A 57,671-nucleotide genomic window follows, 5' to 3' on the forward strand; every position below is an offset into this window, starting at 1 on the left:
GAAGCGGCGACTGCACAATTGAACGCTCAGACTTTCGGCGTTGCCAGTGGCGATGTCCATGCAGAAAATATTGAGTTGAAACCGTTGTCCTGCGAGTTTGATTTGGTGCGTGGCAATGAACGTGTTGCTGTGGTGTTGCCAGTCCCCGGCCGACACAATGTGCATAATGCCGTAGCGGCTGCTGCTCTGGCTTTGGCGGCAGGCTTGAGCCTTGCCGAAGTTTCAGATGGCCTGAAAAATTTCAGCAATATCAAAGGCCGTCTGAATATCAAGCAAGGCATTAAAGATGCAACTTTAATTGACGATACTTATAATGCCAATCCCGACAGCATGAAAGCCGCCATTGATGTGCTCGCCGCTATGCCTGCGCCGCGTATTTTTGTGATGGGCGACATGGGCGAATTGGGTGAGGATGAAGCCGCTGCCATGCACGCCGAAGTTGGTGCGTATGCACGGGATAAAGGCATTGAGGCCGCGTATTTTGTCGGTGATAACAGCGTTGAAGCGGCAGAAACATTTGGCGTGGAAGGTTTGTGGTTTGCTGACAAAGATCCGCTGATTCAAGTGTTGAGCCACGACTTGCCTGAACGCGCTACTGTATTGGTCAAAGGTTCGCGCTTTATGAAGATGGAAGAAGTGGTCGAGGCGTTGGCAACAACAACTGCGTAAAAGGCCGTCTGAAATATGAAAAAGATTTTACTATTGACTGGTTTGCTGATTGCCGCGTTTTATGCCGGAATGAAAGTACAGGCATTTATCTATGAGGATACCTGCTTGGATTTGGGCGGCGGAAAGAATCCTGGAAACTATCCGATTTGCGTGGTAGAGAAATAATCTTACTCAACAAGGCCGTCTGCAATTTCAGACGGCATACCGATTTATTTTTAATTGGGCATAAGCCCGCTGTAACAACAAAAACAAAAAAGGAAGCCCCATGTTTTTATGGCTCGCACATTTCAGTAACTGGTTAACCGGCCTGAATATTTTTCAATACACCACATTCCGCGCCGTCATGGCGGCTTTGACTGCGTTGGCGTTTTCCCTATTGCTTGGTCCGTGGACCATCCGCAAGCTGACTGCGCTTAAAGTCGGCCAAGCCGTCCGTACCGACGGCCCTCAAACCCACCTGATCAAAAACGGTACGCCAACCATGGGCGGCTCGCTGATTTTGACCGCCATTACCGTGTCCACAATCTTGTGGGGCAACTGGGCAAATCCTTATATCTGGATTCTCTTAGGTGTCCTGCTTGCTACCGGCGCACTCGGTTTTTACGACGACTGGCGCAAAGTGGTTTATAAAGACCCTAACGGCGTGTCTGCCAAATTTAAAATGGTGTGGCAGTCCAGCGTTGCTATCATTGCCGGTTTGGCATTGTTCTACCTTGCGACAAATTCCGCCAACAATATCCTGATTGTTCCCTTCTTCAAACAAGTTGCCTTGCCGCTTGGCGTAGTCGGCTTCTTGGTATTGTCCTACCTGACCATCGTCGGTACATCCAATGCCGTTAACCTGACCGACGGCTTGGACGGCTTGGCCGCATTCCCCGTTGTACTTGTCGCAGCAGGTCTTGCCATCTTTGCTTATGCCAGCGGCCACTCACAATTTGCCCAATACCTGCAATTGCCTTACGTTGCCGGCGCAAACGAAGTGGTGATTTTCTGTACCGCCATGTGTGGTGCGTGTCTCGGCTTTTTGTGGTTTAACGCTTATCCGGCACAAGTCTTTATGGGCGACGTCGGCGCGCTCGCGCTTGGCGCGGCACTCGGTACCGTTGCCGTCATCATCCGCCAAGAATTTGTCCTCGTCATCATGGGCGGCCTATTTGTTGTTGAAGCCATTTCCGTTATGTTGCAGGTCGGTTGGTACAAACGCACCAAAAAACGCATTTTCCTGATGGCACCGATTCATCATCATTACGAACAAAAAGGCTGGAAAGAAACCCAAGTCGTCGTCCGTTTCTGGATTATCACCATCGTCTTGGTGCTGATCGGTTTAAGTACCCTCAAAATCCGCTAAATCTCAAAAGGCCGTCTGAAAATTTCAGACGGCCATTATGTAAGGTAAGCATGCTTGCCTGAATCCTACGTCTCAAAATAAATCCTGTAATAATCCATACAGAAAGTCCCCAAACATGTACCAATCTTTTGGCGGCGCAACCGGCATCCGCACCCTGACTGACCGTTTCTACGACTTGATGGAACTTGAGCCGCAATACCAAGCCTTACGCCAAATGCACGGCGAAGACATGACCCTGATACGCGAAAAGCTCTACGAATTTTTCAGTGGCTGGCTCGGCGGCCCGCAACTCTTTGTCGAAAAATACGGCCATCCCCAACTGCGCGCCCGCCATATGCCTTTTGCCGTCAACGTACAAGTCCGCAACGAATGGATCGCCTGCTTTGCCCAAGCCATGAGTGAACTGGACATCGACAAAGCACTTGCCGAGCCAGTTTTAATCCAAGTTTTTGCCATGGCAGATTGGTGCCGTAACCAAAACGAAGACGGTATCGAACCGCCTATGCCGCCGATGGCGGTTGATCCATGGGTACGCGCACCGGAATTGCAGCAGATTTTGAGTAGCTACGGTGTGAATAGCTTTTTTAAGGAATTCACTAGTTAAGGCCGTCTGAAACTTCTTGGATAAAACAGGAACAATAATTTAAAAGTAAAAAGTAATAGGTTTTAAAATGAATAAGTGCTTTAAAAGAATAATGTTGGGCATGATTGCCTTGAGTTTCAGCCAACTAGTGTGGGCGGATAATGTCCCTAATTTTCAGGAAACCTTGCGGGCGGCAGAACAAGGAGTTGTTGCTGCCCAATATAATCTTGGTCAGATGTATCGTAACGGACAAGGTGTCCGTAAAGACTATGCTGAAGCGGTCAAGTGGTATCGTAAAGCAGCGAAACAGGGAGATACCCGAGCACAATCTAATTTGGGGTTGATGTATGTCAACGGAAAAGGTGTGCGCCAGGATTATGCAGAGGCAGTGCGGTGGTTTCGCAAGGCAGCAGAACAAGGGGATGCAGCTGCCCAATCCAATTTGGGTGTAATGTATGTCAACGGACAAGGCGTACATCAAGACTATGCTGAAGCGGCGAAATGGTTCCATAAAGCAGCGGAACAAGGAAGTGCTGAAGCCCAACTTAATTTAGGTGTGATGTATGCTAATGGGCAAGGTATGATCCAAGACTATGTCGAAGCGGCAAAATGGTATAGAAAAGCGGCAGAACAGGGTGATGCTCAAGCCCAATATAATTTAGGTGTGATGTATACCGACGGACAAGGTGTACGCCAAGACTATGTCGAAGCGGTTAAATGGTATCGTAAAGCTACAAAGCAGGGTGATGTCAAAGCCCAATATAATTTAGGTGTGATGTATGCCAATGGACAAGGAGTCCGTCAAAACTATGTGCAGGCAGTGAAGTGGATTGAAAAGGCAGCAATGCAAGGTCATGTCAAAGCCCAATACAATGTGGGTGCGATGTATGCTAATGGACAAGGTGTCCGCCAAAACCTAAGAGTTGCCAAAGCGTGGCTCGGTATGGCATGTAATAACGGTAATCGGCTAGGATGTGACGGTTACCGTCGTTTAGAATCGGGTTATTGAGCGATTTATGAAATGCCGTCTGAAAAAACTAGGATAAAACAGAAACAATAATTTGAAAGAAATGGATTTTAGAATGAATAAATTATTAAAAAAAATGATGGTAGCCCTGTTATCTTTGGGCTTGGTGCAGGCAGTTTGGGCTGATAATGTACCGGATTTTAAGGAAACGCTTCAAGCTGCAGGGCAAGGGTATGCTAAAGCCCAATTTAATTTGGGTTTGATGTACTACAATGGGCAAGGAGTTCGTCAGGACTATACACAGGCGGTGCAGTGGTATCGCAAGGCGGCAGAACAAGGGGATGCAAAAGCCCAATATAATTTGGGTGTGATGTACGACAATGGGCAAGGAGTTCGTCAGGACTATACACAGGCGGTGCAGTGGTATCGCAAGGCGGCAGAACAAGGGTATGCAAAAGCCCAATATAATTTGGGTGTGAGGTACTACAATGGGCAAGGAGTTCGTCAGGACTATACACAGGCGGTGCAGTGGTATCGCAAGGCGGCAGAACAAGGATTGGCCGATGCCCAATATAATTTGGGTGTGGCGTATGAAAAAGGTAAAGGAGTTCGTCAAGACTATGCAAAGGCAGTGCAATGGTATCGCAAGGCGGCAGAACAAGGGGATGCAGAAGCCCAATATAATTTGGGTGTAATGTATGCCAATGGGCAAGGAGTCCGTCAGGACTATACACAGGCAGTGCAGTGGTATCGCAAGGCGGCAGAACAAGGATATGCTAAAGCCCAATATAATTTGGGTGTGGCGTATGAAAAAGGTAAAGGAGTCCGTCAGGACTATACACAAGCAGTGCAGTGGTATCGCAAGGCGGCAGAGCAAGGGTATGCCGATGCCCAATCTAATTTGGGTGTGATGTATGAGGAAGGACAAGGAGCCCGTCAAGACTATGCACAGGCAGTGCAGTGGTATCGCAAGGCAGCAGAACAAGGGCTTGCAGAAGCCCAATATAATTTGGGTGTGATGTATGCCAAAGGAGAAGGTGTTCGTCAGAACTATAAGATCGCCAAAGAGTGGTTTGGTAAGGCTTGTGATAATGGATTGCAACGAGGTTGCGATGCTTATCGTGTATTTAATTAGGCAGGATATTGAATCCTTATTCAAAGGCCGTCCGAAAAACTTAGGATAAAACCAAAATGACTTTCCAAAACAAAAAAATCCTCGTCGCCGGGCTTGGCGGCACGGGTATTTCCATGATTGCCTATCTGCGCAAAAACGGTGCGGAGGTGGCTGCGTATGATGCGGAGCTGAAAGCCGAGCGCGTGTCGCAAATCGGTAAGATGTTTGACGGGCTGGTGTTTTACACGGGTCGCATGAAAGATGCGCTGGATAACGGTTTCGATATTTTGGCGCTCAGTCCCGGCATCAGCGAGCGGCAGCCGGATATTGAGGCCTTCAAGCAAAACGGCGGACGCGTGTTGGGCGACATTGAATTGCTGGCGGATATTATGAACCGCCGCGGCGACAAGGTGATTGCGATTACCGGCAGCAACGGCAAAACCACGGTAACGAGCCTGGTCGGCTATCTCTGCATCAAGTGCGGGCTGGATACCGTCATCGCGGGCAATATCGGCACGCCGGTTTTGGAGGCGGAATTGCAGCGTGAAGGCAAAAAGGCGGACGTGTGGGTGTTGGAGCTTTCCAGCTTCCAACTGGAAAACACCGAAAGCCTGCGCCCGACTGCGGCGACGGTGCTGAACATCTCCGAAGACCATCTCGACCGCTACGACGACCTGCTTGACTATGCGCATACCAAGGATAAGATTTTCCGTGGCGATGGCGTGCAGGTTTTGAATGCAGACGATGCGTTCTGCCGTGCGATGAAGCGTGCCGGGCGCGAGGTGGAATGGTTTTCGTTGGAACATAAAGCCGATTTTTGGTTGGAACGTGAGACAGGATGCCTGAAACAAGGCAATGAGGACTTGATTGCCACGCAAGACATTCCGTTGCAAGGTCTGCACAACGCCGCCAACGTTATGGCTGCCATCGCCTTGTGCGAAGCGGTCGGTTTGCCGCGCGAAGCATTGCTCGAACATGTTAAAACCTTCCAAGGCCTGCCGCACCGCGTGGAAAAAATCGGCGAGAAAAACGGCGTGGTGTTTATCGACGACAGCAAAGGCACGAACGTCGGTGCGACTGCCGCCGCGATTGCCGGTTTGCAAAATCCGCTCTTTGTAATTTTGGGCGGCATGGGCAAAGGGCAGGACTTCACGCCTCTGCGCGACGCGCTTGCCGGCAAGGCAAAAGGCGTGTTCCTGATCGGCGTCGATGCGCCGCAAATCCGCCGCGATTTGGACGGCTGCGATCTGAATATGACCGACTGCGCCACTTTGGAAGAAGCGGTTCAGACAGCATATGCCCAAGCCGAAGCGGGCGATATTGTGCTGCTCAGCCCGGCTTGTGCGAGCTTCGATATGTTTAAAGGCTATGCGCACCGTTCGGAAGTGTTTATCGAAGCGTTCAAAGCTTTGTAAGGCCGTCTGAAAGATGAAAGTGGGTTTGAAAATCGGCTTGGCGACAGTCGTGCTTTCGGCTGTCGCCGCTTCGGTGTTTTGGTTTGTCGCGCCGATTCGTTCCACGACAACCGTTACCACGCCAAGCGAAACGCCGTTGCCTGAAGATGCGGTTATCGACAGATTGGTCGTGCATAAAAGCAAGCGCACCATGTCGGCGTACTCGCAAGGCAGGTTGCTGAAAACCTATCCCATTTCGTTGGGCAAGCAACCGGTCGGGCATAAACAGTTTGAAGGCGACGGCAAAACGCCCGAAGGAAAATACCGCATCAATGAGCGCAATCCCAACAGCGGATACCACAAAAACCTCGGCGTTTCCTATCCCAACGAAGCCGACAAAGCCTACGCGGCGGCACAAGGCAAAAGCCCGGGCGGGCTGATTAAAATCCACGGCATGAAAAACGGCTGGGGTTTTATCGGTAAAAAACACCTGCAAAAAGACTGGACCAACGGCTGCATCGCGGTAACGGACAAAGAAGTTGATGAACTCTACCGCAGCGTAAAGCACAATGCGGAAATTGAAATTCTGCCGTAGGTTCTATGCCTACCGAAGGGATGAATGTAGGGTCAAAACTTATATCGATTGCTTGTCAGGCCGTCTGAAAAGCTCGGTAGGGCAGGGGACTTGATACTGGGATTTTTATCTCAAATAAGTCGCCAATCCTTCCTAAGGATAGGTCAACACGCTTTCTCTTTTTTGAACCGTAGATTCTGAATTGTTGGTTTGGAAATAAACCTTTAAAATAACGTTAATTCATTTTTTCAGACGGCCTCTTGCCCATTAGCAGGCCGTCTGAATATTTTATTCAAGCCGTTACGGATGTTTTCATGATTAGTCTTTCCAAAATGCTTGACCGGCCGATTGCGCGCGATGGTCGGAAGTTTGATGTTTCTCTCTTGTGGATGGTCGTCTTAATGACGGTTTTCAGCCTGACTATGATTTATTCGGCTTCTATTGCGTATGCAGCGTCGGAAGGGGGTAGCCAGTTTTCTTTTGTGTCTAAGCAGGCAATGTTTATCCTGTTTACGGTGGCTATATGCTTGCCGCTTTTCCTGCTGAAGATGAGTTTCTGGCGGCGGATTATTCCGTTTTATTTTGCTGTTTCTGGTTTGCTGTTGCTGCTGGTTTTGTTTGTCGGCCGCGAGATTAACGGTGCGACGCGCTGGATTCATATCGGACCGCTCAACTTGCAACCAACTGAATTTTTCAAATTGGCGACGGTCTTGTATTTGTCCAGCCTGTTTACGCGCCGTGAAGAAATGTTGCGCGATTTGGATTCTTTGGGTTGGTCGTCTTTGTTTACCGGTATTGGCGATTTGGTGTGCAGCCCTTTTAAAAGTGAAGCTTGGGTAAGGGTAAAGGAACGTTTCCGCAAGTTTAAGACCTTGATTCTGCCGATTATGTTGGTGGCGGTCGGTTTGGTTTTGATTATGGGTCAGCCGGACTTTGGCTCGTTTGTCGTGATTGTCGTGATTACCATGGGTATGCTGTTTTTGGCAGGTTTTCCGTGGAAGTATTTTGCCGTATTGGTGGCGACCGTTGTGAGCGGAATGGGCTTGTTGATTTTAGCTGCGCCTTACCGTATGGCGCGTGTAGCGGCGTTTTTGGACCCTTGGAGCGATCCCTTGGGTAAAGGCTATCAGCTGACACATTCCTTGATGGCGATTGCGCGCGGTGGCTGGTTTGGCGAGGGCTTGGGTGCGAGTTTGGAAAAACGTTTCTATCTGCCTGAAGCGCACACGGACTTTATTTTTGCCGTCATCGTCGAAGAATTCGGCTTTTTAGGGATGCTGGTTTTGGTGTTCTGCTACGGCTGGCTGGTGTGGCGCGCGTTTTCCATCGGCAAACAGGCGCGTGATTCGGGCTTGATGTTCAGCGCGTACATCGCCAACGGCATCGGCATTTGGATTGGTATTCAAAGTTTCTTCAATATCGGTGTAAACATCGGTATCCTGCCCACTAAAGGCCTGACTTTGCCATTTATGTCTTACGGCGGTTCGGCTGTCTTTATCATGCTGGTGTGCATTACTTTGTTATTGCGCATTGATTATGAAAACCGCCAAAAAATGCGCGGTTATTCGGTGGAGTAAAACCATGAGCGGTAAAACTTTTATGCTGATGGCCGGCGGTACGGGCGGTCATATTTTCCCTGCATTGGCGGTTGCCGAGTCGCTGCAAAAGCGCGGCCATCATGTGATTTGGCTGGGCAGTCAGGATTCGATGGAAGAGCGCATCGTGCCGCAATACGGCATACGCTTGGAAACGCTAGCCATTAAAGGCATACGCGGCAACGGTATCAAGCGCAAGCTGATGTTGCCGTTTACGCTGTATAAAACCGTCCGCGCAGCTCAGCAGATTATTAAGAAACACCGTGTCGAGTGTGTTATCGGTTTCGGCGGTTTTGTTACTTTCCCCGGCGGCTTGGCGGCAAAAATTTCCGGTGTGCCGATTGTGATTCACGAGCAAAACGCCGTAGCCGGTTTGTCCAACCGCCAACTGGCGCGTTGGGCAAAACGTGTTCTGTATGCTTTCCCCAAAGCCTTTCAACATGAAGGCGGATTGGTGGGCAACCCTGTCCGTGCCGATATTGCGGCATTGCCTGTTCCTGAAGAACGCTTTGAAAACCGTCAAGGCCGTCTGAAAGTTTTGGTGGTGGGCGGCAGTTTGGGTGCGGATGTGTTGAACAAAACCGTTCCGCAAGCTTTGGCATTATTGCCTGAGGAGGCTCGTCCGCAAATGTATCATCAGTCCGGCCGCAATAAATTGGGTAACCTACAGGCGGATTACGATGCATTAGGTGTGCAAGCCGAGTGCGTCGAATTTATTACCGATATGGTATCCGCCTACCGCGATGCCGATTTGGTAATTTGCCGTGCCGGTGCGCTGACGATTGCCGAGTTGACGGCTGCAGGTTTGGGTGCATTGCTGGTACCGTATCCGCACGCAGTGGACGATCACCAAACAGCCAATGCGCGCTTTATGGTGCAGGCCGAAGCTGGTTTGCTGCTGCCGCAAACTCAACTGACGGCAGAAAAGCTGGCCGAAACCCTCGGTGGATTAAACCGTGAAAAATGCCTGAAATGGGCGAAAAATGCCCGTACCTTGGCGTTGCCGCACAGTGCGGACGATGTGGCGGAAGTTGCCATCTCTTGTGCCGAATAAGCAGGCAGACTTCGATTCAAGGCCGTCTGAAAAGTTGATTAACGGCGTTTCAGACGGCCTTTATTGCTTTTGTTAAAATTCCTTTACAATAAAAGCATAGCGCAGAAGCGGATAGCCCTTTAAAATAACGCCTTTACGCACTAAAAACCAACCGGAACGCAACGTTATGATGAAAAATCGAGTGACCAACATCCATTTTGTCGGAATTGGCGGCGTCGGCATGAGCGGTATTGCCGAAGTTTTACACAATTTGGGCTTTAAAGTTTCCGGTTCGGATCAGGCGCGTAATGCCGTTACTGAACATTTGAGCTCTCTCGGCATCCAAGTTTACCCAGGTCATACTGCCGAACACGTCAATGGTGCCGACGTAGTTGTTACCTCTACTGCCGTCAAAAAAGACAATCCTGAAGTTGTTGCCGCGTTGGAGCAGCAGATTCCCGTCATTCCGCGCGCGTTGATGTTGGCGGAACTGATGCGTTTCCGCGATGGTATCGCTATTGCCGGTACACACGGTAAAACCACAACCACCAGCCTGACCGCTTCCATCCTCGGTGCGGCAGGACTTGACCCGACTTTCGTTATCGGCGGCAAACTCAATGCCGCTGGTACCAATGCCCGTTTGGGTAAAGGCGAATACATCGTCGCAGAAGCCGACGAATCCGATGCTTCTTTTCTGTATCTGACGCCGATTATGTCCGTCGTGACCAATATCGATGAAGACCATATGGACACTTACGGCCACAGCGTTGAGAAGTTGCATCAGGCGTTTGTGGATTTTATCCACCGTATGCCGTTCTACGGCAAAGCCTTTCTGTGTATCGACAGCGAACACGTCCGCGCGATTTTACCGAAAATCAGCAAACCTTACGCCACTTACGGCTTGGATGATACTGCCGATATCTACGCAACTGATATTGAAAACGTTGGCGCGCAAATGAAATTTACCGTTCATGTTCAAATGAAAGGACATGAGCAAGAACCGTTTGAAGTTGTTTTGAATATGCCCGGCCGCCACAATGTCCTCAATGCGTTGGCAGCTATCGGCGTTGCGCTGGAAGTTGGCGCATCGGTTGAAGCCATTCAAAAAGGTTTGCTCGGCTTTGAAGGTGTCGGTCGCCGCTTCCAAAAATATGGCGACATCAAATTGCCAAACGGCGGAACCGCGCTGCTGGTGGACGATTATGGCCACCATCCTGTCGAAATGGCGGCAACTCTGGCCGCCGCACGCGGCGCATACCCTGAAAAACGTTTGGTCTTGGCTTTCCAACCACACCGCTATACCCGCACACGTGATTTGTTCGAAGATTTCACCAAAGTCCTCAATACCGTCGATGCGCTGGTGTTGACCGAAGTTTATGCCGCAGGCGAAGAGCCGATTGCCGCAGCCGATTCCCGCGCTCTGGCACGCGCCATCCGCGTATTGGGCAAACTTGAGCCGATTTACTGCGAAAATGTTGCCGACCTGCCGCAAATGCTGCTGAATGTTTTGCAGGACGGCGATGTTGTTCTGAATATGGGTGCCGGCAGCATCAACCGCGTTCCGTCTGCATTGGTGGAATTGTCGAAACAATCATAATAAACAGGCATATTGGCCTTTGAGGACAGATAGGTCGTCTGAACAATATTCAGACGGCCTGTATCAGTATTTAAGAAAGTGGAAATTATGCAGAATTTTGGCAAAGTGGCCGTGTTGATGGGCGGCTTCTCCAGCGAGCGCGAAGTGTCGCTGGACAGCGGCGCCGCTATTTTGGCTGCCTTGAAAAGCAAAGGCGTCGATGCCCATGCGTTCGACCCCAAAGAAACCCCGTTGTCTGAGTTGAAAACGCAAGGTTTTCAGACGGCCTTCAATATTCTGCACGGCACTTTCGGCGAAGATGGCGCGATTCAAGGCGCGTTGGAACTGATGGGTATTCCTTACACCGGCAGCGGTGTGGCCGCTTCTGCGTTGGGTATGGATAAATACCGCTGCAAACTGATTTGGCAGGCCGTAGGCTTGCCTGTCCCTGAGTTTGCCGTATTGCATGACGACAGCGACTTTGATGCCGTTGAAGAAAAATTGGGCCTGCCGATGTTTGTGAAACCCGCCTCAGAAGGCAGCAGCGTCGGCGTAGTAAAAGTAAAAGAAAAAGGCCGTCTGAAAAGCGTTTACGAAGAATTGAAACACTTACAGGGCGAAATCATTGCCGAGCGCTTTATCGGCGGCGGCGAGTATTCTTGCCCGGTATTGAATGGCAAAGGCCTGCCGAGTATTCATATTATTCCGGCTACCGAGTTTTACGACTACGAGGCTAAATACAACCGCGACGATACGGTGTATCAATGCCCGTCGGAAGATTTGAGCGAGGCGGAGGAAAACCTGATGCGCGAACTCGCTGTGCGTGGTGCGCAGGCGATTGGTGCGGACGGCTGTTCGCGCGTGGACTTTCTGAAAGATACGGACGGTAAACTGTATCTCTTGGAAATCAATACCTTGCCCGGTATGACCAGCCACAGTTTGGTGCCAAAATCTGCAGGCCATACCGGCGTGGATTTTGCTGATTTATGTATTGAGATTTTGAAGACCGCTCATGTGGGATGATGCAGGCGCATTGGGTCGGCTGACCCGCCGGCTATTGGTGCTGATGACCTTTCTACTGATAGGTTCGGGCATAGCTTGGCTTTACAATTCCAAATATTTTCCTGTGAAACAGATTGCCATTCAGGGTAAGCTGAAATATGCTTCCAACAAAGAATTGCAAACCGTTGCACGAGAGCATATCAGGGGTAATATGTTCCGCGCCGATATTGATTCGGCGCAGGCCGCTTTTCAGGAATTGCCTTGGATTGACTCGGCAATGGTACGCCGCCGTTTTCCGGAAACCGTGGAAATTATCCTGACCGAGCGTGTGCCGGTTGCACACTGGCGCGCTGGTGGCTTGGTGGACAGTAAGGGCAATGTGTTTGCCGCAAGCCTGAAACAGGACCTGCCTATATTTGAAGGGCAGCAGGGGACAGGCAAAGACATGGTCAAACATTATGCGGACTTTTCCGGTATTTTGAGCCCGTTGAAACTGACCATCAAAGAATTGATCTACACGCCGCGTTCGGCATGGCTGCTTGTATTGAACAACGGCATTACCGTGCGCTTGGGGCGTGAAAACGAAATCAAACGTTTGCAGCAGTTTGCCCAGATTTGGCCATCGCTGCTGCGTAAAAAACAAAGTCGTATCGAGTATGTCGATATGCGTTATAAGGATGGTTTTTCAGTCCGTTACAAGCCGTCTGAAAACCCTTCCGACAGTGAATAGCCGATTAGACGTGAAGCAATCTTGTTTCAAAAATAATCAAACCGTCAGTCAGACAACATAGCGAACGAGCAATTATGGAACAACAACAAAATAAATATATCAGTGCCTTAGACATTGGTACGTCCAAGGTCATCGCCTTAATCGGTGAGATTCGGGAAGATAACGAAATCCACATTGTTGGCTTGGGTCAAAGCCCTTCACGCGGTCTGCGTGCAGGTATGGTGACCAACATTGACGCCACTGCGCAAGCCATTCGTCAGGCGGTAGAAGATGCCGAGTTGATGGCAGATACCAAAATTTCCCACGTTGTCACCGGTATTGCCGGTAACCATATCCGCAGCCTGAATTCACAAGGCGTGGTCAAGATTAAAGATGGCGAAGTATCGCAAGCCGACATCGATCGTGCCATCGAAACAGCCAAAGCCATTAATATTCCGCCTGATCACAATATCTTACATACCGTGGTTCAAGAGTACATCATCGACAACCAACCCGGTGTGAAAGAGCCTATCGGCATGAGCGGCGTGCGTTTGGACACCCGTGTACACATTATTACCGGTGCAAACACTGCTTTGCAAAATATCCAAAAATGTATCCAACGCTGCGGTCTGCAAATGGATCAAATCATGCTTCAGCCTTTGGCAAGCGGTCACGCCGTTTTGACTGAAGACGAAAAAGATTTGGGCGTGTGCGTCATCGATATCGGTGGTGGTACAACCGACATCGCGGTTTATACCAATGGTGCCATCCGCCATACTGCGGTTATTCCCGTTGCCGGCGATTTGATTACCAAAGACTTGGCTCAAGCCTTACGTACGCCGCACAGTGCAGCCGAGTACATCAAAATTCATTACGGTGCAGCCATTCCGACTATGGACGGCTTGGATGAAATGATTGAAGTTCCTAGCGTTGGCGACCGTCAATCACGTCAAATTTCGCGCCGCGTATTGGCTGAAATCATCGGTCCGCGTGTAGAAGAAATTTTGGAGTTGACGCTGAACGAATTGCGCCGCTCCGGTTTCCCAGAAGAAGTGCTGACTTCCGGTATCGTTTTGACCGGTGGTGCTTCTATGTTGACCGGTATTGTTGAGTTGGCGGAAGAAATCTTCAACCTGCCGGCACGTATCGGTGTTCCACAGGAAATGGGTGGTGTATCTGAGCGTATCCGTAATCCACGCTATTCAACCGCCATCGGTCTTTTGCAGGCGGCAAGAGGAGAGGAAGACGGTGCGCCAGTAACAGGTGCCATTGTGGTTCATGATCAGGCTGAAAAAATCAGTCTGTGGGCAAGACTGATGAAATTCGTTAAAGACAATTTCTGATAAAAGTTTTCAGGGTAGGCGGTGTACCAACCGTTTGTCCTGAATATTTAAGTGGGATTAAACGGTTTTAAATAATTGCCAAGTGGATAATTTAAAACTTGTATATTTTCTGTTAAAAAATGTAGTAAAAATATAACGCCGACAGCCGAATGGTAAGAAGATTTTTGCCAGTATCTGGATACTTCTTATATAATACGGATAATGAGTTATTTTTGAACCGTCCTTATAAAGCGGGGCGCGGAGGATTATTGAATGGAATTTGTTTACGACGTAGCAGAATCAGCAACGAGCCCTGCTGTTATTAAAGTTATCGGTTTGGGCGGTGGCGGCTGTAATGCCATCAACAACATGGTTGCCAACACTATTCATGGTGTTGAGTTCATCAGTGCTAATACCGATGCGCAATCATTGGCAAAAAACAATGCGGCTAAACGCATTCAATTGGGTACAAACCTGACTCGCGGTTTGGGCGCCGGTGCAAATCCTGAAATCGGCCGCGCTGCTGCTCAAGAAGATCGCGAAGCCATCGAAGATGCCATCCGTGGTGCAAACATGCTGTTCATTACTACCGGTATGGGTGGCGGTACAGGTACCGGATCTGCTCCTGTTGTGGCTGAAATCGCTAAAGAAATGGGTATCCTGACCGTTGCAGTTGTAACCCGTCCGTTTGCTTACGAAGGCAAACGCGTACATATCGCTCAAGCAGGTTTGGATCAACTCAAAGAGCGCGTCGATTCCCTGATTATTATCCCGAACGACAAATTGATGACTGCCTTGGGCGAAGACGTGACCATGCGCGAAGCTTTCCGTGCGGCTGACAATGTACTGCGTGATGCGGTTGCCGGTATTTCCGAAGTGGTGACTTGTCCTAGCGACATGATCAACTTGGACTTCGCCGACGTGAAAACCGTGATGAGCAATCGCGGTATCGCCATGATGGGTTCAGGTTTTGCACAAGGTATCGACCGTGCCCGTTTGGCTACCGATCAAGCTATCTCCAGCCCGCTCTTGGATAACGTTACTTTGGATGGTGCACGCGGTGTATTGGTAAACATTACCACTGCCCCTGGCTGCCTGAAAATGTCTGAATTTAACGAGATTATGCGTATCGTCAACCAAAATGCACACCCTGAAGTGGAATGCAAATTTGGTGCTGCCGAAGACGAGAGCATGAGCGAAGACGCTATCCGTATTACCATTATTGCTACCGGCTTGAAAGAAAACGGTACTGACAACCAACTGCGTGCTGCTGCCCGTACCCAACAATTGGTACGCGGTGCGGAAGAAGCGCCTCAAGCTCAAAGCCAAAGCAGTGCTGAAAGCTTGGTTCGTACCAACCGCAATATCCGTTCTATGAATCTGACTGCGGCTGATTTCAGCAACCAGTCTGTACTGGATGACTTTGAAATTCCTGCTATCTTGCGCCGTCAGCAACATACTTCTGAGAAATAATCAGGATCATGTATGAAAAGACCTGCTTTTAAGGCAGGTCTTTTTTATTAGCAAAATAAACTTAAGGCCGTCTGAAAATTTTCAGACGGCCTTAAGTTCAAATAAAGCAAATAACAAACTTACCCTTTATTTAGGATTTGCTTGTTTTCACCCTCACGACGCAACTCTTTAGGCAAGACAAATACAATGCTTTCTTCTGCGCCTTCTCCTTCGCGTATGGTCTCGTGTCCCCAATCTTGAATGGTTTGTAAGACTTCTCGAACCAAGACTTCGGGCGCAGATGCACCGGCAGTTACACCAACCTTGGTTTTGTTTTCAAACCATTCTTTTTTCAGATAGGAAGCATTATCGACCATATAGGCATCAACTCCGCGCAATGCGGCTACTTCACGCAAGCGGTTGCTGTTGGAAGAGTTGGGCGAGCCGACAACAATCACGAGGTCGCATTCTTCCGCCAATTCTTTAACGGCAGTTTGGCGGTTGGTTGTGGCGTAGCAGATGTCTTCTTTGTGCGGATTGCGGATATTGGGGAAGCGTTGGTTTAAGGCCGCAATAATGTCTTTGGTTTCATCCACCGATAAAGTGGTTTGGCTCACATAGGCAAGCTTATCAGGATTTTTGACGTTCAGTCCGGCCACATCTTCCACTGTCTCAACCAGAAACATTTTACCCGGAGGCAATTGTCCCATTGTACCTTCTACTTCGACGTGGCCTTTATGGCCGATCATAATGATTTCGTAATCTTGCTCATCGAGGCGGGCTACTTCTTTATGGACTTTGGTTACCAAAGGGCAGGTGGCATCAAAAATGCGGAAACCACGTTGCACCGCTTCTTCCTGTACGGCTTTGGATACGCCGTGAGCAGAGTAAATCAGCGTTGCGCCCTTTGGGACATCTGCCAAGTCATCAACAAAGACGGCACCTTTTGCCCGAAGATTGTCCACGACGAATTTGTTGTGAACGACCTCATGGCGGACGTAAATGGGTGCGCCGTATTCTTCGAGTGCACGTTCAACAATGCTGATGGCGCGGTCAACGCCGGCACAGAAGCCGCGAGGATTGGCAAGGATAATGGTTTTTTGAGTCATGTGTGTTCCGTTTTCAGACGGCCTTTGTGTCGTTTGAAGGTGTTTTTTTGTGCAGCAAACCATCTATTACCAAGCAAACTGCGCCAACGCAGATAAAGCTGTCGGCAATGTTAAATGCGGGGTAGAACCAGTTTTGCCAATAGAAAAGCAGAAAATCGACAACGTGGCCGTGAATCAGACGGTCAACCACATTGCCAATCGCGCCGCCGATAATCATGGCAGCCCCCAGTTTACCCCAGCGGCCAAACTCATCGCGCCAGATAGCACGGGCCAAATACAGGCTGATAACGACGGCCAGACCTAAAAAGAAGAATTTTTGCCAGCCACCTTGGTCGGCCAAAAAGCTGAATGCCGCGCCTGGATTATAGGCAAGGGTCAGGTCAAAAAAGTCTGGAATGATATTGAGGCGTTCGCCTTCGGTAAAGTGTTTCAAGATTTCCCATTTGCTCAGTTGGTCAAGAATGATGGCAACGAGGGAAAGTAAGAAAAAGGGAATTTTTGCAGTAGAGGATGAACTCATGTTTTCAGACGGTTTATGTAATAAAGGGCTTATTTTACCTGAAAGCAGGCTGGAAGTGTTTGCAATGGCATTGACGTTAAGGCCGTCTGAAAATAGAAACGCCGCCACTTGAATGTATCAAAGGGCGGCGTGGTAAGCATGTGCGGGCTTATTGGTTTTTAAGCAATGGGAAGCCCAGTTTCTCGCGGCTTTCAACGAATTTTTGAGCAACGATACGGCTCAGTGCACGAATACGGCCGATGTAGGTTGCGCGTTCGGTAACGGAAATGGCGCCGCGTGCATCTAAGAGGTTGAACGTGTGGCCGGCTTTGAGTACAAGCTCGTAAGCAGGCAGGGCAAGACTGGTGTCCTCAACTGCAAGCAGGCGTTTGGCTTGTTCTTCATAGTCGTTGAATTGGCGCAAGAGCCAATCGGTATCGCTGTATTCGAAGTTGTAGGTGGATTGTTCGACTTCGTTTTGATGATAAACGTCGCCGTAAGTGACGATGTTGCCATCAAGGGTTTTTGCCCAAACGAGGTCGTACACGTTTTCCACGCCTTGCAGATACATGGCAAGACGCTCGATACCGTAGGTGATTTCACCAAGTACAGGGGAGCAGTCGATACCGCCGACTTGTTGGAAGTAGGTGAATTGGGTTACTTCCATGCCGTTGAGCCAAACTTCCCAACCCAAGCCCCAAGCGCCGAGAGTAGGGTTTTCCCAGTCGTCTTCGACAAAGCGGATGTCGTGTACTTTAGGGTCGATACCCAATTCGCGCAGGGAATCGAGGTATAGGTCTTGAATATTGGCTGGCGCAGGTTTGAGCGCAACTTGGAATTGATAGTAATGTTGCAGGCGGTTGGGGTTGTCGCCATAGCGGCCGTCTTTGGGGCGGCGGCTGGGTTGAACATAAGCGGCAAACCAAGGCTCTGGGCCTAATGCGCGCAGGCAGGTGGCTGGATGCGAAGTACCGGCACCGACTTCCATATCGAAAGGTTGGATAACGGTGCAGCCTTTGTCTGCCCAGTAGTTTTGTAATTTGAAAATAATTTGTTGGAAGGTGAGCATGGTGGATGGAATAGGTTGGAATAAAGAGGGTATTTTACTGTTTTGAGCCTGTTTTGGATAGGCTGAAGGAAGCGGCGCAGTTTATTTGCCGTCCAATAGGTCTGAAAAGGGGTCGTCTTCCGAAGAAACGGTGTATTTTTCTTGTGCCCATTCACCTAAATCAATGAGTTTACACCGTTTGCTGCAGAAAGGGCGGTAGGGGCTGTCGGTGTTCCAAACGACTTCTTTGTGGCAGGTTGGACATTTTACAACAGGAGCGGTCATGCAGTTTCTTTCAGTGATTGTGCAATGGATTGATAGTATTGATGCAAACGGGCAACCTTGATTTTTGCTTCTTCCAAGCTATGGGTATTGTCCAATACATCGTCGGCATGAAGCAGTCTGTCAGAGCGAGAAGCTTGGGTTGCCATGATTTGACGCGTTTGTTCTTCTGAAAAACCATTGCGTTGGTGTACGCGTTCGATTTGGACGGACTCTGGAACATCTACAACCAAAATGCGGTCAGTCTCCGCTTTAAATACCGGATTTTCAATCAAAAGCGGGACATCGACAATGCCGTAAGTAGAGGATATAAGTTGTTGTTTCTGCTGTTGGATTTTGTTTAATATTAATGGCAGAAGCAGATTTTCCAGTTGTTTTTTAGATTGAGGCCGTCTGAAAACTTCTTCCCGTAAAGCGATACGATTCAGACGGCCTTCATGATCAAAAAACTCATTGCCGAAAAGTTGGCGGATGGCTGGAAGCGCTTCGCCGTTTTCAGCGGTCAGTGAGCGGCTGATGGCATCGGCATCGATAATGGGTACGCCAAGTTCGGCAAACATTTGGGCAATAGATGATTTGCCGCTACCGATACCGCCGGTCAAGCCTATCCATAATGTCATTATCGGAATCCTGATTGTACGAGCCACCATTGTACCAGTTGGGTAATAGGTGCATTGGCAACCAAAATAATCCATCCTGCTACAGCAAGGCTGGGACCAAAAGCAAAATATTGACCTTTACCGACGCGGGCAATGAGTGCGCCCACCAGTCCGACCAAGGCAGCCATGAAGATCAGAACAGGCAAGATACCTACGCCCAGCCATGCCCCGAGCGCGGCCAAAAGTTTGAAGTCGCCATTACCCATGCCGATTTTACCGGTCAGAAGTTTATAGACGGCGCATAAAGCATAAAGGCTCATATAGCCTGCGATTGCGCCCCAAACGGCTGAATGCAGGGGCACGAATGTGTCATTAAGATTAAACAGCAGGCCGATCCAAATTAGGGGCTGAGTCAGGCTGTCGGGTAAATATTGCGTATCGGCATCGATAAAGGTCAGCGCAATCAATATGGCAGTCAAAATTAATCCGCCAATAGTCGCCCATGACCAGCCGTATTGCCACGCGACAATACCGAATAAGACGCCTGTCAGCAGCTCAATCAGCGGATAGCGTATGCCGATAGCGGTTTTGCAGGAGTGGCATTTCCCACCCAGTAAAACATAGCTGAGGATAGGGATGTTTTGCCAAAGTTTGACCGGGCTTTTGCATTTTGGGCAGCGTGAGTCCGGTTTGCGCAGATTAAATGGCTGTTTTTCTTCGTCTGTCAGCTCGATGCCCAAATGTTCTTTAGAAAATTGTGTCCATTCGCGTTCCATCATCATCGGCGTGCGATAAATGACAACGTTTAGAAAGCTGCCAATCAGTAATCCTAAAATAACGGCTAAAGGAATAGCGAATGGCGCAAGAACGGAGAGGGTGTCGATGGCAGAGTAAGTACTATCAAACATATCAACCTACGACATTACCCAAGTTAAACAGCGGCAGATACATGGCAATCAGCAAGATACCGATGAGCGATCCCAATACCACCATGATGATAGGCTCCATCAAGTGAGACAATCGGGAGACGGAGTTGTCTACTTCATCTTCGTAGAATTCGGCTGCTTTGTTCAGCATATCATCCAAAGAGCCTGACTCTTCGCCGATGGCCGCCATTTGGATCACCATATTGGGGAACATATCCGTACTTTGCATACTGGATGTCAGCGATAGACCTTGGGTTACCTTGGCGCGGATGTCTTGAGTAGCTTCTTCATAGAGAATATTGCCGGATGCGCCTGCAACTGAATCTAATACTTCCACTAAAGGAACACCGGCTGCGAAGAGGGTGGAAGTCGTACGCGCCCAACGGGCAATGGTCGCTTTTCGGACGATGGTGCCAAAAACAGGGAGTCTCAAAATCAGAGCATCGATTCGTTTTTGGAAGGTAGGCGATTTTTCATGGAGTTTGTACAGGCCGAAGGCAGAAACAATCAAAAGGATGATCATAATCCAGCCGTAGTCGACGAATAAATCGGACAAGCTCATGACAAGTTGGGTAAGGCTTGGCAGCTCTGCACCCATATTGGCATAAACTTCTTTAAAGGCAGGCAGTACAAACATCATCATGATGAAGATAAGCGCAATCGCCACCACGATAATGGCAATCGGGTAGGTCAGTGCGGTTTTGACTTTTTTCTTAATGGCTTGGGTTTTTTCTTTGTAGACAGCCAGTTTGTCCAATAAGCTTTCCAATACGCCGCCGGACTCGCCTGCGCTGACCAGGTTGCAATAGAAACGGTCGAAATATTTTGGATATTTGGAGAATGATTTACCCAATGCGCTACCTTGTTCGACATCGGAGCGAACCTGCATCAGCATTTCGGTCATGCTCGGATTGGAGTGGCCGCGTGCAACGATTTCAAAAGCCTGCATCAGCGGTAAGCCTGCCTTCATCATCGTTGCCAGTTGGCGGGTGAACACTGTAATGTCTTCTTGGGTAATACGGCGTTTGCGTGCGGTTTTAACTTTGCTGATACGCAAAGGGCGAATGCCTCTGCGTTGGAGTTTTTTGCGTGCTTCTTCTTCGTCTTTGGCAACTACTTCACCACGGACAAGACGTTCGGTCTCGGTATTTTTTCCTTCAAATGTAAAACGCTTGCCTTTGCTTCTTGAGCCGAACAGACTTCTTTTTTGCTCTGCTTGAGCCATGAGTTATCCCTTGTTTGTAAGAAATAAAGCGGACTGTTTCCCCGTGCCGCTTTATTTTAATTTTCGAAAATATGGCAGTTTAGTCATTGGTATGAGCAGTCACTTCTTCCAACGAGGTCAGGCCTTGCATGACTTTCATGAGGCCGGCGCGACGCAAGTCTACCATGCCTTCTTGATAGGCCATGTTCATGATATCAACTTCTGTACCGTTGTTCATAATGACTTTTTGCATTTCATCGCTGACCGGCATGACTTCATAAATGCCGACGCGGCCTTTAAAGCCTTTGCCGCGACAACTGTCGCAGCCAACCGGGCGGTAGAGCTTCCAATCTTGAGCCAAGTCCGCATCGGTAAAGCCGGCTTTTTTCAATGCCGGAACCGGCGGGCGTTCAACTTCGCGTTTGCAGTTTGGACACAGTCTGCGCAACAGCCTTTGCGCCATAATCAGGCTGACCGAGCTGGCGATGTTGAAAGGCGCTACACCCATGTTCAAAAGGCGGGACAGCGTGGCCGGTGCATTATTGGTATGCAGGGTAGAGAAAACCATGTGGCCGGTTTGGGCGGCTTTAATGGCGATGTCGGCGGTTTCCAAGTCACGAATCTCACCGACCATAATAATATCAGGATCTTGGCGTAAGAAGGATCGGAGTGCGGCAGCAAACGTCAGACCTTGTTTTTCATTGACGTTGACTTGGTTGACGCCCGGCAAGTTAATCTCGGCCGGATCTTCTGCCGTTGAAATGTTCACATCTTCCGTGTTCAAAATACTCAGGCAGGTATAGAGCGAAACGGTTTTGCCCGAACCTGTCGGGCCGGTAACCAACACCATGCCGTAAGGGCGGTTGATAGCTTCAAGCAGCATTTCTTTTTGGAAAGGCTCTAAACCGAGCTGGTCGATATTGAGCGATGTACCATCGGAATTTAGGATACGCATTACCACTTTTTCGCCGAACAATGTCGGCAACGTGCTGACGCGGAAGTCAATCGGACGGCCGTGTTTATGGAAGGCAATTTGAATTCTGCCGTCTTGCGGAATACGTTTTTCGGAAATATCCAAACGCGCCATCACTTTGATGCGCGATGCTAACTGGCCGCGCACGGCGACAGGCGGCTGTACGACTTCGCGCAATTGTCCGTCCACGCGGAAACGGACGCGTGCCATTTGCTCGTAGAATTCAAAGTGGATGTCTGATGCGCCCGCATTCAGGGCATCGGATAAGGTTTTATGGATGAAGCGGGGGATAGGGCCGTCTTCAGCTTCTTCGTTATCGATATAAAGCGATTGAGATTGCTGCGTTGCTTCATGTTCGTCGTTGATTTCTTTCAGAATGGTGGTCGAGCGTTGGCCCAGCCATTCCAGCAATGAGCTGAGCTGGTCGTCGGGAACCACTACCAAGTCGACACTTAAACCTGAAGCAAAAGCGATTTTTTGAAAGTTTTGGATTTGGGTCGGATCGGATACGGCGAAATAAACCTTGCGTCCGCGTTTGAAAATCGGAATGCAACGGTTTTGCACCATTTGCTCTTCCGTCAGAATGTCGCTGACTACATTATTGCGCGGGTAGTAGTGCAAATCCAAAAGGGGATAGCTGAATACGCGCGCAACTAACTCCCCCAAAGCTTTAGGGGAGATGATGCCGTCTGAAAACAGGTTGGGCAGGATTTCTTTGCCTGATTGTAAAAGGCTGTTGTAATGTTCCGCTTGTTGATTTGAGATGGTCTGGCTTTGAACCAAAACACGCAATAATCCGACACTCATTTTATTTTCCGTTTCTTGTGCAGTTTTCCCTTTAATTTAGAGGAAAGCCGTATTATTTTATCATTATTATGATTAAAGCATATATTTAATTATGCAAATCTGCTTAAGTTGCAAAGACATGCTTCTGCTTTAATTGTATTTTTATTTCAGACGGCCATTATAAAGCAAGGAGAATAGGCGTTAAACTCGATATTTTTGGATTATGATGAAAAAACAACAATTTTGTCGTATGAATCCAATCAATAACGAAATTATATTTCATGTTGCTATTGCTTGTTTGGAGATGGCAGAAAAGGTTGTTTTGATGGATAGACGGTTGGAATTTGAAATATGAAAAGGCCGTCTGAAACTGAGCAATCAGGTTTCAGACGGCCTTTTAACTATTTAAATCCGATAGGATTGATTAGGCTTTGTTTTTCAGACGGCCATGCAATTCCTGTACGCTGTACACGCCCAAGTGTTCGCGGCTTTTTGCGCCTTCGCTCATGGCTTCGCCGCCGGCGATGGTGGTGTATTGCGGTACGCGTTGGGTGAGGGAGGTACGGCGGATGCTGTGGCTGTCGGTAACAGATTGCACTGTACTGCCGACGGTGTTGACCACCAGTGCGATTTCGCCGTTTTTAATGGCGTCCACGATGTGTGGGCGGCCTTCCTGCACTTTGTTGACCGCTTGCACGATGATGCCGTGTTCTTTCAAGTATTCGGCAGTACCGCGAGTGGCGCAGACACCGTAGCCGAGTGCTTGGAAGTTTTGTGCGGTTTTGACGATGAGCGGTTTGTCTTCGTCGCGTACGGCGAGGAACACTTTGCCTGTTGTGCTCAAGCGTTCGCCTGCGCCGAGTTGGGCTTTGAAGTATGCTTCGCCGAAGCTTGCGCCTACGCCCATGACTTCGCCGGTAGAGCGCATTTCAGGGCCGAGAATGGTGTCCACACCCGGGAATTTGATGAATGGGAACACGGCTTCTTTAACGGCGTAGAAGTCCGGGATGACTTCTTTTTCTACGCCTTGCTCTTTCAGAGAAATGCCCGCCATCACGCGTGCGCCGACTTTGGCGAGCGGTACGCCGGTGGCTTTGGATACGAACGGTACGGTACGGCTGGCGCGTGGGTTCACTTCCAGTACGAAGACCACGCCGTCTTGTACGGCAAACTGTACGTTCATCAAGCCGACCACGCCCAGTGCGTATGCCATGGCTTTGGTTTGACGGCGGATTTCGTCTTGAATTTCTTCGTCTAATGAGTATGGAGGCAATGAACAGCCGGAGTCGCCGGAGTGGATACCTGCTTGTTCGACGTGTTGCATGATGCCGCCGATAACGACATCTTGGCCGTCTGAAACGCAGTCTACGTCCACTTCGATGGCGTTGTTCAAAAAGAAGTCGAGCAATACAGGGCTGTCTTCGGAAACTTGTACGGCTTCGCGCATGTATTTTTGCAACTCTTCGGCTGAGTGAACAATCTGCATGGCGCGGCCGCCGAGTACGTAAGAAGGACGGACAACCAACGGATAACCGATTTCTTCGGCTTTAACGAGGGCTTCTTCTTCGTTGTGGGCGATGCGGTTGGGCGGTTGGCGCAAACCTAAGTCGTTCAACACTTTTTGGAAGCGTTCGCGGTCTTCGGCGGCGTCGATGCTGTCGGCAGATGTGCCGATGATGTTCACGCCGTTTGCCACCAAGGCATTGGCCAGTTTGAGCGGAGTTTGGCCGCCGTAATGAACAATCACGCCCCATGGGTTTTCGGTGCGGACGATTTCCAATACGTCTTCCAATGTCAGCGGCTCGAAGTACAGGCGGTCGCTGGTGTCGAAGTCGGTGGACACGGTTTCGGGGTTGCAGTTGACCATGATGGTTTCAAAGCCGGATTCGCGCAGGGCGAGTGCGGCATGAACGCAGCAGTAGTCAAATTCAATACCTTGGCCGATACGGTTTGGACCGCCGCCGAGAATCATCACTTTTTTACGGTCGGAAGGACGGGATTCGCATTCTTCTTCGTAAGTGGAGTAGAGGTAGGCGGTTTCGGTAGCAAACTCGGCGGCGCAGGTGTCAACGCGTTTATAAACCGGGTGCAGTTTCAGCGCGTAGCGGTGTTCGCGGACTTCTTTTTCGCTTACGTTCAACAATTGTGCCAAACGTTTGTCAGAGAAGCCTTTGCGTTTCAGACGGCGTAAAGCGGCATAATCCAAATCTTGCAACTGGCCGTCTGAAACCGATTTTTCTTCTTTCACCAAGTCTTCGATTTGTGCCAAGAACCAAGGGTCGATGGTGCAGATTTCGTGGATTTCTTCCAGTGTGAAGCCTGCGCGGAACGCATCGGCTACAAACAGCATACGCTCAGGGCCCGGGTTCGCCAGTTCGCGGCGGATTTCCGCTTTGTCTTCGCTGCGAGGGTTGAAGCCGCACAAGCCGGTTTCCAAACCGCGCAAGGCTTTTTGGAAGCTTTCTTGAATGGTACGGCCCATTGCCATTACTTCGCCCACAGATTTCATCTGCGTGGTCAGGCGGTCGTCTGCGGCAGGGAATTTTTCAAAGGCGAAACGTGGAATTTTGGTCACGACATAGTCGATGGAAGGCTCGAATGATGCAGGAGTGCGACCGCCGGTAATGTCGTTGCGCAACTCGTCCAGCGTAAAGCCGACAGCCAGTTTGGCCGCTACTTTGGCAATCGGGAAGCCCGTTGCTTTAGATGCCAACGCAGAAGAACGGCTTACGCGTGGGTTCATCTCAATGACAATCATCTCGCCGTTTTCAGGGTTCACCGCAAACTGAACGTTTGAACCGCCAGTATCCACGCCGATTTCGCGCAACACTGCCAACGAAGCATTACGCATGATTTGGTATTCTTTGTCGGTCAATGTTTGTGCAGGCGCAACAGTGATGGAGTCGCCGGTATGCACGCCCATCGGGTCGAAGTTTTCAATCGAGCAGATAATGATGCAGTTGTCGTTTTTATCGCGCACCACTTCCATCTCGTATTCTTTCCAGCCGAGAACGGACTGCTCAATCAGCAATTCATGCGTAGGCGACGCATCAAAACCACGTTCGCAAATCGCCAAAAACTCATCTTTGTTGTAGGCAATACCGCCGCCCGAACCGCCCATCGTGAAAGAAGGACGAATCAGGGTAGGGAAGCCGACCTGTTCTTGCGCTGCCAAAGCTTCGTTCATGGTGTGGCAGACAAAAGATTTCGGGCAAGACAAACCGATTTTTTCCATCGCTTCTTTAAAGCGGCCGCGGTCTTCCGCCTTGTCAATCGCGTCTTCGGTCGCGCCAATCAGCTCGACGTTGTATTTCGCCAATACGCCGTTACGCGCCAAATCCAGCGCACAGTTCAGCGCGGTCTGGCCGCCCATTGTGGGCAGAATCGCATCAGGACGCTCTTTGGCAATAATTTTTTCCACCGTCTGCCACATAATCGGCTCGATGTAGGTAACATCCGCCATTTCAGGGTCGGTCATGATCGTGGCGGGGTTGGAGTTTACCAAAATGACTTTATAGCCTTCTTCACGCAAGGCTTTGCAGGCCTGTGCGCCCGAATAGTCAAATTCGCAGGCCTGACCGATAACGATAGGGCCGGCGCCGATGATAAGGATGGATTTTAGGTCGGTACGTTTGGGCATGGGGAGGGTCTTTCTTTGAAAATTATTGGCAATTGATTTGATTTAACTGTGCTACAAGTTGTTCTTGCTGGACTTGTCGTTCATTTCGGTCTTGTTCGGTAAGTCTATGCATAACGAATCCTTTTGCAAATCCGGATTGGAGTTCTTCTCTTATAGTGTCTAATTGTTGTTGTAAGTGCTGTTGTCTTTGTAAACATGCACTTTTGGTTTGCAATTGAGATGAAAGTTTTATATTTTCATCGTTTATTCTTTGGTTTTGATCTGATTTTTGAGCATAATCTTGCTGGCAGCGATTCAACTCTTCTTTTCGTACATAATCTTTCTGTATCGAGTTTTCTAATCCTGTTTTTTGTGCTTCGCAAGTGGCAAGGCTTTCTCTTAGAGTTGATTTTTCTTCTTCCAGTTTGCTTTTTTCTTCCTTTAAGTCTGTTATTTGTTTATTAAGTATTTCTTTGTTGTCTTGATATAAACCTTCTCGTACTAGCCATGTTCCAGGAATACCGAGACATAATCCAAGTATAGCCCCAACAAATATTTCTTTTTTTGCCCACTTGCTAGCTTCTTCATGTGAAATTCCTGTCATAAATTATCCTAACTTATCAAAAATGAACAATAAAGCAAGCCGTAGCCCACATGTAGGGCGTGTGCGGTACGCACGCACGCGCGCTCCCCATTTTCCCTGCAACTCCAACCCACCGCGTGCGTGCCTGGCGGCACACACCCTACCGATGGATTCAAAGGTCGTCTGAAAAAACGCTCGCGGCGTTTGTTCCATCTGCCTTTCGATAAAAAGCTACCTGAAAAATTCCTACCGTTGATATTTTGGTGACTCTTTTTCAGACAACCTTTTGCGTTTTTATTTTGCACAGGCTGTCTGAAAACTTCCTTAAAAACTAGTGATAAATGTAATCAAGCCCAAAATGATACCGGGGGCGTTTGCCAGCATGACGGGGTAGTCGCGTTTTTCTTTTAAAAAGCCGTAGGCAACCCATAATGTGCAGTTGATGGCGGCGACGAGGGGTTGCAGCGGCGAGCCGGGGTTGCCGGCAAGGTTGTTTTGGATTTGTGGGATATAGGAAACGTACATACCGACGGCGGTCAGGGTGGCTACGACGGAAAGAATGCGCATTTGCTTTTCTGTCATGGGTTTTCCTTTCTGATTCGAGGGTTGGGTTTCAGACTGTGTAGATGTTGAGAGAGTGTGTGCCTGAATTTATATTTTTGAAGTTTGGTTTTCAGACGGCCTGTTGTTGAGTTGAGTGTGGCCGTCTGAAAAAATCAGTTTTATTGTTTTGCTGCTTTGATATTGTCAATAAATTTGTCAAACAGATAGCCGACATCTTGCGGACCCGGGCTGGCTTCAGGGTGGCCTTGGAAGCAGAACACGGGTTTGTCTGTCAGCTCGATGCCTTGCAAGGTGTTGTCAAACAAGGATTTGTGGGTAATGCGTGCGTTGGCAGGCAAAGTGTCGGCATCGACGGCAAAACCGTGGTTTTGGCTGGTAATGACGACTTTGCCGCTGTCCAAATCTTGTACCGGGTGGTTGGCACCGTGATGGCTGAAGCGCATTTTCAGGGTTTTTGCGCCGATAGCGAGGCTGATCAGCTGGTGTCCCAAACAAATGCCGAAAATTGGTTTGCCGCTTTCCATCAGTTTTTGTACGGCTTTGATGGCGTAGTCGCAAGGCTCGGGGTCGCCGGGGCCGTTGGACAGAAAAACGCCGTCAGGATTGAGTGCCAACACGTCTTCCGCGCTGGTTTGCGCCGGAACGACGGTCAGGCGGCAGCCGCGTGAGGCGAGCATGCGCAGGATGTTGGTTTTGACGCCGAAATCGTAGGCGACGACGTGGTAAGGCTGTTCGGAAGGGGTAACGAAACCTTTGCCCAATTCCCATTCGCCTTCGGTCCATTCGTAAGTTTCTGTGCAGGAAACTTCTTTTGCCAAGTCTTTGCCGACCATGCTGCCGAATGCGGCAATCAGTTCTTGTGCTTTTTCAACGGTGGCATCTGTACCGGTCAAGATTGCACCGCCTTGCGAGCCTTTTTTACGCAACAGGGTGGTCAGACGGCGGGTATCGATATCGGCGATGGCGACGGTTTGGTTGCGTACCAAATAGTCGTGCAGGCTTTCGGATGCGCGGAAGTTGCTGTGCAAGAGCGGTAGGTCGCGGATAATCAAACCGGCGGCGTAAACGCTGCGGCTTTCTTCATCTTCGGCGTTGGTTCCGGTATTGCCGATGTGGGGGTAGGTGAGGGTAACGATTTGTTTGCAGTAGGAAGGGTCGGTCAGGATTTCTTGATAGCCGGTCATGGAAGTGTTGAACACGACTTCGCCGGAAGTCGAACCTTCGTAACCGATTGATGTGCCGTGAAATACGCTGCCGTCAGCGAGAACGAGAAGAGCCGGAGTGGTCATGATGGAATCCTGTTTGCCTGATGATGGTCGGTTCGAAAAAAAATGGGTCAGGCCGTCTGAAAAATAAAAATTGTTTACAAAAAAGACAGCCTTCGGAAATCTCGGCTAAAAAAAAACACGCTCCGCAGCTTTGATTTTGCTGTGTAACGTGCTTTTTCAGACATAGCGGTCTATGCCGTAGAAGCAGTGTATTTTAAGTCAAAGTAATAGGAATTTCAAGCGTAGAGCAAATAATCGATAATTTAAAAACGTTTTATCTTTACGGTACAGTCCCTTGCTTTTGGAATGCTTGATGAATAAAGTTGAACTAAATATTCAGTCAGACCGTCTGAAAACTGAGTAGGTAGATTGTTTCATTTTTGTTGTGTTTGAAATGCAGGTGTAGGGAAATTCAGCCGAATCAAACATGAAACAGGCTGTTTATGCTAGAATCGTAACCTTATAAAAAATAAAAACAACGTCATTTTTAGCTGAGATTATCCGATGAAAAAAGAACACATTATGCAAAACGCTCCATCAGGCCGCCATCGCCTTATTCATGCAAGCGTTGCTTCCGCTTTAGCGCTTATCAGCTTTTCCGTTCAGGCAAATACGCAGCAATTTGCCCAAACTCCTTTTTACCTGCAAAACAAAACCGACGTCAGCGGTCAACCCAAAGTCAAACACAATATTATGTTTTTGATTGATGACTCGGGCAGTATGTTGGCTGATGCAAAGGGTGATTATGATGTTCCGAATAAAGACAAGAAGATCAATATTGCAAAATCTGCATTAAAGCAGGTTTTGCGTGAATATAAAGATCAGTTTAACTGGGGTTTGCAGACTTTACACAATAATCCTCGGTATTGGGTATGGGATGAGTCGAAGAAGAGTGACCATAATAAATTTCCATATTCAGAACTCAGCACGCCTAATGATGCAAAAGGTGATATGAAGGATTCTGAGGGCTTTACGGATGGTTCTGCCGGTCGAAACTGGGAATATGTCAGTAAAAAAGTAGACGAGATGTTGGCTTATCAAGGTACGCCGACAACGCGCCGTTATTATGAAGTCGTCAAAAATTTCGTCATCCCCAATATCAAATACCGTTGCCAGAAGTCCTATGTTGTTGTGATGTCGGATGGTGATGCCAATATGAGTTGTAGCAATCAGGATGCCGGTGAGGATCCTCGCTTATCGCGCAATACTAGCTTCAACTACGATCGAGATTATTACTATTCAAATTACTACCGCGCCATCGAACATAGCGCGGATACACCTGCATACCAATATTTTGGGCCGTCAGCAGCGAAGGCTTATGACGATAAATATGGAAAAGGTGAATTTTTCAACGATGGCCGTGGCTTTAGTGGATATTTTGACCTGCCACTTTATCAATATGATGCCCATATCCCACCGCATGAAAAAAAAGTGATGTGCCAATATACCGATTATAAATTCGGGTATAGCAATTATTATCGTAGGAATATGTGGATAGGTAGTGGCGAAATCATTGTTCCTATTTGGGATAGAAACTATGGTAATGAGAAACGCGGTATGCGTTTCTTCAGTCAGACTTTGGCGGAAAAAGATATTAAAACTGCGGCAAAAGATGGTGTAGATGCTGCAGGTAAAAGCTGGGATGGTGATCCAAGCGATCCTAAAGGTGCGGATTATAGTAAGCAATTGGTTCAGACTTTTACTGTGGGCTTTGGTGAGGGAATCTCTAAAGTCGGGAGAGAGTATCTGGAAAAGGGTGCCAGTCGCCCAGACTGGTATTTTAATGCCGCAAAACCTGAAAAGTTGCTCGATGCTTTCAAAACCATCGTCGATAATATTGAAAATGACAGCAAGAATACGAAATTTGAAGGAGTATCCTCTACTGCGCCGGCAACGACCAGTATGGGGATTCCCGATATGGCGGCAACGGTTCATTTAAATACCGGCTCTTGGAGCAGTCAGTTGCGGTTTTATAAATTAAACCGCGATGGTACGCCTATCAATACGACCGAGTTTGTTCAGCCATCATTTAATAACCGCCTCACTTTGGTTAATGATGGCAGTAAGACCTATTTTATCGATAGAGTTGCAGATAATGAGGCTTCAAATGCCGATTTTGGCATTTCAGACGGCAGTGCGAAAGATAAGTTGGAATGGAAAAATGCATTGCTGAAATGGACTGGCCGAGTAGGTAGTGATGAAACCATCAAAGCGGATGCAGAGGCAAAAGGTTATAACCAGTCTTATCGCATCCGTCCAACTGATCCAGCTGACGCAAGTAAAGATGAGCGCAATTTGGGCGATATTTTGGACGGTTCGGTTGCTTCGATTGGCGATAAGCGCGACAACCGTCAAGAGTTTTTGGTCGCTGCTGCCAATGACGGCATGGTACATATTTTCCGTAATGGTACGCCTAGCAATCCTTATGACTTGAAACTCAGCTATATTCCGGCAGGCATGGAGCGTGAGGACGATCAAGGTCAAGCGACAACTTTGGGCAAGGTTCTGAAGGATGTCGCTCGCGATGGCTACGGCTCCAGCACGCCGCATCGCTATATGGTCAATGGTGGCTTTGTTCTCCGCCAAACGCCTGATAAGCAAACCTTTATGTTTGGAGCGATGGGTCAAGGTGGACGCGGTGCGTATGCGTTGAATATTGGTGCAGTGGCGAACAGTGATCGTAGTGGTTGGAATAAGACTGTACCTTTGTTTGAAACAGAAAAAGGCTCTGGTAATAAGCTGGGTTATACCATTGGTTCGACACAAATCGGCCGTGTTTCCATCAAACGCGATACCACTCCGGTCAATCTGGAATCGAATGTGCGTTATGCGGGCTTCTTGGCTAGCGGCTATCGCACTGAAGATGTGAATAGTGCCGACAATGAAACAGCTTTGTATGTCTATGATATGACAGGGAAAGAAGCTGGTACGCAAGATACCGGTAAAAATGTTTCCAGTGCCGGTAATCTCTTGGCTAAAATTCCTGCGCCGAATGGCAAAGGCGGCCTCTCTACCCCCACTTTGGTAGACACCGATTTTGACGGTATTGTCGATATTGCTTATGCAGGCGACCGTTACGGCAATATGTTCCGCTTTGACTTGAGTGGTGAAACTCCGTCCAAATGGTCTGCGCAAATGATTTTCCAAGGATCGGGTAATCAACCGATTACGTCTGCGCCTGCGGTATCACGCCGCAGTAAAGATAAGTATGTCATAATTTTTGGTACGGGTAGCGAGATTTATCAGAATGAATTGACCAATACCAATGGCCAAATTAATGCCGTTTACGGTATTTACGACGATGTGTCTACTGATGAATCCAAAAAAGCGGTTTTGGCAAACAGCAGTGAGTTGGAACAGCAAACCAGAGAAAGTGACGGCGAACACATTTATGTCAGCGACAATAAGGTAGGCAAAGACAAAAAAGGCTGGAGTCTGACTTTAGATCCGAATGAACGTGTGACTGTCAAACCGACGATGATTTTGCGTACAGCCGTTGTAACCATTCGTAAGTATGAAACCAAAACAATTCATACTGACTCTTCCAGTACCGATGTTTGTTTGCCGGACAGTACATCCACACAAACGACAGCGAAAACGATTATTATGGGCGTAAATGCTGAAAACGGCGGTCGTTTGGGCTTGCGTGATGCGCGTATCTCCAGCAAGGATCGTACATTTATCAAACGTGAAAATAATGGTCAGATTTATTACGCCAACGGTATGACTTTTGATGGCGTTATCAACTTTACTTATATGAATTCCAGCAAAGCTGACGATTCTCCGGTAACTGCCGATGGCGATAGCGGAGGCACGGGTACGGATAAGGAGTTGAACGCTACGCCGAGCGTACCAAACAATAAATGTTTTGCAACCAAAGGCGATCGCAGTCTCTTGTCTAACCAGCTGGTCAGCCTGGAAGTACAAGGCCGTACATGCGGACTCAAACGCATCAGCTGGCGTGAATTGTTCTTTTAATCGGTAAGGCTTGAATATCGAGGCCGTCTGAATGTTTCAGACGGCCTTTTCTGTTGAGTGGTAGTAATTGAGAGATACTGGATTAAAAAATGGAAAACTTTGTTTATGGATGTAACAAGGTTTGATCAAATTGAGAGTTTGGATAAAGCTAAATGACAAGCTCTGGTCCGTTTCTTTTTCTGCTTTCTGTCATTGGACTGAGAAGTTAAAAGGCCGTCTGAAAATATCTTTTCAGACGGCCTTTGATTTAAAAAGAGCCAGTCAAGGAGTGCATTGTTAGATGCTGTTTTTAATGATTTTCCGCAGGGTGGACAGTTGTCGGCGGCTGACGGGTAGCGGGGTCGGAATATCAAGAATTTTGGCACCCCATGTGGATGCGTATTCGTCGTTTTCGTTGTCGTCCAGTCGAATCAGACTGTCGAGGGTATGGCGGAAGACGAGGGCATTGCGGTGGATGCGGATGACTTTGTCGCCAAGCAATTCTTCCCAGTAAACCAAGGTCTTCGGTAATTCGTAGCTGTGGCCGTCGCCGGTAAACAGATAGACGGTTTTGTGTTCCGCCATCAGGTAACGCGCCTGTTGCCATGGAATTTCAACCATGCGTTCGCGGTTGTACACTTTGAAATGGGTGAAACTGTCTGCTTTTTCGCGGTTTTTCTCGATGATGCGGTCAAGCGCGGTTTGCAGGCGGGTCATTTTTATCGGTTTGAGCAGATAGTCTGCGGCAGCCAGCTCAAACGCGCGCAGAGCGTGTTCTTCGTAGGCTGTGGTAAATACAATTTCCGGCTGGCGTTTGGCGGTACGCTTAATGCGTTCGACAAACTCGAGACCGTCGATTTCCGGCATGCCGATGTCGGCAAAGACGATGTCGACTTCGTGGACACTCAGCCACTCCAATGCTGGCATGGCATGGTGAAAGACGTTGAGCAGTACGACATTGCACTCTTCCAATAATACACGTAAGCGTTCTGCTGCTAATACTTCGTCTTCTACAATAATGGCACTTGGCATAGCGGTATTCTTTTTGTTGTATCGTGGGAGATCTGCCGCGCTTTGTCATCCTCAATAACGCGTCAGCCGTATGTTGTTACAACCTTGAAATTATCAGTTTGTGACAATTTTAGGAAATTTTTGAAATATACATGATTTTTCGCTTCTTGGGCATGGTTTGGGATGAATCGGAAGATTACTTACATAATTTTATGAAATATTGTAATACCTAGAGTAATTTTGTTGTAATTGCGCTAATTCAGTCCGTGATAATGGACGATTTTGGGATTTTGTCCATTTGCCAGTGTGCTACCGCCCAATCGAGCAATTCTTGAGGATGGTTCACGGTAGGTGCATCGGGCAGGTTGAGGTAGGTTAGGACTTGGCGTAGGAGTTGTTCTTTTTGATTCAAATCCAAAGCTGGGGCAAGGGTTTGTTTCGACCATTTTTGCCCTTGGCTGTTGGTTAGTAGGGGAAGGTGGGCGTAGGCTGGTGTGGGAACGCCGAGGCATTGTTGCAGATAGATTTGGCGCGGCGTGGAAACAAGCAAATCTTGACCGCGGACAATATGGGTTATTCCTTGATCGGCATCGTCGGCAACCACGGCAAGCTGATATGCCCAATAGCCGTCGGCACGAAGCAGGACGAAATCGCCGATGTCGTGTGCCAGATTTTGTGCGTAATGTCCGACAATGCCGTCTGAAAAACCGATCACGCGATCGGGCACTTGAATGCGCCATGCCGGCGTTTTGTTTTGCGTATCGGGTCTTTGCTGAGGATTGCGGCAACGGCCGTTATATACAAATCCGTCTGCGCCATGTGTTGCCGCCGCCTGCCAGTCTTTGCGGCTGCAATAGCAGGGATACACCAGCCCGGCTGCTTTGAGGCGGTCGAGGGTGTCTTGATATAGGTCGTAACGGCGGCTTTGATAGGCGACTTCGCCGTCCCACTCAAAGCCAAAAGCTTCAAGCGTGTGCAAAATGTCGGCAGCGGCGCCGGGCATTTCGCGCGGGGGGTCAAGATCTTCAATGCGGACCAGCCATTTTCCCTGATGAGCGCGCGCGTCGGCATAGGAGGCGACGGCGGTCAGTAGGGAGCCGATATGAAGCAGGCCGGTAGGGCTGGGTGCGAAACGTCCTATATACATGGCAGGGTGGTTTTGTAGGGCAGGGGCAGTATGCCTGCACGGTATTCAAATCGTGATAGAAAAGGGCGTGCCGTACACGCCCGAATTTGGGTTTCAGACGGCCTGAGACTTTTCAAAATGATTTAAGTGTCTCGACCGTCCGTTCAATCCGCTTAAGCCAAGGGAGTAAGCAGTTTGGCGAAAGCGTCTTCAAATTGTTTCAAACCGTCTTCCTGCAAACGAGTTGCCAAAGTTTCGACATCAATGCCGAGTTTGGCGGTTTCGGCAAGCTGTGCTTGGGCTTCATCCACACCTTCGGTCAAAGTGGCTTTGGCGGTGCCGTGGTCGATAAAGGCTTTGAGTGTGGCATCGGGAACGGTGTTGACGGTATGGGCGCCAATCAGGCTGTCAACGTACAACGTGTCAGGATAGGCAGGGTTTTTCACGCCGGTAGATGCCCACAGAAGTTGTACGCGGTTGGCACCTTTTTCGGCAAGTGAGGCAAATTCGCTGCTGCCGAAGTATTGCTCCCAATCTTGATAGGCGGCTTTGGCCAGCGCAATGGCGACTTTGCCTTTGAGGTGTTCGGGCAGGGTGGCGTCCAATGCGGCATCGACACGGGAAATAAAGAAACTGGCGACAACTTGGATATGGGAAACGTCGTGTCCTGCTTCCAAGCGTTTGGCAATGCCGCGCGCGTAGGCCGCATAGGCTTTGAGGGTTTGGGTGCGGGAGAAAAGCAGGGTCAGGTTGACGCTGATGCCGTCTGAAACAAGGGTTTCGAGTGCTTCGATGCCTTCGTCGGTTGCCGGTACTTTAATCATGGCATTTTTACGGCCGATAGCGGCATGCAGGCGGCGCGCTTCTTCAACCGTACCTTGCGCGTCTTTGGACAATTCAGGCGAAACTTCGAGGCTGACGAAGCCGGTTTTGCCGCCGGTGGATTCGTGTTCGGCAAGACATACGTCGCAAGCGGCTTGCACATCGGCAACCGCCATGGTTTCGTAGCGTTGTTTCGGGGTCAGGTCTTGCTGTTTGAGCGCGGCTACTTCATCGGCGTACAGGGCGTCTCCGGCAAAGGCTTTTTGGAAAATGGCAGGATTGGAAGTTACGCCACACACACCTTGTTTCAGCATTTCTGCCAATTCGCCGCTTTGTACCAGCGAACGGGAGAGATTGTCCAACCAGATTTGTTGTCCTAATGCTTTAACGTCCGATAAAATAGTCATCTCTGATTCCTTTTACATAATAGGTTTGTTTGTGAAGTGGCGGTAATGCTACGCCGATTCGATGAATTTGAACAGTTTACAGCCGATTAATTTGGGCAAAACAAACCTAAATTCAAGCACGAAAGGTGGCTTTGATGGCGGAAAACACACTTTATCTCGACTGGGCGCGCGATGTATTGGATACGGAAGCCGAAGGTTTGCGTGAAATTGCGGCGGCTTTGAACCATGATTTTGTCCGTGCGGCGGAAGCGTTGTTGCACTGCAAGGGCAGGGTCGTCATTACCGGCATGGGTAAGTCCGGACACATCGGCCGTAAAATGGCGGCAACCATGGCTTCGACAGGCACGCCTGCGTTTTTCGTCCATCCTGCCGAAGCGGCACACGGCGATTTGGGCATGATTGTGGACCACGATGTCGTGGTTGCCATTTCCAATTCCGGCGAAAGCGATGAAATTGCAGCGATTATTCCGGCGTTGAAACGTAAAAACATCACGCTTATTTGTATCACTGCCCATCCGACTTCGACCATGGCGCGTCATGCCGATATCCATATTACCGCGGCGGTTTCCAAAGAAGCTTGTCCGCTCGGCCTTGCACCGACTTCCAGTACGACCGCCGTGATGGCCTTGGGCGATGCGCTGGCGGTGGTATTGCTGCAGGCGCGAGCGTTTACGCCGGATGATTTTGCTTTGAGCCATCCGGCCGGAAGCTTGGGCAAACGCCTGTTACTGCGCGTGGCGGATATCATGCACAAAGACGAAGCCCTGCCAGCCGTTTTGTTGGGCACGCCGTTGAAAGAGGCCATTGTCCGCATGAGTGAAAAAGGCTTGGGCATGTTGGCGGTAACCGATGCCGAAGGCCGTCTGAAAGGCGTATTTACCGATGGCGATTTGCGCCGTCTGTTTCAAGAACGCGACAGCTTTGCCGGTTTGAAAGTGGACGACATTATGCACGCCTCTCCGAAAACCATCTCCGCCGACCGTCTTGCCACTGAAGCCTTGAAAGCCATGCAGAGCGGCCATGTGAACGGTTTGCTGGTGGTCAAAGAAAACGGCGTGCTGATTGGCGCGCTGAACATGCATGATTTATTGATGGCACGAATTGTCTGAATCGACGGTAAAAACGTTTTCAGACGGCCTTATGCTAGAATAGGCCGTCTGAAATAAGGAAACCTTATGCAAAACCTCTCTTCCGACCTGCAACAACGCGCTTTAGGTATCAAACTGCTGATACTGGATGTAGACGGCGTTTTGACCGACGGCCGCATTTTTATCCGCGACAACGGCGAAGAAATCAAATCGTTCCACACTTTGGACGGACACGGTTTGAAAATGCTTCAGGCCAGCGGTGTGCAAACTGCAATTATTACCGGCCGCGATGCGCCTTCCGTCGGTATCCGCGTGAAGCAGCTCGGTATCAACTATTACTTCAAAGGCATTCACGACAAACGTGCCGCCTACGCCCAATTACGCGAACAGGCCGGTGTGGAGGAGCATGAGTGCGCCTTTGTCGGCGATGATGTTGTCGATTTGCCCGTGATGGTGCGTTGCGGATTGGCGGTCGCCGTCCCTGAAGCGCATTGGTTTACTTTGCAATACGCCCATTATGTAACCCGACGTTCCGGCGGCGCAGGCGCGGTGCGTGAAGTGTGCGATTTGATTATGCAGGCGCAAGGTACGCTTGAACCTGCTTTGAAAGAGTATGTACGATGAAAATCAGATGGCGTTACGGAATCGCTTTTCCGCTGGTGTTGGCCGTTTCACTCGGCGCACTGGCGGCGTGGCTCGGCCGCATCAGCGAAGTGCAGGTCGAAGAAGTCGTCCTCAATCCGAATGAGCCGCAATATTCGATGAAAGGCATCAACGGCAAACGTTTTGACCAAGAAGGCCGTCTGAAAGAAAACCTGAGCGCGGTCGATGCCGTTCAATATCCGAATAGCGCGGATGTGCATTTGAACAAACCGCATCTTTCGTTTTACCGCGACGGCAGCCTGCTGTACGAAGTCGGCAGCGACAAGGCCGCGTACAATATTCAAAACAAAAAAGTCGTTTTTGAACAGAATGTTGTCTTAAACAAAGCGGCAGATGCCAAGCGTTTGGCCGGCATCGTCAAAACCGAACGCTTGAATGTCGATACCGAGGCGCAATACGCCCATACCGACAGCCCTGTTACTTTCCAATACGGACAGTCTAGCGGTCAGGCAAACGGCATGACTTATGATCACAAAACCGGTTTGCTGAATTTCCCTTCCAAAGTGAAAGCCACAATTTATGATACAAAAAATTTGTAAAACCTTAGCTCTTGTTGCCGTTTTTGCCGCCAGCCCGGCCTTTGCCCTGCAAAGCGACAGCAAGCAGCCGATTCAAATCGAAGCCGACCAAGGCTCGCTTGACCAAAACAACCAAAGCACCACCTTTTCCGGCAACGTCATCATCAAACAAGGCACGCTCAATATCCGTGCCGGCAGCGTAACCGTTTCGCGCAACGACAAAAGCGAGCAGTTGATGAAAGCCACCGGTTCGCCCGTCAAATTCAGCCAAGAGTTGGACGGCGGCAAAGGCGTGGTCAACGGCCAAGCCAATACTGTAACGTATTCTTCCGCAGCCAACCTGGTTACCCTGACCGGCAATGCCAAAGTACAGCGCGGCGGCGATGTGGCCGAAGGTGCGGTCATTACCTACAACACCAAAACCGAGGTTTACACCATCAACGGCAGCGCCAAATCCGGTGTGAAATCCGCCGCCAAATCCGGCCGAGTCAGCGTTGTCATCCAGCCGTCCAGCACGCAGAAAAACAAATAAGAAAACACACAAAAAGGCCGTCTGAAAAAGGTTCAGACGGCCTGAGGTCAATATCGAAAGTCAACAGAATATGAGCGCAAACAACAGCCGTCTTGTGGTTCAAAACCTGCAAAAAAGTTTCAAAAAACGCCAAGTCGTCAAAAGCTTCTCCCTTGAAATCGAAAGCGGCGAAGTCATCGGCCTGCTCGGCCCCAACGGCGCAGGTAAGACCACCAGCTTTTACATGATTGTCGGCCTGATTGCCGCCGATGCAGGCAGCGTGATGCTGGACGGACAAGAATTGCGCCACCTGCCCATTCACGAGCGCGCCCGCCTCGGCGTCGGCTATCTGCCGCAGGAAGCCTCGATTTTCCGCAAAATGACTGTGGAACAAAATATCCGCGCTATTTTGGAAATCAGCATGAAGGACAAAAGCCGCATCGATGCCGAACTGGAAAAACTGTTGGCCGATTTGAACATCGAACGCCTGCGCAACAACCCTGCTCCGTCCTTGTCCGGTGGCGAACGCCGCCGTGTCGAAATCGCACGCGTGCTGGCCATGCAGCCGCGTTTCATTTTGTTGGACGAACCTTTTGCCGGCGTTGACCCGATTGCCGTCATCGATATTCAGAAAATCATCGAGTTCCTCAAATCACGCGGTATCGGCGTATTGATTACCGACCACAACGTGCGCGAAACCCTCAGTATCTGCGACCGTGCCTACATCATCAGCGACGGTACGGTATTGGCTTCAGGCAAGCCGGATGATTTGGTCAACAATGAACAAGTCCGTTCGGTTTACTTGGGTGAAAATTTCAAATATTGAGTTTAGGCCGTCTGAAAAGGTGCATCTGTGTTGAAACGAATTTTTTTGTCTTCCTTTGCCGTTTTGGCAGCTACCACTGTGCATGCCATGCCCGAACAGTCATGGCAGGATATGGGTGTGCGCCAAGGCGTGATAGATAAAAATGGCAAGCCGATAACCGGTATCGTAACGGCGACAGCTATCGTGGATAAAGAAGGTAAGCTGGGAAAAAGCCTCCATTGGGAAGTGGATGCGCTGGAATTGTTGAAACTTGCTCAAGAAGTAGGTTTGCCAAAACAAGTCGAGCCTTATAAAGAGTGTACTTATAATCAGAAAACCCAACAAACGGATTGTAAGACACTGGAAAGCCTTAAAAAATTCAGATTCTTTTATACTGTGCCAAATGGATTCAAAGAAGAGATAAAGACGAAACCTGTCCAAGTTGCTTCCCCACCTTATCCACAGCTTTCTACAGAGAATGGCGAGGAAGGGACTGTGGTATTAAATGTCTTTATCAATATAGATGGCAAAGCATTTGTATGGGTAAAAAAGAGCAGTGGATACTCGCGTTTAGATGCTGCAGGACGAAAAGCGGTTTTGCAGACAAAATTTCAACCCGCTACCTATCGCGGGAAGCCTGTTGCCATGTTTTTTACTCGACGTATTGCGTTTATTTTAAATTAGAAAATATCTCTACTGTCGAATAATTCATTTATCGGTTGATAAAAGAATAATATATTGAAATAATCATCCAATATATAAACAATATATCCGATACTTTCAGACGGCCCATCAGATACAGGCCGTCTGAAATCCATAAAGCACATTTACTATCAAACATTATGTCTTCACTCGTCCTTAAACTCAAACAGACCCAGCAGCTCAACCAGCGGCTGCAGCAGTCTTTGCGCATCTTGCAGATGTCGGGTCTTGAGCTTGAGCGCGAAGTGGAAGACTGGTTGTCAGACAATCCTCTGCTTGAGCGTCCGGAAACCGATGAGTTTGCCGATAGCGGGCTCAACCGTGCGGTAACCATGCCGCGCGCAGGTCAGCAGTTGAGTGGCGACGATGCCGAAGATATTTGGAGCAACATCGCCGAAGAAGAGGATTTCAAACACTATTTGCATGCCCAAGTGTGCGAGCATCCGCTCTCGCAAGTGGAAGCGGCCTATGTTCACGTCTTGATTGATTTTTTGGACGAACAAGGCTACCTCACCGACAGCCTCGAAGAAATTATCGACCACACGCCGTTGGAATGGATGCTGGACGAAGAAGCCCTGCAAAACGCGCTGGATGTATTGCAAACCTTTGAGCCGCCCGGCGTGGCGGCGGCGGATTTGACCGAGTCGCTTATGTTGCAATTAATGCGTTTGCCGGCTTCTCCTGCCCGACAAATGGCCGCGCATTTGGTGCAAAGTTCGCTTCAAGACTTAGGCAAAAACCGCAAACAAAACGTTCTGCGTTTCCGCAAACTTTATCCCGATACCGACAGCAAAACCATAGAAGCCGCGCTCGATATGATTGCCGGGCTCAATCCCTATCCAGCCTACGGCTTCGCCTCTGCCACGCCTACGCCTTATATTCAGCCTGACGTTTGGGTCAAAGAGGGCAAGGACGGCTGGGAAGTCATCAGCAACGAAGCGGCTTGGCCGAAGCTGCAGCTCAATCAGGAATATTGCGACCTGATGAAATCAGAGGAAGAGGGCGCACCGGAGTGGAAGGAAAAAATCAACGAAGCCAAGCAGCGCATTGATTCTTTGGAGCTGCGTAAAAGCACTGTCCTCCGCCTTGCCGAGTATATCGTCAAAAATCAGGAAGATTTTTTCATCTTCGGAGAAATCGGCCTGTCTCCCATGCTGATGAAAGATGCCGCCGCCGAATTGGGTTTGGCGGAAAGTACCATCTCGCGTGCCGCCAATCAGAAATATTTGTCTTGCCCGCGCGGCCTGTTTGCGTTACGCTATTTCTTCACACAGGCAGTCAATGCCGATGATGATGGCGAAGGGTTCAGCCAAGGCGCAATCAAAGCCGTATTGAGCCAGTTGATTGAAAGTGAAGACAGCAGCAAACCCTATTCGGACGAGACCCTCGTCAAATTATTAAAACAACGCGGCATTGAAATTGCCAGACGTACAGTTGCTAAATATAGAGAATCATTAGACATCCCACCGGCACACAAACGAAAATTTACCGAGTAGATATATTCCGATCCGTTTTGACGGACTAACCAACCGAAGGAGCTGTATCATGAATCTGAAAATCACCGGTCTGAATTTTGATGTTACCGAAGCCATCAAAAACTACGTTTCCGACAAGTTGGCACGAATCAGTCGCCACGCCGACAACATCATTTCCGTGACCATCACGCTCTCGGTGGAAAAAGTCAGCCAGAAAGCCGAAGCCGATGTGCATTTGGCAGGCAAAGATTTGCACGTTGAAGCGATTGAACAGGATATGTATGCCGCGATTGATGTTTTGATGGACAAACTCGACCGCGCTGTTTTGAAACATAAAGAAAAAAGCGGCGATGTCCGCAGTACTGTCAAACCTGCTGCCGAATAAAGTTTTTGTATGATAAAGGCCGTCTGAATATTCAGACGGCCTTTTGTTTTGCTAGATGTTTTAGACTGGCAATCTAGTTACTCACTTTTTCACCATTCCACGGTGCCACTTTAAACAGCAGCAACATGCCCGGTATGCCCAAAGCGAAACACAGCCAGTAGAAATTGAAGTAGCCCATCGCTTCAATCAGATAGCCTGCCGAAGCATTGATAAATGTACGTGGAACGGCTGACAGGCTGGTAAAGAGGGCTAATTGTGTGGCCGTAAATGCAGGATTGGTTTCACGAGCCATGTAGGCAACAAACGCCGCTGTACCCAGACCTACGCCCGCTGCTTCTGCCCCAATCACGGCCGCAAGCATCATTTGCTCTGTCAGTGTGATGGTTTCAAACTTGCCAAAATTTGCCAACCAAGCAAAGCCTAGAATAGTAACCCATTGCGCCACGCCGAAAATCCACAAAGCTCTATTGATACCGAGCTTTATCATCCAAATACCGCCTACAATACCGGCAATGACAGCAGGCCATAAACCGGCATTTTTGGCGATGAGGCCGATGTCGGTTTTGCTGAAGCCTATGTCCAGATAAAAAGGTGTAGCCAAAGAAGTGGCCATGCTGTCGCCCAGTTTGTAGAGAAAGATAAACAGCAATACCAATATGGCCTGTTTGATTCCTTTGCGGGAGAAGAACTCACTGAAAGGGTCAGAGACTGTTTGGGCAAATGTACGCGACACAGATGGTGGAATGTCAGGCTCTTTAGCTAAAAACAAGGTCATCAGCAGACCGGGCAGCATAAATAGTGCAGTAATGATGAATACGTTGTGCCAAGGCATCAAGTCGGCCAAAATCAAGCTGAGCGATCCGGGTACCAAAGCGGCGATACGGTAGGCGTTGACGTGGATAGAGTTGCCTAAGCCTAATTCTTCATCTGACAAAATTTCGCGGCGAAATGCATCCAATACAATATCTTGGCTGGCAGAGAAAAAAGCGACCACCAACGATAAGCCCATAATTACATATAAATGCTGAGCAGGATTTAGGAAGGCATAAATGAGCAAGGTCAGCAGCAAACCAATTTGCGTAACCAGCATCCAACCGCGTCGCCGTCCTAAAAAAGGTAATCTGACCAAATCAATGACGGGAGACCAGATAAATTTCCAAGTGAAAGGCAGCCCGATAAGTGCCATCAGGCCGATGGTTTTCAAATCGACATGTTCGCTGCGCAACCATGCCGGAATCAGGTTGATCAGAAAATAAAGCGGCAACCCCGAAGTGAAGCCTGTGAAAATGCAGATCAGCATTTTGCGCGAGAAAATTCGCTGCATAGTGCTGGTTTGGGGTGCGTTGGTCATAGTGGAATCAATAAAAAAGAAAAGGGATATTGTAGCAAAGATGGGGGATATGGCGAATGAACTTCTGCTATCTTTATTGAATAATAAAAGGCCGTCTGAAACTTTGACAAATTAAGTTTCAGACGGCCTTTTGTTGGAACAAGCCGATAGGTTTTTGAAATGTCCGTAAGACAGGCAGATATGTTTGTTTTACGGATATTTTATTTTCAGACGGCCTTCGATGCTGCGTTGCAGTTGCGGTAGAAGGCAATCAGACCGTTGGTGGAGCTGTCGTGTGCCGGGGTGCCGCGTTCGAGTTCGGGTTCGATGGTTTTGGCCAGCTCTTTACCGTATTCCACGCCCCATTGGTCGAAGGGGTTGATACGCCAAATTACGCCCTGAACGAAGGTGCGGTGTTCGTAGGCTGCCATCAGCATGCCGAGGTTGAAAGGTGTCAGGCTGTCGATGAGCAAGCTGTTACTCGGACGGTTGCCGGGGAATTCTTTTTGCGGCGCAAGACGGTCGCGTTCGTCTTGGGGCAGTGCGGCCAATTCGACTTGTACTTCGTCTAAGGTCTTGCCTTTCATCAGCGCTTCGGCTTGGGCGAAGGCATTGGCAACAGTAAAGCGGTGTTGGCGGTGGTTGCCGTAGATTGTGGTCATGGGGACGATGAAATCAACGGGAATCAGACGCGTACCTTGGTGCAGAAGCTGGAAGTAGGCATGTTGGCAGTTGACGCCTTCATCGCCGAAGACAATGCCGCCGGTGGTGCAGGAAACGGGTTGGCCGTCTGAAGTACGCTGTTTGCCGAGGCTTTCCATATCGAGCTGGTTGAGCCATGGGGTAAAGAGGCGCATATTGTGGCTGTATGGGACAACGGTTTGGCCGTCTGAATGTTGGAAGTTGTTGTACCAAACATTGATGAGTGCCATCAGGACGGGAATGTTGCGGCGGAATGGGGCCTCGAAGAAATGGGTGTCCATCGCGTGTGCACCGGCCAGCATTTTGCGGAATGCTTTTTCGCCGACTGCAACCATCAGCGGCAGGCCGATAGGCGACCAGACGGAATAGCGGCCGCCGACCCAGTCGGACATAGCAAAGACTTTGTCGGGGGAGATACCGAAATTTTGGGCTACGGCCACATCGGCGGAAATGGCGCAGAAGTGGCGGTAGATGCCGGAATCAGGCAAACCTGCATCACGGTACCAAGTACGCGCCGCATAGGCATTGAGCAGGGTTTCCGGTGTGCGGAATGATTTACTGGCAATGCTGAATACGGTGGTTTCGGGGTTGAGACCGAGAAGGGTTTGGGTCAGGTCGGCATCATCGGAGTTGCTGACAAAGTGGACGCGGATGTTCTGCCAATAGGGTTGCAGCGCCTGTGTGGCCATGCGCGGGCCTAAATCGGAGCCGCCGATGCCGATGTGAACCAGGTCGGTAATCGGTTTGCCGGTAATGCCTGCGTGGGTGCCGTCTAAAAGTTGGCGTGCGAACTCGAGTGCGCGGTTGAGTTCGTGATGAACATTGGGCACGATGTTTTCGCCGTCAACGTAAACAGGTTTGGCATTGGCAGGCAGGCGCAGAGCAGTGTGGAGAACGGCGCGGTGTTCGCTGGTGTTGATTTTTTCACCGCTGCTCATGGCCTGCATATATTGTGGCAAATCGGCTGCTTCGGCCAGTTGGCACAATAAATCAAGGGTATTTTCATCCAGACGGTTTTTGCTGTAATCAAATAACAAACCGTGCAGAATTTCGTGCATATTGTTGAAACGTTCGGCATCTGCAGCGAAACGTTCGCGCAGGGTAACGTGTTGCGTATCGGCATGATGGGCTTCCAAGGCCTGCCATGCGTCTGAGTATGCGGTCATCTCGTTTCCTTAGTATGTAACGGTAAAATAAGCAGGATAGATAGGTATTTCCTGCTTTTTTGTAGTGGCTTGTAGTTTAACAAATTTGAACAGGTTTTGGGAGGTGGCGGGGGTGTTTTTGTTTAAGAAATGTATGCAAAATGAAAAAGAAATGATTGATTATCATCAAGTTTCTGTAAAAAAAAGGGGTATGACACCGATGTCTGCTGTGTTATCCTATGTAACATTATTGAAATCTTGTCGGGACGGGTCCGTAAGATGGCTACAATTTATGATGTCGCTGCTTATGCCGGGGTATCTCCCAAGACGGTCAGCCGGGTGATTAACGGCGATGCGCCGGTCAGTGATAAAACCCGTTCTAAAGTAGAAACAGCGATTGCTGCTTTGGGCTATATCCCGTCTTCTGCGGCGCGGATTATGCGGTCACACCGTTCCGGCTTGGTCGGTCTGATTACCGGCGCCATTTCGCGGACAGGCGAGAATACGGGCGGACACGGCATACCGGATATGTTCTTGATTAAGGGCATTCAGCAGCAGATTCGTGCACAAGGCAAGATTTTGATGATTGCCGACATCGACAACAAGCCAGGGCAGCCCGGTCAGATGGAGCCGCTGATCCGTACCTTTATGGAGCATCGTGCCGAGGGGATTTTATATGTGGCCGGTTTCCATCAGGAAGTATTGCTGCCGGAAGTGCCCAACCGTTGCCCGATGGTGTTGGTCAACTGTTTCGATTTGGCAGGTACGCCGTCGGTTTTGCCGGACGATGAAGCAGGGCAGTATGGCTTGGTGCGCCGGATTATCCAAAGCGGACACAAACGGATTGCTTATGTGACTTTGCAGCCGGGCGTAGAAGCAACGAGATTGAGATTGGCCGGATACCGCCGGGCTTTGGCGGATGCGGATATTGTCTTCGATCCTGATTTGGTGCAAACTGGTTATCCTGACTTCAGCAATGACAGCGGATCTTTGATTTCGGCTATTTTGAAACTGTTGTCTTTGACGCTTCCGCCGACGGTCATTTGCTGCGGTAACGATGAAATGGCAGTACGCGTGTACGGGATTTTGAGGACGCGCGGCGTGCGGGTTCCCGAGCAAGTTTCGGTTGCCGGCTATGATAACCACAGCGCGATTGCGGAGACGCTGTTTCCGCCGTTGACCAGTACCGAGCTGCCTTATCTGCGCATGGGCGCGATGGCGGCGGATTTGCTGTTTCAATACATTGAACACCCGACCGGCTCGGTTCAGTCAGTCAAGGTCGTTGGGGAAACCATCTGGCGTCAGTCTGTGATTAATAAATAGTTTCAGACGGCCTGAAAATAAGCTTTAAACAACGCAAACACACATCAAAATAAGATTATGTAAACGGTCAAAATAAAGGCCGTCTGAAAACAGGATTGCCTCATTAAAAAGGCGGCCCAATACAATAAAAGCGTCATACCGCTGAAATTGGAGTTTGTTGTTTCCATAGTTTATTATCCAGGAGTAGCCTTACTATGAAAATCTCCCCACAAGTGGCGATGACACTTCGCCAGATTATGCTGATGAACTTCGGTTTCTTCGGTATTCAATATAGCTTCGGGTTGCAGCAAACTGCGATTAACCCGATTTTCAGCTTTCTTCATGCCGATCCGAGCCAATTGCCGATTTTGAATATGGCAGGCCCGATTACCGGTTTGCTGGTGCAGCCGATGATTGGTGCGATGAGTGACCGCACTTGGGTGCCCGGATTGGGCCGCCGCCGTCCGTATTTCTTGATTGGCGCCATTGGTTGCAGTCTCTGTCTCTTTATCTATCCGCACGTTACCGCCTTGTGGGTGGCCGTATTGCTGCTGTGGCTCTTGGACATCAGTAATAATACTGCAATGGAACCTTTCCGTGCCTTCATTGCCGATACCGTTCCTGAACACCAGCAATCCACCGGTTTCTTGATGCAGTCTGTGTTTACCGGCTTGGGCATTACCCTGGCCAACGTTTCCCTCTATATCTTCCAACAAATCGGCTGGTTGCAACAAACTTCCGAAGCAGGCATTCCGTATTGGGTATTCGGTTCGTTTTATATTGGTGCGGTCTGCTCCATCGGTTCGGTTTTGATTACCGTTTTATCAACGGCCGAACGCGAGCCCAGCCCTGAAGAAATGGCGGCCATTAAAGCCCAGCCGAGCGGTCCGGCCCATGCTGTTAAAGATATTGTCGTTGCCGTGCGCGAAATGCCGACTGCCCTGTGGCAACTGGCCTTGGTGTATCTCTTCCAATGGTACGCGCTCTTCATCTACTGGCAATATATTTCCCACAGTATCGTCCAATCCGTCTGGGATTCGACCGTTGAAAATACCGAAGCGTATAGTCAAGCGGTTGCATGGACCGGCCTGGTAAACGGTTTTTACAACGTGATAACCTTTATCTCCGCCTTTGGCCTGATGTGGATGGCGCGCAAATACGCCGCCAAATATGTTCACGCCTTTGCCGTAACCCTTGCCGCACTAGCCTTGCTCACCATTCCGCACATCGGCAACAAATACCTGATGTTTGCGCCGATGATTGGTTTCGGTGTCGGTTGGGCAAGTATGATGGGCGTGCCGTTTATGATTGTGGTCGGTTCTATTCCGAAAGAACGTTACGGCGTGTACATGGGTATTGTGAACATGATGATTGTGATTCCAATGCTGATTGAAACCGTATCTTTCGGCTGGGTGTACAGAACTTTCTTGGGTTCAAACCCTGCCAACGCGATGACTTTTGCCGGTGTTTCCCTGGCCATTGCCGCAGCGGTGACCTTAACCATTAAAACTGCGGCCAAACCGGCTACTGCAGAATAACGAAGTTTTGATTTAAAACCAAAATGAAAAGGCCGTCTGAAACATGAAAGGGTTTCAGACGGCCTTTTTTGTCGAAACGGATTCCATTTGCTGACCTGATTCGGAAAGCCTTATTGTCGCTGCGCTACCGTTCATCACTCAAATTGGCTATGACTACCGATTTTGCTTTACAATATCCTTCTTTAATTTATTTCGTTTTACCATCCTGATGACAGAACACATTTCCGCTCCAAGTCCATCTCCTGTCGGTGAAGACTACCTGCTGTTAGGTCAATACGCCGAACGCGCCTATCTCGAATACGCCATGAGCGTGGTCAAAGGCCGCGCGCTGCCTGAAGTTTCAGACGGCCAAAAGCCTGTACAACGGCGTATTTTGTTTGCCATGCGCGATATGGGTTTGACGGCGGGGGCGAAGCCGGTGAAATCGGCACGCGTGGTCGGCGAGATTTTGGGTAAATACCATCCGCACGGCGACAGTTCTGCCTATGAAGCGATGGTTCGCATGGCGCAGGATTTTACCTTGCGCTATCCCTTAATCGACGGCATCGGCAACTTTGGTTCGCGCGACGGCGACGGGGCGGCGGCGATGCGTTACACCGAAGCGCGGCTGACGCCGATTGCGGAATTGCTGTTGTCCGAAATCAATCAGGGGACGGTGGATTTTGTGCCGAACTACGACGGCGCGTTTGACGAACCTGTACACCTGCCCGCCCGTCTGCCTATGGTGTTGCTCAACGGTGCGTCGGGCATTGCGGTGGGTATGGCGACCGAAATCCCATCGCACAATTTAAACGAAGTTACGCAGGCGGCGATTGCGTTGTTGAAAAAGCCGACGCTGGAAACCGCCGACCTGATGCAATACATCCCTGCGCCCGATTTTGCCGGCGGCGGCCAAATTATCACGCCAGCGGACGAATTGCGCCGGATTTACGAAACCGGCAAAGGCAGCGTGCGCGTGCGTGCGCGTTATGAAATCGAGAAGCTGGCGCGCGGACAATGGCGCGTGATTGTGACCGAGCTGCCGCCGAACGCCAATTCCGCCAAAATCCTTGCCGAAATCGAAGAACAAACCAACCCGAAACCGAAAGCGGGAAAAAAGCAGCTCAACCAAGACCAGCTCAACACCAAAAAGCTGATGCTGGATTTAATCGACCGCGTGCGCGACGAGTCAGACGGCGAACATCCTGTGCGTCTTGTATTTGAACCAAAATCCAGCCGCATCGATACGGATACTTTCATCAACACGCTGATGGCGCAGACTTCTCTGGAAGGCAATGTGTCCATGAACTTGGTAATGATGGGTTTGGACAACCGCCCTGCGCAGAAAAACCTGAAAACGATTTTGCAGGAATGGTTGGATTTCCGCGTCGTTACCGTAACACGCCGTCTGAAATTCCGTTTGAGTCAAGTGGAAAAACGGTTGCACATCCTCGAAGGCCGTCTGAAAGTCTTTCTGCACATTGACGAAGTGATTAAAGTCATTCGTGAATCAGATGATCCGAAAGCCGATTTAATGGCGGCGTTCGGGCTGACCGAAATCCAAGCCGAAGACATTTTGGAAATCCGCCTGCGTCAGTTGGCGCGTTTGGAAGGTTTCAAACTCGAAAAAGAATTGAACGAGTTGCGCGAAGAACAAGGTCGTCTGAATATTCTTTTGGGCGACGAAAACGAAAAACGTAAGCTAATTATCAAAGAGATGCAGGCGGACATGAAGCAGTTTGGTGACGCGCGCCGCACGCTGGTGGAAGAGGCCGGACGCGCCGTGCTGACACAAACCACCGCCGACGAACCCATCACGCTGATTCTGTCGGAAAAAGGCTGGATACGCAGCCGTGCCGGACACAACCTTGATTTGAGCCAAACCGCGTTCAAAGAAGGCGACCGCCTCAAGCAAACCATCGAAGGCCGCACGGTTTTACCCGTCGTCATCCTGGATTCATTGGGCAGAACCTATACGCTTGATGCCGCCGAAATCCCCGGCGGACGCGGCGACGGCGTGCCGGTTTCATCCTTAATCGAGCTGCAAAACGGCGCGAAACCCGTCGCCATGCTCACTGGTCAGCCCGAACAGCATTACTTGCTTTCAGGCAGCGGCGGCTACGGCTTTATCACCAAGTTGGCCGATATGATCGGACGCGTGAAAGCGGGTAAAGTGATCATGACCGTGGACAGCGGCGAAACCGTCCTGCCGCCGGTTGCCGTCTATGCTTCTTCGCTGATCAATCCCGACTGCAAAGTCGTACTGGCCAGCAGCGACCACCGTCTCTTGGCGTTTTCCATCGGCGAACTCAAAGTCATGCCTAAAGGCCGCGGTTTGCAGCTGATGTCGTTGGCTGAGGGTGCATCTTTGGAACACATTATGGTGACGACCTCTCCTGAGTTTACCGTTGTATCGGTCGGCCGACGCGGCGCAGAACATCAGGAAAAACTGCGTATTGCCGATATTGACGGCAAACGCGGTAAAAAAGGCAAGGTATTGGAAATATCAGGCCGTCTGAAAAGTTTGTCCTGAAACAAGAACAAATATATCTAAATAAATTAAATTTATACGACATTGCATGATAATAAAAAAGGTTCACTTATGAACAGAGCCAATCTTCAAGAACTGGGTAATCTGAGGGAGCGGATTCCCGGTGTAATCAACATTGCCCGAATAGCCATCGTCTTGCCGCTTTTGGTTTTGCACGCGTTCGGCAGCTACACGGGTGGCAACCTGATTGGCGTTTCGTTGCCGGCCGTTGAGTTTTATATCTGGGTAACGCTGTATTTCTTCCTGATTATGCTCTCCGTGCTCCGCCCGGGCTGGCAGTGGCAGTCTTTGGATTTGCCCAATGCCAGTGCCGTGGTCGACATCACCATGATGATGGTTTTGGTGTATATCTCCGGCGGTACGGCTTCTGGTTTCGGAATTTTGGTTTTGCCGTTTGTCGCCACGTCGTGTCTGCTCAGTTATGGCCACTATCCTATGCTGTATGCAGGCTATACGGCAATGTTGTTTATTTTGAACCTGTTTTTAGACGGCAGTATGCGTTTCGATTCATTTAATTGGGATGCAAAATCAGTGGCGAATTCTTTGATGCTGATCGGCGCCAGCTATCTGGTGGCGATGCTGACCTCGTTTGCCGCCCGTTATCTGGAGCAGGCCACAGAGTCCGCCAGCCGCCATCAACTGGCCTACCGCCGTATCAGCGGCTTGAACCATTTGGTTTTGAACCGCGTACAGGAAGCGGTTGTGGTGATTGATGCGACCCAACGCGTGTGGCTGTTTAACAAACAGGCAAAAATCTATTTCCCCAGCCTGATTATCGATCAGCAGGAAATCGTGTTCGGCGAACTGGTGGCTCGCTGGCAGCGTCAACCCGACAAACCTTTTGAAACCGATATCCATATTTTCCAACACGCCATGCACGTCCGAGCCGTTCCGCTGATTCAGGAGCAAACCGAGCTGCTGATGTTGTACGTCCGCTCATTGCGTGAAGTGGCTGCGGAGGCCATGTCTACCAAGCTGACTTCGCTTGGACAGTTAACTGCCAACCTTGCCCACGAAATCCGCAACCCGATGTCCGCCATCCGTCATGCCAGCGATTTGTTGCAAGAAGGCGATGAGGCAGATCCGCTCAAGGCCAAGCTCTACAACATCATCGACAGCAATATTCAACGCATCGACAAGATGTTGGAAGACGTATCCCTGCTTAACAAACGAGACAACATCAGCCGCCAGCCGATTAATCTGATGAAATTCTGGTTGGAGTTCAAGCAGGAATTTACCTTGAACAATACCGATGCCATCGGTTGTCTGCGTATGAATATGGACGGCAACAATCTGACCGTATTGGTTGACCCCATGCATTTGCAGCAAGTGATGTGGAACTTGTGCAACAACGCTTGGAGACACAGCCGTCAGGACGAAAATGCCATTACCGTCCTTATCCGTTCAAGCGGCAGGATGCATATTTCCATCGTAGTAGCGGACAACGGCAAAGGCGTGCCGCCTGATGTACGAAATCATTTGTTCGAGCCGTTTTACACCACCGAAAAACAAGGCACCGGCTTGGGGCTTTACGTCGCACGCGAGTTGGCACACGCCAATATGGGGCAGCTGCATTATCACCCTGAAATGAACGGGTTTGAATTGATTTTACCGAAGGAGCAAGCGCAGGATGAATAAATTGCAAGAGCCGGTTTTGGTTGTCGATGACGAGGCAGACATCCGTGATCTGATGGAAATGACCCTGATGAAAATGGGTCTGCGCGTCGATACTGCGGCTGGTGTTGAAGAAGCCAAAGACAAGCTGGACAACAACGATTATTCGCTGGTGCTGACTGATATGCGTATGCCCGATGGCTCAGGCCTCGAGGTTGTCCAATACATCGACGAGTTGATGCTCGACACACCCGTTGCCGTGATTACGGCTTTTGGCAATGCCGACCAAGCCGTTGAAGCCTTGAAAGCAGGGGCGTTTGATTATCTGCAAAAACCGATTACGCTGTCGCAGTTGCGTTCATTGGTTAAATCGGCAGTGTCGGTTTCCGATAATGCTACCGAACCCACGCCGTCTGAAAAAGTCAAATTGCAGCCTGCGCCTGTTTCTGCTGCCCTGTATAAACCCGAACCTCAGCCGGCTAAGCCTGTTGTAACGCCTCCTAAGAGCGTACAGAGTGAATTTAACCGGCCTTTGACTGTTCCGGAAGGGCTCAATTCCTTAAAAGAGCGTTTTTCGGCCGGCAGCATCAATCCTGCTTTGCAACAAGACGCACCTATATTGGAAGGCGAGGACGATATGCCTCGCCTATTAGGTACTTCGCCGCAAATGGTCGAAGTGCGCCACCTGATTCGCAGATTGGCCCGCAGCCTTGTTCCCGTTTATATCTCTGGCGAGTCCGGTACAGGTAAAGAGCAGGCAGCACGTACTATTCATGAGTTGTCTGACCGCGCCGACAAACCGTTTATTGCTGTCAACTGCGGTGCCATTCCTGAAAATCTGATGGAAAGCGAATTTTTCGGCTACAAAAAAGGCAGCTTTACCGGCGCAGATCAAGACCGTCTCGGCTTTTTCCAACACGCCGACGGCGGCACTTTGTTCCTTGACGAAGTTGCCGATTTGCCGCTTGCCATGCAGGTCAAACTTCTGCGCGCCATTCAAGAAAAAGCCGTGCGCCGTATCGGCGATGCGCGGGAAACCTTTGTGGATGTGCGCATTATTTGTGCAACCCACAAAAACCTCGAAGCTTTGGTCGAAAGCGGCGCATTCCGTCAGGACTTGTATTACCGCCTCAACGTAGTCTCCCTGCACATGCCGCCTTTGCGCGAAATGCGCGAAGACTTGGGCGCGCTGATTCTGTATCTGCTGTATAAACACCGTCACGGCAATCAAACCTACAAACTCAGCCCGAAAGCCCAAGAAGCCCTGTTGCATTACAGCTATCCCGGCAACTTCCGCGAGTTGGAGAATATCCTCGAACGCGCAGTTGCACTGACGGTCGGCCAAGTGATACAAGTGGACGACTTGCAGATTCAAAACGCCCCACAGGTTAAGGCTGAACGCAGCGGCTTCTCTTTTGACGATATTGCCGAACCTGACGCGCGCGAAACTACGCTCAATCATAGCCCCATTCCACCGTTTGATCCGCGTACCATGCAGATACAGGATTACCTCGACCAAGTGGAACGTAGCATCATCGAGCAGGCTTTGCAGCAAACCCGTTACAACCGTACCCAAGCCGCCAAGCTTTTGGGCATCAGCTTCCGCTCTATGCGCTACCGCATGGAACGCTTGGACATCAATTAAAACGTTCAGACGGCCTGAGTTTTCAAGGCCGTCTGAAACATGGGCATCATGTACAAGATTTATTTTGACGAAACCGCATCTGCCGAACTTCGCAGCCTTGCCGAGCCGTTCGGGCTGACCGTTATCGACCGGCAGCCTGAAGAAGACAGTTTCCTTATCGCTGACGAAAGCGGCATCAGCTTGTGCCGCGCAGGTGAAAAAGGCCGTGTCCGCGTTGATTTTGATGGCGGTGCCGCCCATTACCGGCGTACTAAAGGCGGAGGTGAGTTGATTGCCAAAGCCGTCAACCATACTGCGCAACCGACTGTCTGGGACGCTACCGGTGGACTGGGACGCGACAGCTTCGTGCTTGCCTCGTTGGGCTTGAATGTACACACTTTTGAACAAAATCCTGCTGTTGCCTGTCTACTTTCAGACGGCCTCAACAGGGCAGGACAAAGTGAAGAGACACGGGAGATTGCCCAGCGAATTACTTTGCACTTCGGCAATGCCGTTGATTTAATGCAGAAATTGGCCGCGCAAAAAGGCAGACCCGATGTGGTGTACCTCGACCCGATGTACCCGGAACGCCGCAAAACCGCCGCCGTGAAAAAAGAAATGGCCTATTTCCACGACTTGGTCGGCGCGGCACAAGACGAAGCCGAGTTGTTGGACGCAGCGTTGAATACCGCCAAAAAGCGCATTGTCGTCAAACGCCCGCGCTTGGGCGAATTTCTTGACGGGCGCAAACCTGCTTATCAATACACCGGCAAAAGCACGCGGTTTGACGTTTACCTTCCGACAAGGCCGTCTGAAGACTAGAAGCAAACTTGCAACATATCAAAAGAAACCGCCGACGTTATCAGCGCGGCGGCAAAGTGTGCTATAAATACCTTTTCCCAAACTTCATTGGAGCAAACAATCATGGAATTAGTATTCATCCGTCACGGACAAAGCGAATGGAACGCGAAAAACCTTTTCACCGGCTGGCGCGACGTCAAGTTGAGCGAGCAAGGTTTGGCAGAAGCCGCCGCAGCAGGTAAAAAGCTGAAAGAAAAAGGCTATGAATTCGACATCGCCTTTACTTCCGTCCTGACCCGCGCCATCAAAACCTGTAACATCGTTTTGGAAGAATCCGACCAACTGTTTGTTCCGCAAATCAAATCATGGCGTTTGAACGAGCGCCACTACGGCCAGCTGCAAGGTTTGGATAAAAAACAAACCGCAGAAAAATACGGCGACGAGCAAGTCCACATTTGGCGCCGCAGCTACGACACCCTGCCTCCGCTGCTTGATCCTAAAGACCCGCATTCCGCCCACAACGACCGCCGCTATGCCAACCTGCCTAGCGATGTTATTCCCGATGGTGAAAACCTCAAAGTTACCCTCGAACGCGTCCTGCCTTTTTGGGAAGACCAAATCGCCCCGGCCATCTTGAGCGGCAAACGTGTATTGGTTGCGGCACACGGCAACTCTCTGCGTGCGTTGGCCAAACACATCGAAGGCATTTCCGACGAAGACATCATGGGCTTGGAAATCCCAACCGGTCAGCCGCTGGTGTACAAATTGGACGAAAACCTGAAAGTGGTTGAGAAATTCTACCTGTAAGGTAAAGGGAAAAAGGACGTGGCGGACACGTCCTTTTTTTGTATTTGTTTGTATCGTGGCCGTCTGAAAGCAGTTGATGGCGGGCGACATGAAAAAAGGACGCGTAAAGCGTCCTTTATGGAGATTAAACCCTGTATTACTGGTTTTTCTCGATGATTTCTTTGAGGTGAGGCATAGGGCTGTAACCGCTTTGGCTACGGCCGTTAGGGAAGACCACGGTCGGTGTACCATTGAAGCCGAATTGTTCGCCCAATGAAGTGGTTTCCGCAACAGGGTTTTCGCAGTTTGCTTTGCCGCTTGGGAGCTTGCCTTTGCGCATCCAGTCAATCCATGCCTGAGTCGGATTAGGCTGACACCACAACAGCTCGGCTTTGTGCGCGGCATCAGGGTGCAGGCTTGGAATCGGCATCATGAAGGTATAAATCGTGATGTCGGTCATTTTTTCAAACTCATGCTCCAAGCGTTTGCAGTACGGGCAGTCCGGATCGGAGAAAACGGCGACTTTCAGTTTGCCGTTGCCGCGCACTTCTTTGATGGCTTTGTCCAAAGGCAGGGAAGCGAAGTCGATTTTGTTCAAATCGGCGGCGCGTTCTTCAGTCATGCTTTGGCGCGTGTTGACGTTGATGAGGTCGCCAACGAGCATATAGTCGCCTTTGGCGTCGGTATAGATGATTTGTTTGCCGCTGACGACAACTTCATAAATGCCTTTAATCGGTGTTTCACTGACGCTCAAAACTTTCAAATCTTGGGCGGCATAGACTTTTTCCAGACGTGTTTTCAAAGAAGCGGCAACAGATTTGTCGGCAGGTGCTTCCGCTTTGGCAGCCTGAGTAGGCGCCGCGTTGGCGTTGGATACGGCAGGTTGACCGCATGCCAACAAAGGAAGGACGGCAAACGGTGTTAAGATTTTGATTAACTTGGTTTTCATGCGAGAGACTTGCGTGTGTTGAAAGTAAGGCATTGTATCAAACCTCCGTCATGTCTGCATTGTACTCAGGCTCAAATTATCGTCTGAAAATAGCTTTCGGCTGTTAAAATACGAAAAAATAATTTGATTGTTTGTATGTTCTACCACCGTATTGCCGTAAACGTGCCGCTTTCAGACGGCCTTTTGACTTATTCCCATTCCGAGCCGCTTCCTCCGGGAACGCGGGTGCTTGTGCCTTTCCGCAATAAAACCGTTGTCGGGATTGTGTGGGAAACGGATATTGCCCCCGATATGGATGCGGCGCGGATTTTGAGCGTTCAGACGGCCTTTGTAGAAGAAAATCCGTTGCCTCAAAGCTGGCGTGATTTGTTGGCGTTTACGTCGCGTTATTACCACTATCCGACGGGGCAGGCGGTGTTTGCCGCGCTGCCGCAGGGTTTGAAGGAAACGCGTGCGGTGGAAATACCGAAGCCGCCGTTGTTTTACGCGCTGAACGAAGCGGGTAGGGCGCAAACGCCGCCTCCGGCTCGGTTCAATAAAAAAGCGGCTTTGTGGGATGCGCTGCTGTCGGGCGGAATGACGATGGCGGCGTTGAAGCAGGTGAACGCGCAGGCGGCGAAATTAATCGAAGATTGGGCGGAACAGGGTTGGATTGAAACGACGGAAGCGGCGAAACCCGTTTTAAGGTCGTACCACGGGCAGGCTTCGCACTCTGAATTTGTATTAAATGCTGACCAGCAGAAGGCTTCCGATGAAATTCAGACGGCCTTTGGTAAATTTCAACCGTTTTTGCTGTACGGTATTACCGGCAGTGGCAAGACTGAAGTTTATTTTGATGCGATGGCGAAAGTGTTGGCTCAGGGACGGCAGGTGTTGTTTCTGTTGCCCGAAATCAATCTCACGCCGCAGCTTTTAAAGCGGGTGGAAAACCGTTTTGCCGACGTGCCGACCGCCGTGTTGCACAGCCAGATGGCGGCAGGCAAGCGCACGCAGGATTATCTGCGCGCGATGTTGGGGCAGGCGAAGCTGGTCATTGGCACGCGGCTGGCCGTGTTCACGCCGATGGATGATGTCGGGCTGAT

50 protein-coding genes (2 of these 50 cut by a window edge) are annotated in these 57,671 nt (G+C 49.7%); 32 read left to right on the plus strand and 18 right to left on the minus strand.

From position 1 onward, the window contains the following. The 15 genes from ACTHR2_RS04645 to ftsZ all read left to right on the plus strand — a co-directional run. A protein-coding gene (locus ACTHR2_RS04645) for a UDP-N-acetylmuramoyl-tripeptide--D-alanyl-D-alanine ligase (RefSeq protein WP_263340358.1) crosses the window boundary here: on the plus strand, positions 1-669 show its 3' portion. 696 nt of this gene lie to the left of the window's left edge; 669 of the gene's 1,365 nt are visible here — the last part of the coding sequence; the start codon falls outside the window, past its left edge; its stop codon occupies positions 667-669. A 15-nt stretch (positions 670-684) separates the two neighbouring features. Then, complete coding sequence (locus ACTHR2_RS04650) at positions 685-834, plus strand: hypothetical protein (RefSeq protein WP_049335337.1); 150 nt, start codon at positions 685-687, stop codon at positions 832-834. A 100-nt stretch (positions 835-934) separates the two neighbouring features. Further along, a complete protein-coding gene (mraY, locus tag ACTHR2_RS04655) occupies positions 935-2,017 on the plus strand; it encodes a phospho-N-acetylmuramoyl-pentapeptide-transferase (protein WP_004518887.1) in 1,083 nt (360 codons plus the stop codon). Positions 2,018-2,132: 115 nt separating this feature from the next. Next, positions 2,133-2,621, plus strand: coding sequence for a group II truncated hemoglobin (locus ACTHR2_RS04660; RefSeq protein ID WP_263340366.1), 489 nt, complete (start codon positions 2,133-2,135; stop codon positions 2,619-2,621). 67 nt (positions 2,622-2,688) lie between these two features. Then, positions 2,689-3,609 carry a tetratricopeptide repeat protein gene (locus ACTHR2_RS04665; RefSeq protein ID WP_263340369.1) on the plus strand — a complete coding sequence of 307 codons (921 nt, stop codon included), beginning with the start codon at positions 2,689-2,691 and terminating at the stop codon, positions 3,607-3,609. Between the two features lie 73 nt (positions 3,610-3,682). Next, entirely contained in the window at positions 3,683-4,702 is a 1,020-nt protein-coding gene (locus tag ACTHR2_RS04670; RefSeq protein WP_440375413.1) for an SEL1-like repeat protein, read from the plus strand. Positions 4,703-4,758: 56 nt separating this feature from the next. After that, a complete protein-coding gene (gene murD / locus ACTHR2_RS04675) occupies positions 4,759-6,096 on the plus strand; it encodes a UDP-N-acetylmuramoyl-L-alanine--D-glutamate ligase (protein ID WP_440375414.1) in 1,338 nt (445 codons plus the stop codon). Between the two features lie 13 nt (positions 6,097-6,109). Next, a complete protein-coding gene (locus ACTHR2_RS04680) occupies positions 6,110-6,670 on the plus strand; it encodes a L,D-transpeptidase family protein (protein WP_263340375.1) in 561 nt (186 codons plus the stop codon). A 293-nt stretch (positions 6,671-6,963) separates the two neighbouring features. Beyond that, positions 6,964-8,226: an FtsW/RodA/SpoVE family cell cycle protein gene (locus ACTHR2_RS04685; RefSeq protein WP_440375415.1), complete on the plus strand. Its 1,263-nt coding sequence runs from the start codon at positions 6,964-6,966 to the stop codon at positions 8,224-8,226. Positions 8,227-8,230: 4 nt separating this feature from the next. Next, entirely contained in the window at positions 8,231-9,298 is a 1,068-nt protein-coding gene (gene murG / locus ACTHR2_RS04690; protein WP_440375416.1) for an undecaprenyldiphospho-muramoylpentapeptide beta-N-acetylglucosaminyltransferase, read from the plus strand. Between the two features lie 166 nt (positions 9,299-9,464). Beyond that, positions 9,465-10,874 (plus strand): UDP-N-acetylmuramate--L-alanine ligase, encoded by a 1,410-nt coding sequence (murC, locus tag ACTHR2_RS04695; RefSeq protein ID WP_308905104.1) that lies wholly within the window; start codon positions 9,465-9,467, stop codon positions 10,872-10,874. 87 nt (positions 10,875-10,961) lie between these two features. Beyond that, positions 10,962-11,876, plus strand: a complete 915-nt coding sequence (locus ACTHR2_RS04700) for a D-alanine--D-alanine ligase (protein ID WP_250579028.1) — start codon at positions 10,962-10,964, stop codon at positions 11,874-11,876. Next, the gene (locus ACTHR2_RS04705; RefSeq protein WP_263340391.1) at positions 11,866-12,585 is read left to right on the plus strand and encodes a cell division protein FtsQ/DivIB; all 720 of its coding nucleotides are present in this window, start codon (positions 11,866-11,868) and stop codon (positions 12,583-12,585) included. The genes ACTHR2_RS04700 and ACTHR2_RS04705 overlap by 11 nt, the downstream gene beginning before the upstream one ends. A 74-nt stretch (positions 12,586-12,659) precedes the next feature. Further along, positions 12,660-13,907 carry a cell division protein FtsA gene (ftsA, locus tag ACTHR2_RS04710; RefSeq protein WP_070606053.1) on the plus strand — a complete coding sequence of 416 codons (1,248 nt, stop codon included), beginning with the start codon at positions 12,660-12,662 and terminating at the stop codon, positions 13,905-13,907. Between the two features lie 252 nt (positions 13,908-14,159). Next, a complete protein-coding gene (gene ftsZ, locus ACTHR2_RS04715) occupies positions 14,160-15,359 on the plus strand; it encodes a cell division protein FtsZ (RefSeq protein WP_003682480.1) in 1,200 nt (399 codons plus the stop codon). Between the two features lie 119 nt (positions 15,360-15,478). Here the strand turns inward: ftsZ and ispH are convergent, their stop codons facing one another. The 12 genes from ispH to carA all read right to left on the minus strand — a co-directional run bounded on the left by ispH (position 15,479) and on the right by carA (position 28,819). Further along, entirely contained in the window at positions 15,479-16,447 is a 969-nt protein-coding gene (gene ispH, locus ACTHR2_RS04720) for a 4-hydroxy-3-methylbut-2-enyl diphosphate reductase (protein ID WP_263340401.1), read from the minus strand. Positions 16,448-16,460: 13 nt separating this feature from the next. Next, the gene (lspA, locus tag ACTHR2_RS04725) at positions 16,461-16,967 is read right to left on the minus strand and encodes a signal peptidase II (RefSeq protein WP_263340404.1); all 507 of its coding nucleotides are present in this window, start codon (positions 16,965-16,967) and stop codon (positions 16,461-16,463) included. Positions 16,968-17,115: 148 nt separating this feature from the next. Continuing rightward, complete coding sequence (gene glyQ / locus ACTHR2_RS04730) at positions 17,116-18,015, minus strand: glycine--tRNA ligase subunit alpha (protein ID WP_440375417.1); 900 nt, start codon at positions 18,013-18,015, stop codon at positions 17,116-17,118. Positions 18,016-18,096: 81 nt separating this feature from the next. Then, positions 18,097-18,279, minus strand: a complete 183-nt coding sequence (yacG, locus tag ACTHR2_RS04735; RefSeq protein ID WP_003682475.1) for a DNA gyrase inhibitor YacG — start codon at positions 18,277-18,279, stop codon at positions 18,097-18,099. Beyond that, complete coding sequence (gene coaE / locus ACTHR2_RS04740; RefSeq protein WP_263340410.1) at positions 18,276-18,896, minus strand: dephospho-CoA kinase; 621 nt, start codon at positions 18,894-18,896, stop codon at positions 18,276-18,278. The genes yacG and coaE overlap by 4 nt, the downstream gene beginning before the upstream one ends. Continuing rightward, complete coding sequence (locus tag ACTHR2_RS04745; protein WP_263340414.1) at positions 18,896-19,783, minus strand: prepilin peptidase; 888 nt, start codon at positions 19,781-19,783, stop codon at positions 18,896-18,898. Before ACTHR2_RS04745 ends, coaE begins: the two co-directional genes overlap by 1 nt. Before the next feature lies 1 nt (position 19,784). Continuing rightward, entirely contained in the window at positions 19,785-21,026 is a 1,242-nt protein-coding gene (locus tag ACTHR2_RS04750; RefSeq protein ID WP_063069313.1) for a type II secretion system F family protein, read from the minus strand. A gap of 79 nt (positions 21,027-21,105) precedes the next feature. Further along, positions 21,106-22,785: a type IV-A pilus assembly ATPase PilB gene (pilB, locus tag ACTHR2_RS04755; RefSeq protein WP_107810558.1), complete on the minus strand. Its 1,680-nt coding sequence runs from the start codon at positions 22,783-22,785 to the stop codon at positions 21,106-21,108. 403 nt (positions 22,786-23,188) lie between these two features. Next, positions 23,189-26,404, minus strand: coding sequence for a carbamoyl-phosphate synthase large subunit (gene carB, locus ACTHR2_RS04760; protein WP_440375418.1), 3,216 nt, complete (start codon positions 26,402-26,404; stop codon positions 23,189-23,191). Positions 26,405-26,426: 22 nt separating this feature from the next. Continuing rightward, positions 26,427-26,987, minus strand: coding sequence for a hypothetical protein (locus ACTHR2_RS04765; protein ID WP_263340425.1), 561 nt, complete (start codon positions 26,985-26,987; stop codon positions 26,427-26,429). Positions 26,988-27,290: 303 nt separating this feature from the next. After that, the gene (locus tag ACTHR2_RS04770; RefSeq protein WP_016687622.1) at positions 27,291-27,548 is read right to left on the minus strand and encodes a SemiSWEET family transporter; all 258 of its coding nucleotides are present in this window, start codon (positions 27,546-27,548) and stop codon (positions 27,291-27,293) included. 140 nt (positions 27,549-27,688) lie between these two features. After that, on the minus strand, positions 27,689-28,819 hold the full coding sequence (gene carA / locus ACTHR2_RS04775) for a glutamine-hydrolyzing carbamoyl-phosphate synthase small subunit (RefSeq protein ID WP_263340433.1): 1,131 nt from the start codon (positions 28,817-28,819) through the stop codon (positions 27,689-27,691). Between the two features lie 501 nt (positions 28,820-29,320). Between carA and pilC the strand changes: the two genes are divergently transcribed. Continuing rightward, positions 29,321-32,776 (plus strand): PilC family type IV pilus tip adhesin, encoded by a 3,456-nt coding sequence (gene pilC / locus ACTHR2_RS04780; RefSeq protein ID WP_263340436.1) that lies wholly within the window; start codon positions 29,321-29,323, stop codon positions 32,774-32,776. 276 nt (positions 32,777-33,052) lie between these two features. Here the strand turns inward: pilC and ACTHR2_RS04785 are convergent, their stop codons facing one another. From ACTHR2_RS04785 to tal, 3 genes are all read right to left on the minus strand, one after another. Then, entirely contained in the window at positions 33,053-33,787 is a 735-nt protein-coding gene (locus ACTHR2_RS04785) for a LytR/AlgR family response regulator transcription factor (protein WP_070608482.1), read from the minus strand. 238 nt (positions 33,788-34,025) lie between these two features. Next, positions 34,026-34,913 (minus strand): tRNA glutamyl-Q(34) synthetase GluQRS, encoded by an 888-nt coding sequence (gluQRS, locus tag ACTHR2_RS04790; protein WP_263340441.1) that lies wholly within the window; start codon positions 34,911-34,913, stop codon positions 34,026-34,028. Positions 34,914-35,065: 152 nt separating this feature from the next. After that, positions 35,066-36,121, minus strand: coding sequence for a transaldolase (tal, locus tag ACTHR2_RS04795; RefSeq protein ID WP_263340444.1), 1,056 nt, complete (start codon positions 36,119-36,121; stop codon positions 35,066-35,068). Positions 36,122-36,255: 134 nt separating this feature from the next. Here tal and ACTHR2_RS04800 point away from each other — a divergent pair, with 134 nt between their 5' ends. From ACTHR2_RS04800 to hpf, 8 genes are all read left to right on the plus strand, one after another. Further along, complete coding sequence (locus ACTHR2_RS04800) at positions 36,256-37,230, plus strand: KpsF/GutQ family sugar-phosphate isomerase (protein ID WP_263340447.1); 975 nt, start codon at positions 36,256-36,258, stop codon at positions 37,228-37,230. Between the two features lie 66 nt (positions 37,231-37,296). Next, positions 37,297-37,833, plus strand: coding sequence for a KdsC family phosphatase (locus tag ACTHR2_RS04805; RefSeq protein WP_003686818.1), 537 nt, complete (start codon positions 37,297-37,299; stop codon positions 37,831-37,833). Next, a complete protein-coding gene (lptC, locus tag ACTHR2_RS04810) occupies positions 37,830-38,411 on the plus strand; it encodes an LPS export ABC transporter periplasmic protein LptC (RefSeq protein ID WP_263340456.1) in 582 nt (193 codons plus the stop codon). Before ACTHR2_RS04805 ends, lptC begins: the two co-directional genes overlap by 4 nt. Continuing rightward, complete coding sequence (gene lptA, locus ACTHR2_RS04815) at positions 38,392-38,922, plus strand: lipopolysaccharide transport periplasmic protein LptA (protein WP_063069322.1); 531 nt, start codon at positions 38,392-38,394, stop codon at positions 38,920-38,922. The genes lptC and lptA overlap by 20 nt, the downstream gene beginning before the upstream one ends. Before the next feature lie 70 nt (positions 38,923-38,992). Then, positions 38,993-39,727 (plus strand): LPS export ABC transporter ATP-binding protein, encoded by a 735-nt coding sequence (lptB, locus tag ACTHR2_RS04820; RefSeq protein WP_003679854.1) that lies wholly within the window; start codon positions 38,993-38,995, stop codon positions 39,725-39,727. A 27-nt stretch (positions 39,728-39,754) separates the two neighbouring features. Further along, complete coding sequence (locus ACTHR2_RS04825; RefSeq protein ID WP_440375419.1) at positions 39,755-40,390, plus strand: energy transducer TonB; 636 nt, start codon at positions 39,755-39,757, stop codon at positions 40,388-40,390. 158 nt (positions 40,391-40,548) lie between these two features. After that, positions 40,549-41,904 carry an RNA polymerase factor sigma-54 gene (gene rpoN, locus ACTHR2_RS04830; RefSeq protein WP_440375420.1) on the plus strand — a complete coding sequence of 452 codons (1,356 nt, stop codon included), beginning with the start codon at positions 40,549-40,551 and terminating at the stop codon, positions 41,902-41,904. Positions 41,905-41,953: 49 nt separating this feature from the next. Next, positions 41,954-42,268, plus strand: a complete 315-nt coding sequence (gene hpf / locus ACTHR2_RS04835) for a ribosome hibernation-promoting factor, HPF/YfiA family (protein WP_004518850.1) — start codon at positions 41,954-41,956, stop codon at positions 42,266-42,268. Between the two features lie 73 nt (positions 42,269-42,341). Here hpf and ACTHR2_RS04840 read toward each other — a convergent pair whose 3' ends face one another. Continuing rightward, the gene (locus ACTHR2_RS04840) at positions 42,342-43,592 is read right to left on the minus strand and encodes an AmpG family muropeptide MFS transporter (protein ID WP_191620593.1); all 1,251 of its coding nucleotides are present in this window, start codon (positions 43,590-43,592) and stop codon (positions 42,342-42,344) included. 233 nt (positions 43,593-43,825) lie between these two features. Next, positions 43,826-45,466, minus strand: coding sequence for a glucose-6-phosphate isomerase (gene pgi / locus ACTHR2_RS04845; protein ID WP_049344513.1), 1,641 nt, complete (start codon positions 45,464-45,466; stop codon positions 43,826-43,828). Between the two features lie 258 nt (positions 45,467-45,724). Between pgi and ACTHR2_RS04850 the strand changes: the two genes are divergently transcribed. The 7 genes from ACTHR2_RS04850 (at position 45,725) to ACTHR2_RS04880 (ending at position 55,661) form a co-directional block, all read left to right on the plus strand. Next, a complete protein-coding gene (locus ACTHR2_RS04850; RefSeq protein ID WP_049344511.1) occupies positions 45,725-46,768 on the plus strand; it encodes a LacI family DNA-binding transcriptional regulator in 1,044 nt (347 codons plus the stop codon). A gap of 194 nt (positions 46,769-46,962) precedes the next feature. Then, entirely contained in the window at positions 46,963-48,285 is a 1,323-nt protein-coding gene (locus ACTHR2_RS04855; RefSeq protein ID WP_049344509.1) for an MFS transporter, read from the plus strand. Positions 48,286-48,493: 208 nt separating this feature from the next. After that, a complete protein-coding gene (parC, locus tag ACTHR2_RS04860; protein WP_004518843.1) occupies positions 48,494-50,797 on the plus strand; it encodes a DNA topoisomerase IV subunit A in 2,304 nt (767 codons plus the stop codon). A 69-nt stretch (positions 50,798-50,866) separates the two neighbouring features. Further along, positions 50,867-52,453, plus strand: coding sequence for a two-component system sensor histidine kinase NtrB (locus ACTHR2_RS04865; RefSeq protein ID WP_440375421.1), 1,587 nt, complete (start codon positions 50,867-50,869; stop codon positions 52,451-52,453). Then, a complete protein-coding gene (locus ACTHR2_RS04870; RefSeq protein WP_263340488.1) occupies positions 52,446-54,074 on the plus strand; it encodes a sigma-54-dependent transcriptional regulator in 1,629 nt (542 codons plus the stop codon). The genes ACTHR2_RS04865 and ACTHR2_RS04870 overlap by 8 nt, the downstream gene beginning before the upstream one ends. Positions 54,075-54,122: 48 nt before the next feature. Next, complete coding sequence (locus tag ACTHR2_RS04875; protein WP_107696838.1) at positions 54,123-54,875, plus strand: class I SAM-dependent methyltransferase; 753 nt, start codon at positions 54,123-54,125, stop codon at positions 54,873-54,875. 102 nt (positions 54,876-54,977) lie between these two features. Further along, positions 54,978-55,661 carry a 2,3-diphosphoglycerate-dependent phosphoglycerate mutase gene (locus tag ACTHR2_RS04880; protein ID WP_036493345.1) on the plus strand — a complete coding sequence of 228 codons (684 nt, stop codon included), beginning with the start codon at positions 54,978-54,980 and terminating at the stop codon, positions 55,659-55,661. A 136-nt stretch (positions 55,662-55,797) separates the two neighbouring features. On the opposite strand, the gene ACTHR2_RS04885 is transcribed toward ACTHR2_RS04880, so the two are convergent. Beyond that, positions 55,798-56,589, minus strand: coding sequence for a DsbC family protein (locus tag ACTHR2_RS04885; protein ID WP_263340493.1), 792 nt, complete (start codon positions 56,587-56,589; stop codon positions 55,798-55,800). 135 nt (positions 56,590-56,724) lie between these two features. Here ACTHR2_RS04885 and ACTHR2_RS04890 point away from each other — a divergent pair, with 135 nt between their 5' ends. Beyond that, positions 56,725-57,671: the beginning of a primosomal protein N' gene (locus tag ACTHR2_RS04890; protein ID WP_440375422.1), read on the plus strand. 1,243 nt of this gene lie beyond the right edge of the window; only the first 947 of its 2,190 coding nucleotides appear in the window; the start codon lies at positions 56,725-56,727; its stop codon lies off the right edge, out of view.

It is taken from the genome of Neisseria sp. P0006.S004, from assembly GCF_051963015.1.
GTDB lineage: Bacteria > Pseudomonadota > Gammaproteobacteria > Burkholderiales > Neisseriaceae > Neisseria.

Coding starts and splice junctions, on each gene's coding strand:
- ACTHR2_RS04650 (WP_049335337.1), top strand. CDS start 685: ATGAAAAAGATTTTACTATTGACTGGTTTGCTGATTGCCGCGTTTTAT.
- mraY (WP_004518887.1), top strand. CDS start 935: ATGTTTTTATGGCTCGCACATTTCAGTAACTGGTTAACCGGCCTGAAT.
- ACTHR2_RS04660 (WP_263340366.1), top strand. CDS start 2,133: ATGTACCAATCTTTTGGCGGCGCAACCGGCATCCGCACCCTGACTGAC.
- ACTHR2_RS04665 (WP_263340369.1), top strand. CDS start 2,689: ATGAATAAGTGCTTTAAAAGAATAATGTTGGGCATGATTGCCTTGAGT.
- ACTHR2_RS04670 (WP_440375413.1), top strand. CDS start 3,683: ATGAATAAATTATTAAAAAAAATGATGGTAGCCCTGTTATCTTTGGGC.
- murD (WP_440375414.1), top strand. CDS start 4,759: ATGACTTTCCAAAACAAAAAAATCCTCGTCGCCGGGCTTGGCGGCACG.
- ACTHR2_RS04680 (WP_263340375.1), top strand. CDS start 6,110: ATGAAAGTGGGTTTGAAAATCGGCTTGGCGACAGTCGTGCTTTCGGCT.
- ACTHR2_RS04685 (WP_440375415.1), top strand. CDS start 6,964: ATGATTAGTCTTTCCAAAATGCTTGACCGGCCGATTGCGCGCGATGGT.
- murG (WP_440375416.1), top strand. CDS start 8,231: ATGAGCGGTAAAACTTTTATGCTGATGGCCGGCGGTACGGGCGGTCAT.
- murC (WP_308905104.1), top strand. CDS start 9,465: ATGATGAAAAATCGAGTGACCAACATCCATTTTGTCGGAATTGGCGGC.
- ACTHR2_RS04700 (WP_250579028.1), top strand. CDS start 10,962: ATGCAGAATTTTGGCAAAGTGGCCGTGTTGATGGGCGGCTTCTCCAGC.
- ACTHR2_RS04705 (WP_263340391.1), top strand. CDS start 11,866: ATGTGGGATGATGCAGGCGCATTGGGTCGGCTGACCCGCCGGCTATTG.
- ftsA (WP_070606053.1), top strand. CDS start 12,660: ATGGAACAACAACAAAATAAATATATCAGTGCCTTAGACATTGGTACG.
- ftsZ (WP_003682480.1), top strand. CDS start 14,160: ATGGAATTTGTTTACGACGTAGCAGAATCAGCAACGAGCCCTGCTGTT.
- ispH (WP_263340401.1), bottom strand. CDS start 16,447: ATGACTCAAAAAACCATTATCCTTGCCAATCCTCGCGGCTTCTGTGCC.
- lspA (WP_263340404.1), bottom strand. CDS start 16,967: ATGAGTTCATCCTCTACTGCAAAAATTCCCTTTTTCTTACTTTCCCTC.
- glyQ (WP_440375417.1), bottom strand. CDS start 18,015: ATGCTCACCTTCCAACAAATTATTTTCAAATTACAAAACTACTGGGCA.
- yacG (WP_003682475.1), bottom strand. CDS start 18,279: ATGACCGCTCCTGTTGTAAAATGTCCAACCTGCCACAAAGAAGTCGTT.
- coaE (WP_263340410.1), bottom strand. CDS start 18,896: ATGACATTATGGATAGGCTTGACCGGCGGTATCGGTAGCGGCAAATCA.
- ACTHR2_RS04745 (WP_263340414.1), bottom strand. CDS start 19,783: ATGTTTGATAGTACTTACTCTGCCATCGACACCCTCTCCGTTCTTGCG.
- ACTHR2_RS04750 (WP_063069313.1), bottom strand. CDS start 21,026: ATGGCTCAAGCAGAGCAAAAAAGAAGTCTGTTCGGCTCAAGAAGCAAA.
- pilB (WP_107810558.1), bottom strand. CDS start 22,785: ATGAGTGTCGGATTATTGCGTGTTTTGGTTCAAAGCCAGACCATCTCA.
- carB (WP_440375418.1), bottom strand. CDS start 26,404: ATGCCCAAACGTACCGACCTAAAATCCATCCTTATCATCGGCGCCGGC.
- ACTHR2_RS04765 (WP_263340425.1), bottom strand. CDS start 26,987: ATGACAGGAATTTCACATGAAGAAGCTAGCAAGTGGGCAAAAAAAGAA.
- ACTHR2_RS04770 (WP_016687622.1), bottom strand. CDS start 27,548: ATGACAGAAAAGCAAATGCGCATTCTTTCCGTCGTAGCCACCCTGACC.
- carA (WP_263340433.1), bottom strand. CDS start 28,819: ATGACCACTCCGGCTCTTCTCGTTCTCGCTGACGGCAGCGTATTTCAC.
- pilC (WP_263340436.1), top strand. CDS start 29,321: ATGCAAAACGCTCCATCAGGCCGCCATCGCCTTATTCATGCAAGCGTT.
- ACTHR2_RS04785 (WP_070608482.1), bottom strand. CDS start 33,787: ATGCCAAGTGCCATTATTGTAGAAGACGAAGTATTAGCAGCAGAACGC.
- gluQRS (WP_263340441.1), bottom strand. CDS start 34,913: ATGTATATAGGACGTTTCGCACCCAGCCCTACCGGCCTGCTTCATATC.
- tal (WP_263340444.1), bottom strand. CDS start 36,121: ATGACTATTTTATCGGACGTTAAAGCATTAGGACAACAAATCTGGTTG.
- ACTHR2_RS04800 (WP_263340447.1), top strand. CDS start 36,256: ATGGCGGAAAACACACTTTATCTCGACTGGGCGCGCGATGTATTGGAT.
- ACTHR2_RS04805 (WP_003686818.1), top strand. CDS start 37,297: ATGCAAAACCTCTCTTCCGACCTGCAACAACGCGCTTTAGGTATCAAA.
- lptC (WP_263340456.1), top strand. CDS start 37,830: ATGAAAATCAGATGGCGTTACGGAATCGCTTTTCCGCTGGTGTTGGCC.
- lptA (WP_063069322.1), top strand. CDS start 38,392: ATGATACAAAAAATTTGTAAAACCTTAGCTCTTGTTGCCGTTTTTGCC.
- lptB (WP_003679854.1), top strand. CDS start 38,993: ATGAGCGCAAACAACAGCCGTCTTGTGGTTCAAAACCTGCAAAAAAGT.
- rpoN (WP_440375420.1), top strand. CDS start 40,549: ATGTCTTCACTCGTCCTTAAACTCAAACAGACCCAGCAGCTCAACCAG.
- hpf (WP_004518850.1), top strand. CDS start 41,954: ATGAATCTGAAAATCACCGGTCTGAATTTTGATGTTACCGAAGCCATC.
- ACTHR2_RS04840 (WP_191620593.1), bottom strand. CDS start 43,592: ATGCAGCGAATTTTCTCGCGCAAAATGCTGATCTGCATTTTCACAGGC.
- pgi (WP_049344513.1), bottom strand. CDS start 45,466: ATGACCGCATACTCAGACGCATGGCAGGCCTTGGAAGCCCATCATGCC.
- ACTHR2_RS04850 (WP_049344511.1), top strand. CDS start 45,725: ATGGCTACAATTTATGATGTCGCTGCTTATGCCGGGGTATCTCCCAAG.
- ACTHR2_RS04855 (WP_049344509.1), top strand. CDS start 46,963: ATGAAAATCTCCCCACAAGTGGCGATGACACTTCGCCAGATTATGCTG.
- parC (WP_004518843.1), top strand. CDS start 48,494: ATGACAGAACACATTTCCGCTCCAAGTCCATCTCCTGTCGGTGAAGAC.
- ACTHR2_RS04865 (WP_440375421.1), top strand. CDS start 50,867: ATGAACAGAGCCAATCTTCAAGAACTGGGTAATCTGAGGGAGCGGATT.
- ACTHR2_RS04870 (WP_263340488.1), top strand. CDS start 52,446: ATGAATAAATTGCAAGAGCCGGTTTTGGTTGTCGATGACGAGGCAGAC.
- ACTHR2_RS04875 (WP_107696838.1), top strand. CDS start 54,123: ATGTACAAGATTTATTTTGACGAAACCGCATCTGCCGAACTTCGCAGC.
- ACTHR2_RS04880 (WP_036493345.1), top strand. CDS start 54,978: ATGGAATTAGTATTCATCCGTCACGGACAAAGCGAATGGAACGCGAAA.
- ACTHR2_RS04885 (WP_263340493.1), bottom strand. CDS start 56,589: ATGAAAACCAAGTTAATCAAAATCTTAACACCGTTTGCCGTCCTTCCT.